This window comes from Streptomyces sp. NPDC037126, from assembly GCF_055605965.1.
In genome coordinates, this window is sequence record NZ_JBVJTD010000004.1 from 225149 (window position 1) to 281986 (window position 56838).

A 56838-nucleotide genomic window follows, 5' to 3' on the forward strand; every position below is an offset into this window, starting at 1 on the left:
CCGGACCGACCCGCAGAGGCCGGTCCGGGCGCCTTCGCCGTACGAGCGGAAGAAGTGACCTGCTCACGAGCGCGACCGGGTCCTCCCGCACGAGCGTGGCCGTGGCCGACTGTCGCGGAACCGTCACGGAAGATCCACGATCGTCACAGGCGGTCCACAGCGGAAACCCAGGGTCCCCGGACTGTGTCTCCGCCGGTGAGCACCGGCACCGAGCCGGCCGCGGCACGCACACCGACATCGGGGGACCCCATGCACCACCGCAACACCATCCGACTCGCCGCCTCGGCGACAGCAGTGATCGCCGCCGCCCTGTCGCTGACGGCGTGCGGACCGGGCGACGGCGACGGGGCGGCCGGGACGTCGTCCCCGTCCCCGGCCTCCGCCGCCCCCTCGCACACCGCCACCACCACGAGCCCGTCCACGGCCGCACCGACCTCGGGATCCACCGGCGGCGGCGCGTCGACCGCTTCCGCGGCCCCGGTCTCACCCGCCGCCGACACGTCGGCCGGTACGGCGCCGACGTGCTCGCCGTCGGCCGTGGAGGCGAAGGCCTACCAGGCGGCCGTCCGCCCGCAGGGGACCGGCACGGGCGCGGCGGTCGTCGAGTTCACCAACGTCTCCGGTCACGCGTGCGTCCTGCGGGGTCACCCGTCGGTGGCCGGGGCCGGCAACGGGTCCCCCGAGCACAACAGCCCGCTCAAGGTCACCCCCACGGGCACCGGGTCGGCCGTGCGCCTCGCGCCCGGCGGTAAGGCATGGGTCAAGCTGACCTTCGTCCAGGTGCAGGGCGAGGGCGACGGGTACTGCGCGTCCGGTGCGAAGCCCGTCGTCTACCCGACCCTCGTGGTCGGACTGACCGGCTCGGGAGCACACCAGGTCGCCCTCTCGGACGGCCAGTTCGCCGAGTGCGACAACACCGTCACGGCCACCGCCGTCTCGGCGGTGAAGCCGTCCTGACCGGCGACTGATCAGCGGGCGGCCGCGGCGTCGGGGACGACGGCCGCGGCCGCTCAGCGGCCGAGCGCCGCGGCCCCCGCTCGCGCGTACTTCTCGTCCAGGTCGCCGGACGGCGCGCCCGCGACGCCGATGCCCGCCACGGGGGTCCCCTTGGCGGTCACCGGGGTGCCGCCCGCGAGGAAGAGGGTGCCCGGGATGTCCTTCAGGGCCGGGGCCTGGGCCAGCCGCCCGGCCAGTTCCGAGGTGGGCGTTCCAGGAGACGGCGGTGAACGCCTTGCGCCGCGCCGACTCGTACGACTGCGGGCCCGCCCCGTCCCCGCGCAACGTGACCAGGATCCGCCCCGCGCCGCCTCGTCTGGCTCGGCCTGGTCGTCGGGGCCTGGGCGCTGCTCGTCGTCCTGGCCCCGAGCTTCGCCTGGTGCGCGGTCCCGCTGTTCTGCACCGGCCTGCGCACCCTCCCGCCGCGCGCCGCGATCCCGCTGGTCGTCCTGCTGACGGCACTCGCGGTCGCGGCCCAGCTCGGCCTCGCCGGCTGGCCCGACCCGAACGTGCTGCTGGCACCGCCTGCCGTCGCGGCCGTGGCCACCACCGTCTTCGTCGTCATGCAGCGGCAGTCGGCCCGCCAGGGCGCCCTGATCGACGACCTGCCGCGCGCGGGCTCCCCTCGGCGCGCCGCCCGTCGACGGAGTTGGTCCGCATCCCTTGCGCCGTGTCATGTACGGGTCCAGACTCCCGCCTTGCGAACACGCGTGCACGTCGCGCGAACGTCCTTCACCCCCACCGTCGGGCGAACTCCGGCTGCCTGAAGGGATGTTCAGTGTCACGCTCCACATCCGGCCGAAGGGGCCGCGCGGCCGCGTCCGGCTGATCGGGACGACCAACCACCGAGCCTGACGGCGCGACTTGGGCTGCGCCCTTCACGTAGATCGAGCCCGCGCTGTCGCAACCCCCCAGGAGAGAGATGTCCAGACCGGCAAGAGCGAGAGTCCCCTTGCTCATCGGCGCGCTGGCCGCGGCGACAGCCTTGGCCACCCCGGCCCTGGCGGCCCCGCGCCCGCACGCCGCGGCCCCCACCCTCGCCCAGGTCAGCAGCGACCCGTACACCGACTCCCAGGCCCAGCACGCCACCGAGGTCGAGCCGGACACCTACAGCTTCGGCGGCACCGTCGTCTCCGCGTTCCAGGTCGGCCGGGTCTCCGGCGGCGGGGCCTCCAACATCGGGTGGGCGACGTCCTCCGACAGCGGGCAGACCTGGACGCACGGCTTCCTGCCCGGCTCCACCACGAACACCGGCGGTCCCTACTCGGCCGCCAGTGACGCCTCCGTGGCCTACGACGCCAAGGACGGTGTGTGGATGGTGTCGTGGCTCGGCATCCGCTCCGGAAACAGCGTCGACGTCGACCTGAGCCGCTCCACCGACGGCGGGCACACCTGGGGCGCGCCGGTCACCGTCTCCACCGGCACGTTCGACGACAAGAACTGGACGGTCTGCGACAACCACTCGTCCAGCCCGTACTACGGCCACTGCTACACCGAATACGACGACGCCGACGCCGGTGACGCCGAGCACATGAAGACCTCGGCCGACGGCGGCGCCACCTGGGGCGCGCAACGCAGCCCGGCCGACAACCCGAGCGGGCTCGGCGGACAGCCGGTCGTGCGGCCCGACGGCACCGTCGTCGTACCGTTCTCCTCCGCCAGCGAGGACAGCGAACGCTCCTTCACCTCCGCCGACGGCGGCGGCAGTTGGAGCTCCAGCGTGCAGATCGCCACGGTCTCGCACCATCCGGTCGCCGGTCTGGAGGACGACGCCGCCGACATGTCCCGGCTGGACACCCTGCGCGAAGGGCCCCTGCCGTCCGCGGAGATCGACGCCTCCGGCCGGGTCTACGCGGTCTGGTCCGACTGCCGGTTCCGCAGCGGCTGCGCCGCCAACGACATCATCATGTCGACCTCGGCGAACGGTACTTCGTGGAGCGCCCCGGCCCGCGTGCCGATCGACGCCGTGGGCGGCACCGCCGACCACTTCGTGCCCGGCATCGGTGTGGACCCCAGCAGCTCGGGCAGCACGGCCCGTATCGGGCTGACGTACTACTACTACCCGAACGCCTCCTGCACGGACACCACCTGTCAACTCGACGCCGGCTACGTCTCCTCCGCCGACGGCGGCGCCACCTGGACGACGCCGACCCAGCTCGCCGGCCCCATGACGCTGGCCTGGCTGCCGAACACCTCACAGGGCCGGATGTTCGGCGACTACATATCGACGTCCGTCCTGTCCGGCGGCAACGCCGTCACCGTGATCCCCGTCGCCCACGCCCCCAGCGGCAGCACCTTCGACGTGGCGATGTACGCACCGGCCGGAGGCCTGCCGATCGGCGGCGGCCAGTCGGGCGGCAACACCGTCACCGTCACCGACCCGGGTGACCGGACCGGCACCGTGGGCACCGCGGCGAGCCTGCAGATCACGGCCACCGACTCCTCCTCGTCCGCCAGGCTCACCTACGGCGCGACCGGACTGCCGCCCGGTCTGGCGATCGCCTCCGGCACCGGTCTGATCTCCGGCACCCCCACCACCGCCGGCACGTATCACGTGACCGCCACCGCCACCGACGACACGGGCGCCACCGGTTCCACCACCTTCACCTGGACGGTCAACCCGGCCGGCGGCGGCACCTGCACGGGCGCCGGTCAGAAGCTGGGCAACCCGGGCTTCGAGTCCGGCAACACGGTGTGGTCCGCGAGCTCGGGCGTCATCGGCCAGTACGGCTCACAGGGCGAGCCCCCGCACGGCGGCACGTGGGACGCGTGGCTCGACGGCTACGGAACCTCGCACAGTGACACCCTCTCGCAGTCCGTGACGATCCCGTCCGGCTGCAAGGCCTCCCTCAGCCTGTACCTGCACATCGACACCGCCGAGACGACGAGCTCCACCGCCTACGACACGCTCACCGTCAAGGCGGGCAGCACCACACTGGCGACCTACTCCAACCTCAACGCCGCCACCGGCTACAGCCAGAAGACCTTCGACCTCTCCTCCCTCGCCGGGCAGACCGTCACCCTCACCTTCACCGGCATCGAAGACCGGTCGGCCCAGACCTCGTTCGTCATCGACGACACCGCCCTCACCCTCAGCTGATCCCCGGCAAAGTCCCGCTGCCCCGCCGCGGGGAGGGCGCCCGATCGAGGCCCGCCCTTCCCACGGCCCGGCACACCGTTCCACCCTCACCGGACCGGGCCGCGGATCTCGCGCGTACGGCTCAGGGCCCGGGTTGACTTCGAGAGCACTCCAATCCGTACCGTCTGGGACATGAGCACTGCACAGCACAAGATCGGATCCGGTTTCGGCGCGACGAGCACCGCCGACGACGTCCTGCGGGGCATCGACCTGACCGGAAAGCTCGCCGTGGTCACCGGCGGTTACTCGGGCCTCGGCCTGGAGACCACCCGCTCGCTCGTCAAGGCCGGCGCCCACGTCGTGGTGCCCGCCCGCCGCCCGGCCACCGCCGCCGAGGCACTGGCCGGCATCCCCGGCGTCGAACTGGACGAACTGGACCTCGCCGACCTGGAGAGCGTGCGCGGCTTCGCCGAGCGCTTCCTCGCCTCCGGGCGGAACATCGACATCGTGATCGACAGCGCCGGCGTCATGGCGTGCCCGGAGACCCGCGTGGGGCCCGGCTGGGAGGCCCAGTTCGCCACCAACCACCTCGGTCACTTCGCCCTCGTCAACCGTCTGTGGCCCGCGATCGCACCCGGCGGCGCCCGGGTCGTCTCCGTCTCGTCCCGCGGCCACCACTTCTCCGGCATCCGCTGGGACGACGTCCACTGGCGGCGGGGATACGACAAGTGGGAGGCGTACGGCCAGGCCAAGACCGCCAACGTCCTCTTCGCCGTCCAGCTCGACAAGCTCGGCCGTGACGCCGGTGTCCGCGCCTTCGCCCTGCACCCGGGGGGCATCATCACCCCGCTCCAACGGCACCTGCCCAAGGCGGAGATGATCGAGCGCGGCTGGATCGACGAGGACGGCAACGCGCTCAACCCCGAGGGCTTCAAGACCCCGCAGCAGGGCGCGGCCACCCAGGTGTGGGCGGCGACCTCGCCCCAGCTGGACGGGCTCGGCGGTGTCTATCTGGAGGACTGCGACATCGCCGAACCCGCCCCGGAGGACGACCGCGTCGGCGTCAGGGACTGGGCCGTCGACCCCGAGCAGGCCGCTCGGCTGTGGGACCTGTCGGCGCAACTGACGGGCGTCGACGCCTTCGCCGCCTGAACCCGAGCTTCCTCGCAAGGCTCCGAACCCGGACCGCCTACGCCGGCCATCCCCCGTAGGGGACCGTCAGCAGTTCCATGGCGTGACCGGCCGGATCCATGAAGTACACGCCCCGGCCACCGTCGTTGTGGTTGATGGTGCCGGGGTGCCGGCGGTGCGGGTCGGCGTAGTGCTCGATGCCGCGTGCTGTGATGCGTGCGTACGCCGCGTCGAACTCCTCCTCGGAGACGAGGAAGGCATAGTGCTGCGGGGTGATCTCCCCCTCGGGGGCGGTGGCGAAGTCCAGCGTGACGCCGTTGCTCAGACCGACGGCTATGAACGGGCCCCACTCCGCGGTGATGTCCAGATCCAGCAGTTCCGCGAAGAAGCGGGCGGACTCCCGGTTGTCCCGGGAGTGGATGATCGTGTGGTTCAGCTCGACCGGCAAGGAATGCCTCCGGGGCATCTCCCGGCACCTCCATGCCTCACCCGGACGGTGACCGGCACGCGATGCCAGGATCCAGTCCAGTCAGCGGTTCTTCCGGCGGAGAGGGCAGGATTCGAACCTGCGTGGGCCCCAGGGGGCCCGACCTCGAGGTGTCTCGTAGGTCCCCGATAGGCCGCTCCGGGCACCTCTCCCCGCGACCGTCGCACTCTTTCTCGCCGGTCACAGGGACAACAGTGGCAGGAGGCGCTGACCGGGCGCTGACGAGCGTCTGACGGCCCGCTGCGGCGAGGCGGTGCGGCGGCCGGAGACCCCGGCCGCCGCACGGCACGTCAGCCAGGCCAGGTCCCCGTGAGCCGACGGGTGGCGACCGCTCCCGCGCGCTCCACCACCGCCTTGGTACCGGCGAAGACCGCGCCCTGCAGGACGGCGGCCGTGAGCACCTCGCCCCAGCCGCGGTCCTCGTCGGTGGCGTCCGGCGCGTCCTCCTCGTGTCCGGACCACTTCCACGCCTGCTTGAACAGGGCACCGGCGAGCAGCCCGCCGGCCACGCCGAGGAGCAGACCGACCGGCTTGTAGGCGATCTCGGCTGCCTTCATCGCCTCAGCCCTTCCCGCGGCGGCACGCCAGCCAGAGCACGACGGCCGCACCCGCTGCCGCCAGCAGCAGACCGCGCTGGTCCCGTGCCACCCGCCGGCCCCGGGCCGTACCGGCCCGCACCTGTTCGGGCGCCTTCTCGTCCCACAGCCGACCCGCCTGGGCCGCCTTCGCGCGGGCCTGCCCGGCGGTCCGGGCAGCTTTGTCCCTGACCGGGGCGGGCACCTTGTCCTGCACCCGGGACACGGCCTCCGCCGCCTTGCCCTTCAGCTCATCGGCCTTGACCGCGGCCTGCTCCTTCAGTTCGCCGGCCCTGGCGGCGGCCTGAGCCTTCGCCTCGGCCGCCTTCTCCTGGGCGCGGGCCTTGACGTCGGTCTTGGCCGCGAGTGCCGACACCGTCTCCCCGAGCTCGTGGCGGGTCCGCTCGACCTGCTCGCGCAGTTCCTCCGGGCTTCCGGTGGTCGGCTCCTCGTGAGGCGGCTGGCTCATCGGTGCGCACTCTCCTTGATCCCGGCCACGTCGGCCTTCACGTTCTCGATCGTCTCCCGGGGCGAAGGCGGTGAGGCCTGACTGACCTCCTTCTTCGCCCTCAGCGCCAGCACCGCGGCGATCACGCCGAGGACCGCGGTCACGACGAGGGCCGCGGCCCACACCGGCAGCGACAGCGCCAGAGCGGCGATGGCGGTGGCCACCAACGCCTCCAGCGTCAGGAAACCGACGACGCCGGCGCCGCCGAACAGCCCGCCACCCTTGCCGTACCGCTTGCCCTTCTGTGTCATCTCCGCCTGTGCCAGACGCAGTTCGCCCCGCACCAGCTCCGTCAGCTGCTGCGAGGCCCGTTGCACCAGCTCGCCGACCGGCTCCGCGGACGTCTGCCGACCCGGGTCGTGGTGCGGCTGCGCACTCGACGACATGGCGATCACCTCCCCTTGCTCGTCACTTCCGGCAGGAAAGCGCCGCAGCGCGATCCGGTGAGCGCGGGTACCCCGAACGGAGCGGTTCAGGACACGGGTTGTGTGCCCGCTCAGTCGCCGTCGCCCTCCAGACGGCGGACGTCCTCCTCGTCCCACTTCGTGGTGTCGCGGGGCTGGGTGTAGGGCTCGGCGCCCGGCGGATGCCCGCCGGCGATGGCCCGCTGCCGTACGGTCTCCGCGTCGAACTCCAGGCCGAGCAGGATCGCCAGGTTGCTGATCCACAGCCACACCAGGAAGACGATGACGCCGGCCATGGTGCCGTAGGTCTTGTTGTACGAGCTGAAGTTGGCGACGTAGAACGCGAAGCCCGTGGAAGCCGCCATCCAGATCACCAGCGCCAGGAAGCTGCCCGGGGTGATCCACCGGAAGCCCTTCACCTTGGCGTTGGGGCTCGCCCAGTACAGGATGGCGATCATCATCGTGACGAGCAGGACCAGCACCGGCCACTTCGCGATGGACCAGGCGGTCAGCGCGGTGTCCCCGATGCCGAGCGCCTGCCCGGCGTGGCGGGCGATGCCGCCGGTGAAGACCACGATCAGCGCGCTGATCACCGCGAGCACCATCAGCACCACCGTGAGGCCGACCCGCACCGGCAGCACCTTCCACACGGGCCGGCCCTCCGGCATGTCGTAGACGGCGTTCGCGGCGCGGATGAAGGCCGCCACGTACCCGGACGCCGACCACACCGCGAGCAGGATGCCCACGATGGCGACGGCCGAGCCGGTGCCGGAGTGGTTCTGCAGCTGCTCCACGGCCCGGGTGATGATGTCCCGGGTGGAGCCCGGGGTCAGATGCCTGAGGTTCGCCAGCACCTTGTCGGTGACCGACCTCCCGGCGATCCCCAGCAACGACACCAGCACCAGCAGGGCGGGGAACAGGGACAGCACGCCGTAGTAGGTCAGCGCGGCGGCCCGGTCGGTCAGCTCGTCGTCCTTGAACTCCTTCAGGCTGCCCTTGAGGACCGCTCCCCAGGCCTGCTTCGGCAACTCCGTGGGCGCCTGCGGCGCCGCCTCCTCGACCTCCGGGTCCGGCCCGGCCTCCTCGGGTTCCGGCACGCGGGCGGCAGGGCCCTGATCGCGGCCGTCATGGTCTTTTCGCCCTGGAAGATGCAGTCTCGCCATAGTCACCGGGTATCCGCGCAGCGCACGCTCAAGCCAGGACCGGCCGCCAGTGCCCCCTCGCGGGTGGCGCGCGACCGGCCGTACAACCCTCGGGCCGGCTGGCAGGTCTTCACCACCGTACGCACCATTCCCGGCCTTTCGGCACAACCCGTTCGAACGGGGGAACGCATGAGCTTCGTCCGCAATCACACCCGCGGCGCCGCGACCGCGGCCTGCACCCTCCTCATGGCGGCCGGTCTCGGGGCCGCCGGCGCCGGATCCTCCGAAGCCGGCACCGCGGCCCCGAGGACCCGGCTGATCGCCTCCTCGGTCCTCGGCGGCGACTACAAGGTCACGCTGACCGCGCTGCGGTCGACGGCGGACCGGTACGCAGCGTCCGTGCGGCTGCAGGTCTACATGCAGAAGCACGGCACCTGGAAGGAGTCCGACCGGGTCACCGTGGGCGAGGTCGACGGCTGGTTCTGGTACCCGCTCACGGGCAGCGGCGCCGTCTGCCGGTTCTCGACCGCGAGCACGGAGCCCGCGCCGCTCACCGTGAGCCTGCTGGTCACACCGTCCATCGGCTGCTCCGGACCGGCGCACTACGTCGTGAAGCAGGGCCGGATCCACGCCGGCTGACCCGCCCGGGCGCATGGGGACGCGGGCAAGGTATGTCGACGAGATTGTTGATGATTTGGTCAACATCCCTGGTCCGGGCAGTGCGCTCGCCGCGGAGGCCGAGCGCGCGGGGCTGCACGGTCCGGTGGCCGGAACCTGCTGTTAGGGTGCGCTGCCGTGATCGAGATATGAGCGAGAGGGATCCCGAACCCCCGGAGGACCCCCGGCCGTCGATGGAGGAACTGCTCGGCCGCCTGACGGCGTCTCAGCGGCGGGCGCTGCGCAATGCGGGCTTCGGTGTCGAGGAGTTGCGCGCGATGGCGTCCGTGCCGGGAGGCCGGGAGCGGGTGCGCGCGCTGGTGGGGGAGTTCACCGACGGCGGAGAACGGCTGACCCCGGTCGACTGGCCCGCCCCGCCGCAGGAGTACGCGCCGCTGCGGCTCGTCGTGCTGCGGTGGTCGCAACTGGTCGTCTTCGACCTCGCCGCGGTGGCGGCCACCGCACTCGTCGCGGTCAAGGTCGGGCGCTGGCCCGCCGTCGGCACCTATGTCGCCTTCACACTCGTGTACGTGCTCTGGCTCAGGCGCCGGATGCCGCGCTCGCCGGGACGCCGGGCGGCCGGCATCGTGGCGGCGCTCGGCTACGCGACGCTGATCATCGGCGCGGGCTACGGCACCCCCCGCGTCTACCTGGACGCCTGGGGCAAGGAGGGCACGGCGACCGTGGTCGACCAGAACTCCTCCCACACACGCGACGGCGGCGAGGACTACACCTGCACGGTCACCCTGCCCAACGGCGACGAACGGCAGTTGCAGGCGTCGAGCCGCGTCTGCGAACACCTGGAGCCGCTCGCCACCGACCGGGTCCCGGTGGTCTACGACCCGGCCCACGTCGTCCTGCCCATGGCCGGGACGAAGGGGCAGTTGGGAGTCGCGAAGAGCCTCCTGGCGCCCGGAGCGGGGCTGGTGCTGGTGCTGGCCGGTGCCGCCCACGCGGTCGGGCGTACGGCGCCCGCGCGGAGCGGGCGCCGGGGTTTCGAGGAATCCTGACACCGGGGCAGGAGCCTGCGTGGGCCCCTGGGGGCCCGACCTCGAGGCGTGCTCGTAGTTCCCCGATCATGCCGCTGATCATCGCGCTGGAGAACCTGGTGCTGGGCGCGGCCCTCGACCTGGCCGCGCCAGAGGCGATGTGGGAGCTCACGGACCGCACCCCGACGCCCCACCTCGCCGAGGCGCTCGCCGCCGTGGGCGACCACCGCGCCGACCGCGCCTTCGAGGTGGGTCTGACCGCCTTCATGAACCACGCCAGGACGCTCCGCGAGGCCCGCGAATCCTGAGTTCCCCGGCGATTTCCCAGTACCGGCAGTAACATGATCACCTTTGGCTCTGGGTGTACCAGCCAGTCAACTTCACGCGTCCGAGGACGCGCCCTGCCCGGAGATGCACATGTCTTCTGCCAACGATGCCTTGGAAGATGCCCGTACCCAGTACGAGCACCACGTCCATGCCTGCCGCCAGTGCCGTGCCGACTCCGCGCCCTGCGCCGTGGCCAAGCACCTGTGGCGCCTGTACAACATGGCCCGCCGGGACCAGCTGCGATCGACGGGGGCCTGACGGGGGACGGTGCTGACGGGGGAGGCCCGATCGACGCACACCCTCAGGCGGCCGAGTTCACGCACCTGGGGGACTCCACGCCGGTGCTGCGCGCGTACGCCGACCGCATGTGGACCCGATACACCGACAGCCTCAGCGCGGCCGTCGCCGACGAGTTCGGCGTGGCGCACGACGACCTCGCATGTGTGTCCCTCGCACGATTCGTACTCGACATCCCGGCCCTCGTCCGCGGTCGGCAGGACCGCCGGGCCGTCGAGGCGGTCTTCGACATCCTCACCCGCGGCTGGCGACCGCCCGGCCGGCCGACCGCGTCGTAGTCCCCGACGGACGAGCGGACTTGTGCCGCCGCGGTGGTTGGCTGAGACCTGAGGCGCAGGGGCACTCCTTCGGCAGGGGGAAGGCGATCGGCCGGGTGGTCGACGCCGGACCGCCGCGCTCGCTGCGATGCTCGCGGCATGACCGATGGCGGACTGATCTCAACGCCTCGACGGCGTACGGGTTTGCGGGGCAGGGCCGCACGGCCGCCGGCGCGGCACGGATAACCTGCGCGGATGAAGCGGATGCAGCGGGCCGCCGGCGCGATCGTCGGCTCAGCGGTGGGCGACGCCCTGGGCGGCCCCTTCGAGTTCGGCCCCCGAGGAGTCTTCTCCGCGCGGTTTCCCGCCCCGGGTGCCGGTGGCGAAATGTGCGGAGGCGGTGGCTGGGACCCCGGCGAGGCCACCGACGACACGCAGATGGCCGTCCTGGTCGCGGAGTCGCTGCTGGAGCGGGGCGGACTGGACCTGCCGGACATCTTCGCCCGCTTCCAGCGGTGGGCGGCGTCCGAACCGAAGGACATCGGCCTGCAGACCGAGGACGTCCTGACCAACGGCATGCCCTGGGACCTCGCCGCCGCGATCCATTTCCAGGTCAACCAACGGGCAGCGGGGAACGGCTCCTTGATGCGGGCGGCGACCTCGGCGGTCCACTTCGCGGCCGCCGGGCGGGAAGCCACCATGGACGCGGCCCGCCGCATCGCCGCACTCACCCACGGCGACCGTGCGGCCTGGGAAGGCACCGCGATCTTCCACGAACTCATCCGCGTCACGTTCGAGGACACCGACCCCCTCAGCGCGCTCCCGGGCATCCTGGCACTTGTCCACCCCGACCACCGCAGCCGCTACGCCGAGGTCCTCGCGCCCGACTGGCACCCCGATCGGGCAACGGAGTTCAACGGTGCCGTCTGGCCCTGCCTGGGCTCCGCCGTCTGGGCCCTGCGCACCACCACCGGCTTCGAGGACGCGATACGCGCGGCGATCGACCTCGGCGGTGACACGGACACCGTCGCCGCGGTGGCCGGCGGCCTCGCCGGGGCGTACTACGGGCTGGACGCCGTCCCCGTCCGTTGGACCCGGCCGCTCCACGTCCCCCTGCCGGGCTTCGGCGGTCGCGTGCTGCGCCTGCCGGATCTGCTCGACCTCGCACACCGCCTCGGAGGCCTCGGAGACTGAACCGGAGCCTGCTCCGCGTCCCGATCCTCGGCCTGCCGGGTTCCCGGAAAAAAGTTCCGACACGATGCAACCTGGCTCCGAGCCCGTGCGTATAGGAGGCGATAACCGCACCTCGCAGGGGGAATACTCATGCACTCGGACCGTTCGGCCGGTCGGACCGCCGGCCGTCTCGGCGCCGCCTTCGCGGCCTGTGTCGCACTGCTCTCGGCCGTCGGCTGTTCGGTCGACACGGGGACCGGCGTCCGGGTGGCGCCCGGCGCACCGGATGCCCAGGCGTCCGCCGCCGTCGCCGCGCGAGCCAACGGCGCGAACAAGGACGGCGGGGACGGGTCGTCCAAGGCCGCTCCCTCCATGCCGGAGCCCGCCGTGCTCGCGCGGGCGCAGGTGAACATCGGCGACGGGCAGACGGTCGGGGTGGGCATGCCGATATCCGTCACCTTCCCCCAGCCCGTCCCCGCGGCCGAGCGCGAGGCCGTGGAGAGCTGGCTGCGCGTAGGGACCTCCTCCGGCACCACCGGGGCGTGGAGTTGGGTGAAGGACCGCAACCGTCCGGAGGGGGAACGGGTCGACTTCCGCCCGAACACCACCTACTGGCGGCCCGGCACGAAGGTCACCCTCCGCCGCGGCTCGCACGGCGTGTGCCACTTCACCGTCGGCCGTTCCCTGGTCGCCACGGTCGACACGACGACACATCAGATGACAGTCGACACCGGCGGGACGACGCACCGCATCCCGATCACCGCGGGCAGACCGGGGCTGGACACCTGGAGGGGAACGATGGTCGTCATGGACAAGCAGCAGAAGGTGCTCATGGACTCGCGCACCGTCGGCCTGGGTCCGAACGACACATACCACGGCTTCTATTTCTGGGCGGTGCACCTGACGGCGTCCGGGACCTATGTGCACCAGAACGTCCGGGCGAACACCGAGGCCGGACACCGCAACGTCACCCACGGTTGTGTCGGCCTCGCCTCCGACGGCACCGCCGAGCGTTTCTACGAGCACATAATGGTCGGTGACGTCATCAAGGTCACCGGCTCGTCGGACAAGGACACGGTCGCCACCGGCAACGGCTACGGCGACTGGAATCTCACCTGGGAGCAGTGGCTCGAGCACAGCGCCGCCGGCGCCACCACGACCGCATGACCCCCGCCGCAGCGGCGGTGCACCACGCGCCCCGCGCTGTAGACAGAAAGCACCACCAGTTGACCGAGGACGAGTTCGACCTCTTCTACGCGGCCGCCTACCCGCGGCTGGTCGGCCAGCTGTACGCCCTGACGGGGGACCACGCCGAGGCCCAGGACGTGGTGCAGGAGGCGTTCGTGCGTGCCTGGGACCGGCGTTCGTCGGTCCTGACCGGCGAGCGGGATCCCGAGGCGTGGATCCGTACGGTGGCACACCGGCTGGCGATGAGCCGCTGGCGGCGGGCCCGCCACTGGTGGGAGCTGGTCCGGGGCGCGCCGGCGCCCCGGACGGTGCCCGAACCGAGCCCGGACCACGTGGCGTTGGTCGCCGCTCTGCGGCGCCTGCCCGACGCCCAGCGCAGGGCGATCGTGCTGCACCACCTGTGCGACCTGAGTGTGGAGCAGATAGCCGCCGAGACCGGCGCGGCCGTCGGCACCGTCAAGGCACGCCTGTCACGCGGCCGTACCGCACTCGCCGCTCATCTCGTGAGCGAAGAACCGCACGCGACGGAGGAAGCCTGTGCCTGAGCAGCAGCCCCCGCAGCCCCTGACCGAGACGGACCTGTCCGCCCGGCTCCACCACCTGGCCGCACACCGCACGGCACCGGTCCCCGCCACGGGCGCGCAGGTCAGAAGCCGGGCGGTACGCCGGCGCCGCAACCGGCGCGCCGCGCTGTGCACCACCGCCCTCGCGGCGGCGGCCCTCACCCTCGTCACCACGGGTGCCCTCGACTCCCGCACCGGGCCGACCGCACCTCCCGCGACGTCCGTGTCCCACCCCCCTCGGCCCGCACCGTCCCCGACGTCCCTCCAGCGGGTCACGGTCGACCTGGACACCTACACCCTGAGCATCGGGGGTAAGAGGTTCCGCATCGGCAAGCCGTCGGAGAACTGCCCGATCGGCGAGACGACGGTCACGGTCACCGCCAAGTACGCCACCCTGACCATGCCCCCCGCCAAGAGCACCGGGTACCGGGACGTCATGCACCACGCCGTCACCTTCACCGACCGCACGCACCACGAGCGGCTACTGATGTTCGGGCTGATCCCGGCCGCCGGTCTCAACGCCATCGGCAACGACTTCGACTCCGGCGCCATCGCCCTCTCACCCGAGGACGGGAAGCAGGTGTACGACGCCATCGAACTCGGCGCGCGTGTGGAGATCAAGGGCCACCAGGGCACGAGGGCGGACCCGTGGTGCGACGAACGCCAACCGATCACCAGCACCCACTGACACCGAACCGCCGGCGGGCGCGCACGGGAGCAGGTCATGGACGGCCTCGGTGAGAGACTGGGCGTCCGAGGGCGAGGGAAGGCCGGGAGCGACGAGCAGCCCTGACGAGAGGGGCGGCACGAGCCCGTGCAACCTTTCCCGCGTGCGCGCTCGTCATCCCGTGCAACATGTTCATCATCAACGCATCCTTCATGGGCCCCCTGGCGTCGTCGGTCCGCCAACTGCTCGACTTCGCCTGGACGCAGACCAGAGCCTGCGCGTTCGCCATCGCGCTGCTGTCCGGTGTGGCGGTGTCCACCCTGCTCCCCGGCCTCCCGATAGCCCGTTACGACCTGCTCGTCGTCTACGGCGTGCTGCTGACCCTGCTGTTCTGGCTGCGCGGCTGGGAGAGCGGGCGGGACATCGCGGTCATCACCGTCTGCCATGTCATCGGCCTGGCCTTCGAGTTGGTGAAGGTGTCGCTCGGCTCATGGAGCTACCCGGAGCCGGCCGTGCTGAAGTTCGCCGGCGTACCGCTGTACGGAGGGTTCCTCTACGCGGCCGTCGGCAGTTACATCTGCCGGGCCTGGCATCTCTTCGACCTCGAACTGATCCGCTACCGGCCCAGGGCGACTGCGGCGGTGGCCGCGGCCGTCTACCTCAACTTCTTCAGTCATCACTGGTTGCCCGATGTGCGCTGGCTGTTGGCGGCGCTGCTGGTGGCCGTCACCGCGGGCACCTCCGCGCGGTTCACGGTGCGCGGGGTACGCCGGCAGATGCCGCTGGCGTTGTCGTTCGTCCTGATCGGCTTCTTCCTGTGGGTGGCCGAGAACCTCGCCACGTACGTGGGCGCCTGGCGCTACCCCTACCAGCTCCACGGCTGGCAGCCCGTCGGCGTGGAGAAGTTCGCCGCCTGGTCCCTGCTGATCAGCATCACCGTCGTCCTGGTGGCGGCCGACCGGGCGCGTGCGGCTCGTCGCCGTGCCTGACCGGCCATGCCGTCGAACGGGGCGCGCGGGCGAGGGCTCGGCCCGCCCTCTCCGCGTCACCGGGCGGCGTTGTTCCGCGCGTTCGGCGCCGACGGCAACGGCTACCTCGACCGGCGCGACTTCCAGGCCCTCGCGGGACGCTGGAAGGGGCTGCCGCGCGTGCGGCCGGGGTCCGAACTGGCCGCAGGGGTCGACACGGTCATGCTGGGCTGGTGGGACCACCTCGCGGCCCAGGTGGACCCGGACGGGGACGGCGCGGTCGACCTGGACGACCTCCTCGCCATGGTGGACCGGCTGCCCGCGATGCGCGAGGTCGTCGCCGCGACCGCCGAGACCGTCTTCGACGCCGTCGACGAGGACGGCGACGCCCGTATCTCTCCCGCCGAGCACCAGCGGCTGGTCGACACACGGCACGGCGAGAGCGTCGACGTCGCCGATGTCTTCGACGACCTCGACCAGGACGGGGACGGCTACCTCAGCCGCTCCGAGTTCACCGAGCTGTGGTTCCGGTTCTGGACCAGCGACGACCCGGCCGAACCGGGCAACCGACTGTGCGGCCCGGTGCCCACCCGCACCTGACGGCCGGGGTTTCCGGACCACGAGCGGTTCATGGTGTGGGTGAGCGCAGTGTGAGGCCGTCCGACCGGCGGCGGGCCCGGTGGCCGCGGACCGGAAGGTGCCGCGCGGCGCGCCGGGCCGGCCGGGAGGGAGCCGCGCCGGGACCCGGCCCGCCTATTGACCCTCCTGTTCCGTCAGCGCGGCCAGTGCGGCGATCGCCCGCTCCAGTGGCCGGTCCTGGCCCCGGCCGTCCACACCGAGGGCGGCGGCCAGGGCACCGGCGTCACCGCTGCGGACGGCTTCCCACAGCCGGTCGGCCGGAGCGGGCGGTTCGTCGGCGGCCGGGGTGTCCAGCCAGTGCCGGACGCGCTGGAAGGCGTACGTCGGCAGTTCCACCCGGCGCACCGGACGACCGGTGAAGACCGCGGGCCAGTGCCAGTCCACGCCGTCCACGAAGAGCTCGGCCAGCGCGTCGAGGAGGGCGACCGGCGCGGGGCGTGCGCCGTCCAGCACGGTGACCCGCGCGGCATCCGGTGCCGGGTCCGTCGCCGTCGTACCGAGGACGATTGCCCGCAGGCCGGGCACGGCCGCCCCCGCCCCCCGGCCACGGGTGCGCGGCGCGCTCAGCAGTTCGGCCCAGTGGCCGGGAGAGCGCAGGCGGTCGACGGGCACCGGTTCGCCGGCCTCGCCGAGGACGGGCAACCGGGGGGCGTGGTACGTCAGTCCGGCGGTGACGTGGCCGAGGTCATCCCCGACCGCGTCCGCCGCGAGCAGCGCGCACGCGTCGGCGAGGGACAGCACCCCCGCCGCGTGGGCGGCCGTGACCGCTCCCGGACCGTGGCCGAGCACGCGGTCCGGTTTCAGGCCCCAGGACTGGAGGAGGCGGAACAGGCCCACCTCCAGGGCGAACGCCGACAGGGCGAGTTCGGGGGCGTACTGCCGTATCTCGCCGACGGCGACCGCGAACGCGGGGAACTCCTGGGCGAGTTGGCCGACGGCGACCGCGTCGCGTCCCTGTCCCGCCCCGCTTCCGCGGTCGTCGGCGCCGGGGAAGACCAGCGCTCGCCGGTGTGTACCGGCCGCCCCCGTGCGGACCGACGGCGGGGCCGTACGACCCTCCGCGATCTCGGTCAGCCCGTGCAGCAGGGCCGAGCGGTCCGCCCCGGTCACCGCGGCCCGGTGCGGGAACGCGGACCGCCCCGCGGACAGGGTGAACGCCACGTCCTGCGGGTCGAGATGCGCGCGGCCCGACAGATGGGCGGCGAGGCGTGCGGCCTGCTGCCGCAGCGCCGTGGGGGTGTGGGCCGACAGCACCCACGGCACCTGGACATCGGCTCCGCCCGCACCGGCACCGGGCCGCTCCTCCGGCGGGGCCGCCTCTTCGAGGATGAGGTGGACGTTCGTGCCGCTCGCCCCGAACGAGGACACACCCGCGCGGCGCGGCCGGCCCGCGCCCGGCCAGCTCACGGGCTCGGCCAGCGGCCGTACCGCGCCCGCCGACCAGTCCACTTGCTCGGACGGCCGGTCGGCGCCGCGCGTAGCCGGGAGGACACCGTGCCGCATCGCCAGCGCCATGGTGATGACGGCGGCCGCGCCGGACGCGCACTGGGTGTTGCCCAGGTGGGACTTGACCGATCCCAGCCACAGCGGCCGGTCGTCGGGACGACCGCGGCCGTAGGTGGCGATGACGGACTGGGCCTCGATGGCGTCGCCGAGGGCGGTGCCCGAGCCGTGGCCCTCCACCGCGTCGACTCCGGTGGCGTCGAGCCCGGCGTCCACCAGCGCCTGCGCCATCACGCGGCGTTGTGCCGGGCCGGACGGCGCGCTCAGTCCGTTGCCCGCCCCGACATGGTTCACCGCGCTGCCGCGCACCACCGCGAGCACCGGATGGCCGAGGCGCCGTGCGTCCGAGACCCGCTCCAGGAGCAGGGTGCCCGCGCCCTCGGCGAGGCCCATGCCGTCGGCGGCGGCGCTGAAGGACTTGCTGCGTCCGTCGGGTGCCAGACCGAGGAAGGTGGAGAGCCCGCTGAAGAGCACGGGTGTCGCCATGACGGTCACCCCGGAGGCCAGGGCGAGGGTGCACTCCCCCTGGCGCAGGGCACGGCAGGCCAGGTGGAGGGCGAGCAGCGCGGAGGAGCAGCCGGTGTCCAGGGTGATCGCGGGGCCCTCCAGCCCGAGCGTGTAGGCGATCCGCCCGGAGACGATGCTGGCCGTGGTGCCGCCGCCGAGGTGCGCGGGCAGCTCGCCGGGGAGCCGGTCCAGCGCGCTGCCGCCGGCGTGGTGGATGATGCCGGCCGCGTACCCGCTGTGCGAGGCTCCCGCGAAGACGCCGGTCCTGCTGCCGCGCAGGGAGAGTGGATCGATCCCGGCGTCCTCGACCGCTTCCCAGGACGTCTCCAGCAGGATCCGCTGCTGTGGGTCCATGGCCGACGCCTCGTCCGGTGAGATCCCGAAGAACTCGGCGTCGAACGCGCCCACGTCCCGGAGGAACCCGCCGACCGGAGTCGTACCGTCCGGCCGACGGCCGTCGCCGCCCCGGTCGGACGGGAAGCCGGTGATCGCCTCGCCCCGGGAGGTGACCAGGTCCCACAGCTCCTCAGGGGTGCGGACGCCGCCGGGGAACCGGCAGGCCATGCCGACGATCGCGATCGGGTCGCTCTCCTCGTCGGTGCCGTGGCCGGTGTCGGCATCCGCCGGACGGCCGACCAGTGGGGAAGGCCGCTTGCCGCTCGACGCGGACGGGCCGATCGGCTCCGGCGCCCGCGGCTCGCGCGTGCCGGTCGGCTTCGCTGCCTGTGCCTCCCGTGCCGACGCGCCGGACGGCTCCGGTGCAACGGGATCCTGTACGGACGAGCTGGGTGACTTCCCTGTCCCCGCCCCCTGTGCGGACGGCCCGGACGGCTCCGGTGCCTGCTCCTCCCCGTCCGACGGGCCAGGGGGCTCCGGAGGCATCTCCAGGGCGAAGAACTCCGTGCGCAGGTGCTCGGCGAGCGCGGCCGGGGTCGGGTGGTCGAAGACCAGCGTGGCGGGGATGGGCCGGCCGGTCGCCGCGCTGAGCCGGTTGCGGATCTTCACCGCGCCCAGCGAGTCGAGCCCGATGTCCCGGAAGGGGCGGTTCGCGGCCACCGAGTCCGCCGACGGGTGCCCCAGCACGTCGGCGACGACGGACCGCACGAGCTCCAGTACGGCGCTCTCGCGCTCCTGCTCCGTGAGGGCGGCCAGAGTCCGCAGCAGCGCCTCGGGATCGTCCGCCGGGTCGTGGTCGGACTCACCCCCGCGCGCCGAGGCGTCCATCAGGCGCCGTGCCTCGGGCACACCCGACAGCAGCGGCCTGGGCCGGGCCGAGGTGAACGCCGTGACGAAGCGGTCCCAGTCCACCGGGACCACCGTCACGCCCACGTCGCCCCGGTCCAGGGCGTCCCCCAGGGCGTCGAACGCCGGGTCCGCGGCCATGAACGGCAGCCCCCGCAGCCGCAGTTGCTCGGGGTCCACGGACTTCGGCCGGTAGGGGTCCTGGACGTGCCAGACGCCCCACGCCACCGAGGCGGCGGGCAGTCCGCGGGCCCTGCGGTGTTCGGCGAGCGCGTCGAGGTACGCATTGGCCGCGGCGTAGGCCCCGTGCTCGCCGCTGCCCCAGATGCTCGCCACGGAGGAGAACAGCACGAAGTCCGTCAGGTCGTCGCCGTCCAGCAGTTCCGCGAGGTGGTCCGCGCCCGCGGCCTTCGCCGTCAGCGACTCCGCGAACCGGGCCACGTCGATCTCGCCGAGCGGGGCGAGGTCCATCAGCGTCGCCGCGTGGATGACCGTCCCCACCGTCACGCCCTGCTCCTTGAGCGAGGCGAGCAGCTCCGCGACCGCCGCACGGTCGGCGATGTCGCAGTCGGCGACGGTCACCCGGGTACCGAGCGCGCCGAGTTCGCCGCGCAGCTCTGCCATGCCGGGAGCCTGCGCGCCACGCCTGCTGGTCAGCACCAGGTGCTCCGCGCCCCGGCCGCACAGCCAGCGGGCGATGTGCGGGCCGAGCGTGCCGGTCGCGCCGGTCACCAGGACCGTGCCGGTCGGCCGCCAGCCGGACTCGGTACGCGCGCCGCTCTCGGCCCGCACCAGGCGTCGCGCGCAGGTCCCCGACGGCCGCAGCGCCACCTGGTCCTCGTCGCCGCCGCCCGTCAGCACCGCGCACAGCCGGTCCGCCCACCGTTCGTCCGGCGTCGCGGGCAGGTCGATCAGGGCGCCCCAGCGGTCGGGGTGCTCCAACGCCACCACCCGTCCCATGCCCCAGACCATCGCCTGGGCCGGATGGGCCAGCAGGTCGGAGTCGCCCACCGACACCGCGCCGCGCGTCACCAGGTACAGCGGTACGGCCAGGCTCGCGTCGAGCGTCGCGTGCAGCAGCGTCAGGGTGGCGGCCGCGCCGGCCGGCGCCGCGGGATGTGCGGGGTGCGGGCGCTCGTCCAGGCCGAGCAGGGAGACCACTCCGCGCGGCGAGGTCTCCGCGGCCAGCGCGTCGGTCAACTGCGTGGCGAGCGCCGTGCGGTCGCCCCGCAGGGTGTCGACGTCCCGGCGGACGACGAGGGCACCGCGGTCGGTGAGCGCCCGGGCGACCTGTTCGGCGGTCGCCTCGGCCCCGGCCCCCGCGGGCACCGCGAGCAGCCAGGTGCCGGCCGCCGTCGAGGGGACCGGCTCGGGGAGCGGGATCCAGGCGATGCGGTAGAGCCAGTCGTCCAGCGGGATCTCCTCGCGGGACCGCTGCCGCCAGGCCCTCAGGGCCGGCAGTACGTCGGCCAGTGGCGAGGTGCCGTCCAGCCCGTCCGCGCGGACGATCCCGGCGAGCGCGGCGACGTCGCCCTGTTCGACGGCCCCCCAGAACTCCGCGTCGGCGCTCCCGCCGCCCGCCCGACCGGGCTCGTCCGCGCCGTCGTCCAGCCAGTAACGGCGCCGCTGGAAGGCGTAGGTGGGCAGGTCCAGCGCGGCCGGGGCCCGTCCGCCCGCCTGAGTGCGCCAGTCCACGGGGCCGCCGGCGACGTGGAGTTCGGCCACCGAGGTGACGAAGCGCCGCAGATCGGCCTCCTCGCGCAGCAGCGAGGGCACGACCGAGGTCTCGGGGCGTGCGGCGTCCTCGAAGGTCTCGCGCAGCGCGAACGCCAGCGCGGGGTGCGAGGTGACCTCCACGAAGTGCGTGACGCCCTGCTCCAGCAGACCGCGCACCGTCCGCTCCAGTTCGACGGGCCGGCGCAGGTTGCCGTACCAGTAGGCGGCGTCCAGGCCGCGGGTGTCGAACGGGCCGGCCGTCACCGTGGAGTGGAAGGGCACCTGGGACGGGCGCCCCTGGACCCCGGACAGGTCCCGCAGCAGCTGCTCCTCGATCGGCTCGACGTGGCGGGAGTGGGACGCGAAGGTCGCGGTGATCGGGCGTACCCACACCCCCTCGGCCTCCAGCGCCGTCCGCAGCTCCTCCACCGCTTCCCGGTCACCGGCGACGACGTGCGAGGTGGGCCCGTTGTACGCGGCGACGCACAGCCGGCCGCCCCAGGGTTCCAGACGGCTCGTGATCTGCTCGCGGCGCAGCGAGACGGAGAGCATCGCGCCCCGGTCGGAGGCGATCCCGGAGGCGGCACGGCTGCGCAGGGCGATGATCCGTGCGGCGTCGTCCAGGGTGAGGGCGCCGGCCACGTACGCGGCGGCCACCTCGCCCTGGCTCGACCCGATGACGACGTCCGGCTCCACGCCGTACGAACGCCACAGCGCCGCCAGTGCCACGTTGATGGCGAACATCACCGGCTGGACCACGCTGGTCTCGTCCAGGGGCGGTGTGCCCGGGGCACCACGCAGCACGTCCGTCAGCGACCAGTCGACGTGGGGCGCGAGCGCGGCCTGGCACTTCTCGACCTCGGCGCGGAACACCGGTGCGGTGTCCAGCAGTTCCAGCACCGTGCCCGCCAGCTGCGCGCCCTGCCCGGGGAAGACGAAGGCCACCCTGCCCGAGGTGGCCGCCGCGGTGCCGCGCACGACTCCGGGGGCCTCGCGCCCGTCGGCCAGCGCGTCCAGACCGGCCAGGAAGCCCTCCCGGTCGTGCGACACCACCGCGGCGCGGTGCGGGAGGGCGGTGCGCGCGGTCGCCAGGGTGTGCGCGACGGCCACGGGATCCGCCTCGGGCCGCGCCGCGACATAGGCCCGCAGCCGCTCCGCCTGGGCGCGCAGGGCGACTTCGCTCCGCGCGGACAACGTCCAGCACCGGACGGGAACGGCCGGTCGCGCCGCGTCCTGGCCGCCTCCGGCCTCCGGGCCCGGCACCTGCTCCGGCCCGTCGCCGCACTCCTCGACGATCACGTGCGCGTTGGTGCCGCTGATGCCGAACGAGGACACCCCCGCCCGGCGCGGCGTGCCGTCCGTCACCCACGGCTCGGCGCGCGCCGCGAGCCGCACGGCGCCGGTCGACCAGTCCACCTTCGTGGACGGCTCCGCCACCTCGCGGCCGGGCGGGAGCGCCTTCCGGGTGAGCGCCTCCACGACCTTGATGACGCCGGCGACGCCCGCGGCGGCCTGCGCGTGGCCGATGTTGCCCTTCACCGAGCCCAGCCACAACGGGTGGTCCGCGGGCCGGTTCCGCGCGTACGCCCTCAGCAGTGCCTGCGCCTCGATCGGGTCGCCGAGTGCGGTCCCGGTGCCGTGCGCCTCCACCACGTCCACCTGGTCGGGTGAGAGCCGGGCGTCGGCCAGGGCCTGGGCGATCACCCGCTGCTGCGCGGGGCCGTTGGGTGCCGAGAGGCCGTTGCTCGCGCCGTCCTGGCCCACGGCCGAGCCGCGGACGACGGCGAGGATCCGGTGGCCGGCGCTCCGGGCGTCGCTGAGCCGTTCCAGGACGAGCAGTCCCACGCCCTCGGCGAGCGACATCCCGTCGGCGCCCTCCGCGAACGGCCGGCAGCGCCCGCCGCGTGCGAGCGCGCGCTGCCGGCTGAACTCGATGAACGACACCGGCGAGGACATCACCGTCACACCGCCGGCCAGCGCCAGCGTGCACTCGTGCCGGCGCAGCGCCTGGACGGCCAGGTGGAGCGCCACCAGCGAGGACGAGCACGCGGTGTCCAGGCTCACGGCGGGGCCCTCGAAGCCGAAGGTGTAGGCGATCCGCCCGGACAGCACGCTGGCCACGTTGCCGGTGGCCAGCAGCCCCTCGACGTCGGGTGGCGTCCGCCGCAGCCGGGCCGCGTAGTCCTGGCCGTTGCAGCCGACGAAGACACCGGTGCGGGTGCCGCGCAGTGCGGCCGGGTCGATCCGGGCCCGCTCGAACGCCTCCCACGCCGTCTCCAGCAGGATCCGCTGCTGGGGGTCCATGGCCAGCGCCTCACGGGGCGAGATGCCGAAGAACTCGGCGTCGAACTCCTCCGCGTCGTGCAGGAAGCCGCCCTCGCGCACATAGGTCGTACCGGTGTGGTCGGGGTTCGGGTCGTACAGCCGGGCGGTGTCCCAGCCGCGCCGGACCGGGAAGCCGCTGATGGCGTCGCCGTCGGCGTCGATGAACCGCCACAGGTCCTCGGGGGACCTGATGCCGCCGGGTAACCGGCAGCTCATCGCCACTATGGCGATCGGTTCGTGCTCCTTCGCCTCGGCCTCGGCGAGCAGGCGCTGGGAGCGCCGGACCTCGCCGACCATCCGGTCCAGATAGGCGCGCATCCGGTCGTCGTCGTTCATCTCGGTTCACGTCCTCGGCTGTGGGGGGCCCGGCGGCGGGGCCGGGCAAGGGCGACGGTCAGGGGCGGTCCCCGGCTCAGGCCGGGCCGAACTCGCTGTCGATGAGGGCGAACATCTCCAGGTCGGAGACCGCGGAGAAGTCCTCGGGACCGGCATGGCCGCCGTCGGCCGGGTGCACCGCGGGCTCGCCCGCCGTGTCCCCGAGCCTCCACAGCAGCTGCCGCAGGCGTGCCGTGGCCCGGGTGAGCGTGTCTCCCTCGGCACCGGCGAGTGCCGCCTCCAGGTCGTCGATCCGGGCCGACAGCCGGGTACCGGGACCGCTGTCGGCCACCGTCAGCTCCTCCCGCAGCCGCCGGGCGAGCAGTTCGGGCGTCGGGTGGTCGAAGACGCTGACCGCGGGCAGCCGGACGCCGGTGGCCGAGTTGAGCCGGTTGCACAGCTCGACCGCGGTCACCGACTCGAAGCCGATCTCCCGGAAGGCGCGGTCCGCCGGGACGGCGCCCGGGTCCGGATACCCCAGCACCGCCGCGGCCTGGCCGCGCACGAGGTCCCGCAACAGGCGCAGCTGTTCCGCCTCGTCGTGCCCGGCCAGCCGCGCCCGCCACTGCTCGCCGTGCTCCGCCGCGGGCTCCGGCCGCCCGGCGGGAAACGATGCGCTCCCGCCGAACAGCGCGGCGCCGGGGCGCAGTTGTACGGCGGGGGCGGCGACCGGGTCCGCCGTGGGGCCGGGCGCACCGGTCAGCGTCCGCAGCACCAGGGATCCGAGCGTGGCGACCGGTCGTCCGTCCTCGTCGGTCAGCCGTACCGCGACCCGGTCCGCGCCGGTCCGGCGCAGTGCCGCCCGCACGGTGCCGCGGCCGGGGGCGTGGAGCGCGACGTCGTGCCAGGAGAACGGCCTCGGTGCCGCCTCGCCGGTGTCGGTCAGGGCCAGGGCGAGGGGTTGCAGGGCCGCGTCGAGGAGTGCCGGGTGCAGCCCGAAGCGCCCTGCCTCCGAGGCCGGTCGACCGGGCAGGGACACCTCGGCGAAGAGTTCGTCGTCGCCGCGCCGCCACGCCGCGCGCAGTCCCCGGAAGGAGGCGCCGTAGCGCACGCCCGCGTCGGCGAACCGGTCGTCCAGGCCGTCGAGCGCGACGGGTTCGGCGCCCTCCGGCGGCCAGGCACCCCCGGTCTCGGCTCCCGCTTTGCCCGGTGTGCCCAGCGCGCCGCTGGCGTACCGGTGCCAGGGTGCCGCGGGACCCTCGTCGGCGCCGCGGCCGAACACGTCCAGGCTCCGTACGCCGTCGGCGGCAGGTGCGCCGACCGCGAGCTGCAGTTGTACGGCGCCGTCCGGGGGGAGGACGACGGGGGCGTGCAGCACCAGCTCCCGCACGCCGTCGCAGTCGGCGCGGGCGGCCGCGTACAGCGCGAGTTCCACGAAGGCGGCGCCGGGCACCACCGCCTCGCCGCCGACCTCGTGGTCGGCGAGCCAGGGTTGGGCACGCCGGGACAGCCGGCCGGTGAACAGCAGTCCGCCGGACTGCACCAGGCCGACGGCCACCGGCAGCAGTGGGTGCCCGGCGGCCTCCAGGCCCGCGGCGGCGAAGCCGGGGTCCCGGCCGGCGCCCGGCGGCAGCCAGTAGCTCTGCCGCTGGAAGGCGTAGGTGGGCAGTGCCACGCGGCGCGCGCCCCGCCCGGCGAACACCGCCTCCCAGTCGGGGGTGGCGCCGTTCACCTGCGCGTCCGCGAGCGACCTCAGCAAGCGGCCGGGGCCGCCGTCGTCGCGGCGCAACGTGCCGACCACGGCGGTCCGTGCGGTCCCGGCCGCAGCGGCCGTCTCCTCCATCGCCAGGCCGAGCACCGGGTGCGGGCTCACCTCGACGAAGAGCCGGTGCCCCGCGGCGAGCAGAGAGCGGGTGGCCTGTTCGAACTCCACGGTGCTGCGCAGATTTTGGTACCAGTAGCCGGCGTCCAGGTCCGTGGTGTCCAGCACTTCCCCGGTCACCGACGAGCAGAACGCGGTGTGTGCAGGGGCCGGGGCGATGTCCGCCAGCTCGTCCAGCAACCGCTCGCGCAGCGGCTCCACCTGGGCGCAGTGCGAGGCGTAGTCCACGGCGATACGGCGCACCCGCAGGCCGCGTTCGGTGCACCGGGCCGCGTACGCGTCGAGGGCGCTCTCGTCGCCCGCGACGACTGCCGAGCCCGGTCCGTTGACGGCCGCCACGGACAACCGCCCGGCGAAGGAGGCGAGTTCGGCGCGCACCTCGTCGGCGCCCAGGCCCACGGACAGCATGCCGCCACTGCCGGTGGCGGACACCAGCGCCCGGCTGCGCAGGGCCACGACCCGTGCGGCGTCCGGCAGCGACAGCGCTCCGGCGACGCACGCGGCGGCGATCTCGCCCTGCGAGTGGCCCAGCACGGCGTCGGGCACGACCCCCACGGAGCGCCACAGCTCCGCGAGGGAGACCATGACGGCGAACAGCACGGGCTGCACGACGTCCACCCGCTCCAGGCCCGGCGCCCCGGGCGCCTGCCGCAGCACCTCCTCGACCGAGTAGCCGACGTACGGGGCGAGCGTCTGGCCGCACTCGCGCAGCCTGCGGGCGAACACCTCGGAGGAGTCCAGGAGTTCCGCCGCCATGCCGGCCCACTGGGAGCCCTGGCCGGGGAAGACGAAGACCGTGCCGCCCGTCCGGGTCACCACGCCCTCGGTGAGTTCGGCCGCGCCCTGCCCCGCGGCCAGCGCGTCGAGTCCGCGCAGCAGCCCGGCGCGGTCCGGCGCCACGACCGCGGCCCGGTTCTCGAAGGCCGAGCGGCCCGTCGCGAGCGTGTACGCGACGTCCACGGGCCGTGTCCCGGGCCGTGCCCGCACGTACTCTCCCAGGCGGGCGGCCTGGGCGCGCAGGGCGGCCGGGCCGCGCCCGGACACCACCCACATCACCGGTCCGTCGCCGTCGGACGGCTCCGCACAGGCGGGCGCCTCGTCGGCCGCGTCCGTCTCCTCGGGGCCGGCCTGCTCCAGGATGACGTGGGCGTTCGTGCCGCTGATCCCGAAGGAGGACACGCCCGCCCTGCGCGGGCGCCCGGCGTCGGGCCAGGGCCGTGTCTCGGTGAGCAGGTCGACGCTGCCCACCGTCCAGTCGATCTCCGGGGAACGCCGGTCCGCGTGCAGGGTGCGGGGGAGCACGCCGTGGCGCAGCGCGAGGACCGTCTTGATGACCCCGGCGGCGCCCGCCGCACCGGCGGTGTGGCCGATGTTCGACTTGACCGAGCCCAGCCAGAGCGGCCGGCCGGCGGGGCGTCCGTGTCCGTACGTCCGCTGCAGGGCGCGTACCTCGATCGGGTCGCCCAGCGGTGTGCCGGTGCCGTGCGCCTCGACGGCGTCCACCTCGCCGGGCGTGAGGCCCGCCGCGGCGAGCGCCTGGCGGATCACCTGTTCCTGTGCCGCGCCCCGGGGTGCGGTCAGGCCGTTGCTCGCGCCGTCCTGGTTGACGGCGGAGGACCGCAGGATCGCGAGGACCGGGTGCCCGTTCAGGCGGGCGTCCGAGAGGCGCTCCAGGAGCAGGACCCCCGCTCCTTCGCTCATGCCCATGCCGTCGGCGTCCGCCGAGAAGGCCTTGGAGCGGCCGTCCCCGGCGAGCGCGCCCTGCCGGCTCATTCCGATGAAGCCGCCGGAGGTGGCCATCACGGTCACCCCGGCGGCCAGCGCCAGGGTGCACTCTCCGGTCCGCAGCGACTGTGCGGCCAGATGCAGCGAGACCAGCGAGGACGAGCACGCCGTGTCCACGGTGACGGCCGGGCCTTCGAGGCCGAGGGTGTAGGCGACCCGGCCGGACAGCACGCTGGCCGCGCCACCGGTCACCAGGTGGCCCTCCATGCCCTGCGGAGCGTGGCGCAGATCGGTGCCGTAGTCGGTGTGGGCGCAGCCGACGAAGGTGCCGGTGCGGGTGCCGCGCAGCGTCGAGGCGTCGATGCCCGCCCGTTCGATCGCCTCCCACGAGGTCTCCAGCACGAGCCGTTGCTGGGGGTCCATCGCCGTTGCCTCACGGGGCGAGATGCCGAAGAAGGCGGCGTCGAACCGGTCCGCCTCGTGCAGGAAGCCGCCTTCGTGGGCGTGGCTGCGTCCGGGCCGGTCGGGCCCGGCGCCCTGCAGTTCCTCCAGGTCCCAGCCGCGTCCGGTGGGAAACCCGGAGACCGCGTCCACCCCGTCGGTGACGAGCCGCCACAGGTCCTCGGGGGACTCGACGCCGCCGGGGAAACGACAGGCCATCGAGACGATGGCGATCGGCTCGTCCCGGGCCGCCTGCGGCGCCGGGTCCGCGGGCGCGGCGCCGTCCGCCGTCTGCGTGCTCCGGCCGAGCAGTTGGGACAGCATGTGGGCGGCCAGGTCGTCCGGGGTGGGATGGTCGAAGACCGCGGTGGAGGCGAGGCGCAGGCCGGTCTCCTCGGCGAGCCGCCTGCGCAGTTCCACGCCGGTCAGCGAGCCCAGCCCGATGTCGCGGAACGTCTCGTGCCCGAGGATCTCCTCCGGCGCCACCTGCCCGAGGATGTCCCGCACATGGCGGGTGATCAGGTCGAGCAGCATCCGGAGCCGACCGGGCTCGTCCGCCGCGGTCAGCCGCCGGACCGGCGGTAATGCAGTCTCCCCTGTCATGGCGCACACCTTCCATGCCTCGCCGGATCGAGGAACGGCCGAACGAGGCCCCTCCGCACGAAGACCCTTGCGGGCCCGCCTGACGCCCGTCTGACCAGCCGCTGACGCGCCGTGCCACGGTCCCAGGTCACCGGGCGCGGGGAGCGAGATGTTCCGGGGGTCTCCTCCGGTGCAGGTCAGGACCGGGTCCGGGTTCCTGGGCAACGGCCTCGGCGTCGGCTGACGATCAGGTCGCAGGTGGAGGTGCCGCCGGCAGGGCGGAGGGCGCCCCAGCCGTCGACGGTGAAGTGCTCGGTGCCCAGCACCGAGGTGCAGTTCGCGGCCACGGACTGCGGTGGCTGCCGGTCGGTGGCGCGCCGGGACGACGCTGATCACCAAGATCCCAAGTCATCGAAACGGGGGTTCGTGGCTCATGGCATGGGACGAAGGGGAGGACCTGCACTGGCTCAACATCGCCGTACATCCCCTCGACACGCAGAGGGACCAGGTGTACCTCCGGGGCGTCGACTGACTGAGGCGGCTCCAGGGCGCCCTGGCGCAGGGCAGCCGAGGCCGTTCACGACGACCTGGACTCCGGGCCGGTCCACCACCCCAGGAAACCGTTGTCGATCCGGGCCCCAAGCGGCAACCGGCCCCCTGGTCAGCCCGAGGTTCCCTCGGTGACGGTGACCAGCGCGAGGACGCCGTCCACGGCGATGTCGTCGGCGTCCCCCGCGGCGAGCAGTGCCGCATCCAGACGGTCGAGGCGGACGGCATTTCCGGCGAGGGTGGCAGCCCCTTGAAGGACCACCGCGAGCACGCACGTTCCAGCCTCCGGCCGCACCGCGACGCGATCGCGCACGATCCGGACCCGCGCCGACGCGACGGCGCGCCGCACCATGACGTTGAAGTCGACGATCGGGCCGCCGAGCAACTCGCAGTTCGTGTCGGAGTCACCGGAGAAGGCGAACGGCTCGTACGGGGCGGTCATCACGTGCGGGACACCGTCGACCGTGAGGGCCATGCCGGGACCGTCGACCACGGTGATGATTCTGTCCACGCCCTCGAAGACCGAGAACGGTCCGCTCTGCGCGACATCGGCAAGGCTGACACGCCAGACGAAGTCGCCGGTCCCCGCCCCCTCGGGTCGGGCGGACACCTCGGAGGTGACACCTCCGCCGTTCTTCCACGGCGCGGGTGTTCTCTCCTGAGCCCGCAGAACCTGCACTGCCATGTACTTTCCTTCCCCGGCGGACACGACGAGAGGACCTCGCGGGGCCGGGCTGGGATCCCGGACGGTGAGGCCCTCGTCACCGCACTGTACGCGACGCTCTCGACGCCTCTCGGGAGCCGGCACCCCCGGCGCCCCGCGGACCACGAGCGCGATCGGCGGCACGCCGCCACACCCGCTCAAGTCCCGTACACATCGGCCACGTTGGCCCGCGGCAGCGGGGCGTGCCGGGCCGCCGGGCCCTGCGCGAACGTGCGCAGGAGGTTCTCGGTGGTGCGGGTGACGAAGGCACGGGTGCGGGCGTCCATGCCGTGGTCGCGGCCGAGTTCACCCGTCCCGGCCACCAGGCCCTCCACCCAGCGCATGGTGCCGGTCGCGAAGACCCCCGCTCCGGCCGGAGCGGTGTAGTACGCCGAGTCGCTGTGGCTGGGACGGCCGCCGCACACCAGCGGGGAGTGCGCGGTGATCTCCAGCGCGCCGGGCGTGGGGGCGCCGGGAGTGACCCGGTCGTACTCGACGCCGACCAGGTGGGCGAAGGCCTCCCCGGGGCGGACGCCGGTGCCGTCGTACAGCCAGTGGCCGGACTCCCGGACCACGTACGGCGCGTCGACGGGATAGCCCTCGTACAGCACGCCGGTGAGGGAGGATTCGGGGTCGGCGCCGGGCGGCAGCCGGTAGTCGGTGGTGATCTGCGCGGGGTGGGACGCGTAGACGGGGTCGGCGCGGTAGGAGGTCTTGTAGCAGACCACGGTACGGTCGTCCGCCCGCTCCCCGGCCTCCAGCCGCACCCGGCGGAAGCACGTGTTCGCACCGAGGAGGGCGACGTTCGTCCCGGCGTCCCGCGCGGCGGTGACGTGCGCCCGCTGCTCCGGTGTCCAGTACTCGTCGTGGCCCAGGCAGACGACGGCGTGCGCGTCCCGCAGCACCGAGGGGTCCCGGTGCACGTCGACCCCGGTGCTGTAGGCGAGCGGAATGCCGAGGCGTTCGGCGAGGACCACCAGCGCCCGCTCGTAGACCAGGAACTTCTCGGCGCCGCCGCCGTCGTAGGGGCGGTCGAAGCTGACGGCCAGGGAACGGGTGGCGTACGCGCCGGAGGTGCCGTTGTAGAGGCTGCTGCCGCCCCAGCGGTTGTACGCCTGCCAGGTGGCCGGGGCGTGCAAGAGGACCGTACGGCCCGCGCCGTCGGTGGAGCGGACCACGAGCGGGACGTACCGCTGGTGCCCGGTGTCCGCCTCCAGCCGCAGCAGATACGCCCCCTCGGGCCAGCCGGCGGTGTCCACGGGCAGCGTCGCCGGCCAGTCGGCGCGCACGGTGCGGGTCGCGGGCAGGGTGAGCGGGGCCGGCTGGGCGCGGCCCGGTACGCGGCCCGAGGCCCAGACCCGGCGGGCCTGCCGTCCGCCGTACCAGCCGATCCGGAACGCCGAGACCCGGAAGGATCGCGCGGTGGTCGACACGTGCAGGTCGAAGCTCTCGCCCGGTGTCACGCTCACCCGGTCCGCATAGCCCGCCACCCCGTCGGGCGGGCCGGTCGGGCCGAGCCGCCACGCGTCGGTGCCCGGCGCGTCGCGTTCCCCCTCGGGCCTGAGCCGCCGCGCGCGGGCGCCCGAGGACCGCCGGTCCGACGGCGCGGCCGTGCACCCGGCGGCGGTGCCGAGGCCCGCACCGGCGCAGACGGTGAGGAACCGCCGGCGGCCGAGGCTGGGGCCGTCGTTCGGTGCAGTGCTGTGTGCCGGAGCCACGTCACCTCCCGGATACGTCGGCTCCAGCGTCCCGAGGCCCCTTCCCCCGGCGCAACCCCGCCGCGTCGACGGACGGCAGGTGCCCGGGCAGGCGCGGCAAGGCGGTGCGGGCGGGCGCGGACGGCCGGCGGCGGTACGCCCGTACGGGTGACGGGTGACGGGTGACCGGGGTCAGGTGCGGAAGCCGATGTGCACGTGGTCGTGGTGGGTGGCGTCGCTGAAGAACTGGCCGGGGCCGCCGCCCGGCAGCAGCACGGGTCCGCCGACGTTGTACGACCCTGCGGCGGCCGCGTCCCGCATGAACCGCTCGATCAGGGTGCGCGGGGCCGCCGGATCGACGACCGGGTGACCGTCGATCCGCCACACGTCGAACGCCCGCCCCCGCGGATGGTCGCTCGGCCTGCTGGTGCCGAACACGTCCAGCGGGTGCCCGGAGCGCACGACGCTCACCTCCAGCCGGTAGGTCCGGGCCAGGGCGAGCATCGCGCTCGCCACGCTGGTGTGCACCTGGCCGCTGCGCAGGTCGGCGACGGCGGCGGGCGGCAACGTGATCCGGTGGTCGGACAGGGCCGCCCGGACGTCCGCGGGCAGCGAGCGGGCCGGCGGGCCCGGGTGCGCCGGGTGCAGGGCGTCCACCGTCCAGCCGTGCGTTCCCCGGGAGAGCCGCACGTCGACGGTCGTCCCGCCCGCGCCGACCGTGCCGCCCCGCCGGGTCCACTGCCTGCACACCACCAGCACGCTGGCGGACCGGGACAGGATCCCGCCGTACTGCGCGTCGAGGACCTGCAGCGCGGCCTGGTCGGCGGCCGGCAGCAGGGGGTCGGCCTGGTCGACGAGCGCCGTCGGCAGGCCGAGGGCCGCGACCCGAGACCGTGCGGCGGCCGGTGTGCCGTGCCCGTCCGGCCACGCACCGATCGCCTCCACCAGTCGTACGGCGCGCAGCTTCGCCGCGGGCTGGACCTCGGCGTTCGTCGGCCGCCACGGCGTGGTGCGCGGCAGCGCGGGGGAGGGGGCGGCGCTGCTCGCGGACGGGTGGGGCGGGTGGGACGGGTGCGCGGTGGGGGTCGTACGCCCGGTGCAGCCCGTCACGCCGAGCGCGACCCCGGCCAGGGCCGCCAGCACGGTACGGCGGCCGGGCGGGGGATCGGGCGCGCGGGTACGGGTCATACCGCCCAGTGTCCGCCGCCCGGGCCGCGTCGGCGACGAACGGCCAAGGTGTCTAGAACGGTGGTTCGTCGAGGAGGTCGAGCAGCGACTCGGAGCTCTGCTCGGCTCCCGGCCCGGCTCCGGACGCGCAGGGGAACACGCGGCCCCAGGAGGCGGCGCGGCCGAGGGAACTCAGCCGCCAGGCGAGGCTCGCCGCGCGCCGCAGACCGGCGACCGTGCGGCCTTCACCCGTCCAGGGCTCCAGGTAGGCGTCGCGCAGTCGGGGCAGCACCTGCGGCCCGTAGTGCGCGCGGGCCCGCTCGGCGGTGACCCGCAGACTGCAGAACGGGTGGGAGACGGCGGCGTCTCCCCAGTCGAAGAACGTGAACCGGCCCGGTGCCGGTCGGAACAGCTGGCCGTCGTGCAGATCCGCGTGATCGAGGGTGTCCTCGATCCCGGCGGACGCGAGTTCCGTGCACCACTCCACGAGCCGGGGCCGCAGCGCGCCGAGCCGGGCGCGTGCCTCCGGGCCGAAAACGGTGTTCCCGGCGAGCAGCTTGTCGAACACCGAGGGCAGGTCGAGGGTCCGGGCCGAGGGGACGCCCAGCCGATCCATCGCGCGGACGTGTGGGACCAGGGCGCGCTGCACGCCCGCGTACTGGCGCAGCAGGTCGGCCCAGGCCTGCGGCCCGACCGTCTCGCGCGAGAGCACCTGCCGGAACAGGTCGCCGCCGTCCGGGAGCAGCGACCAGCCGCGCCCGGCGTCCACGGCCAGCGGCTCCAGCACCTGCCCCGGTACCCAGCGGGCCAGCGCGGCGGTCAGCGGACCCTCGAAGGAACTGGCGGGCGGATTCGCCTTGAACCAGACCGCCTCGCGCCCCTCGACGGGCATCCGCACCAGCACGGACCAGGGCCGCAGCCGGACCTGAAGGTCGCCGCGGGTGCGCAGGCCGTGTCCGGCGAGCCGGTCCTCGGCCCAGCCGAGGGCTGACGCCCGCCAGGACTCCCGCTCCCAGGGCGTCACGGCGTCCTGGTACCGGCCCCGGTCCACCACCGCCGAAAACTCGTGTCCCATCGCGCCATCCCAGCAGCACGGCCTGGGCCGTGACCACTGGTTTTCCCGGCCGGTCCCCGCCCGGCCGTCATCCACGGGGGTGCGCGGAGCGGACGATCTCCGAGCGCAGTTCCTCGTTGTCCACCAGCACGGGCCCGGCGACGTGCGGCTCCAGGACGCCCGCGGGGTCGAGGTCGCCGACCAGGAAGGGAGCGTCGGGCAGCCGTACGAGCCGGCCGGTCGACGGGGTCGGCGGCGCTGACCACCGCGATGCGCAGCCCGCCGGGCGCCGACTCCGGTGGCCTCGGTGCCCACTGCGACCCCGGCACCCTGGACCTCTGGATGACCCGCGCCTACCAGCAGGCGTTCCGGCACCTGTTCGACGGCACGGTCGAGATACGACCCCTGGGACGCGGCCCACCGCACCGCGGGTCCCCAGTACCCGGGATCGACCATGTGCTCGGCGTTCCGCACCTTCCAGGGCCGGACCGCGCTGTCCGACATGGCCACGACCAAGGCGTGCTGCACACCGTGCCGATCCCCGAGGCGATGGCCTGCCTGCTGCTGCGCCCGCTGCGGCCGGCGTCCCCGACGGCGACGTGTGCGGGGTCACCGTCGACCAGGTCTTCCCCGCGAGCGAGAAGTGGCACCCGCTGCTCATGAAGGCGCTCGCCGGCATCCCGGACGTCCGGGCCGGCGACTCCGTCTGGTGGCACTGCGACATGTTCCACAGCGTCGCGCCGGTCACCGGCCAGCGGGGCTGGGGCAACGTGACGTACATCCCCGCCGCCCCCTGGTGCCCGCGCAACGAGCGCTACGAGCGCTCCTGGACCGGCCGCTTCACCGCCGACCGGCTGACCGCCACCGGCCGCCGGGGCCTCGCCCTGGACTGACCCCGTCGACGCACGGGCCCAACCCCCGGGCAGGGTAAGGAATTGGGGCCGCGCCACAGACACGTGCGCCCCCGGACGGAATCCGGGGGCGCACCGCCCTCTCAGGCCCTCAGGCCCTCAGGCCCTCATGCGGTCAGGCCAGCTGCCTGCGGCGCAGCGTCAGGTAGGTGCCGGTGGCACCCGCGGCCAGCAGCGCGCCCACGCCCAGGCCCACCGGCAGCACCGGGAAGCCGTTGGTGTCGGTCGTGTCGGCGGCGTTCTGCATGGACGGACCCGGGGTGATGCTCGTGGCCACCGCGGCGACGTGCTTGATCGGGCCGACGTGCTTCACGGAGCCGTCCGAGTTCAGCAGCACCTGCTTGTTGTTCGGGTGCCGGAAGTCGAACATGCCCGCCAGGGAACCGGCCGTGGCGTCGAAGGAGTGGTCGCCGATGCGGCCGACACGCCAGTTGTCCTCGATGAACCGGGTGATGGACGCCTGGTTCGTCAGGGTGTGGTCGACCTTGTTGACCTTGCTGTAGGGCGAGACCACGAGCAACGGCTGACGGGTGCCCGGACCGCAGCGGTCCGCGTAGCCACCGGACGCCTTCGGGCCCTTCTGGCACGCCGGGCTGTCGGTCGCCTTGCCGTTGGAGCCGAGCGAGGTGTCCGTCGAGCCGTTGCGGGGGGCGACGAAGGTGTGGTCGTACCAGCCGTCGGAGTCGTCGTAGGCGACCACGATCGCGGTGGACTTCCACTGCGGCGAGCTCTGGATCGCGTTGATCTGCTGGACCAGGAAGTGCTGCTCGTCGATCGGGTCGGAGTAGCCCGCGTGGCCGTCCTGGTACTCACCGGCCTTGAGGAAGCTGACCGCCGGCAGCTTGCCCGCCTTGAGCGCGGCGGAGAAGTCGGTCAGGTCGTAGTTGTGGTTCGCCTGCCCGCTGTGGCCGATCTCGGAGACGCTCTTCGGCGGCAGGTGGTGCGGGTTGGCCGTCGACTTGTAGTACGAGAACGGGTTGTGGTGCGGGCTGTAGTCCGCCACCGCCGCGTTGCCCACGTTGGTGTGCGTGGTGTCGCACTTGGCGTACGCGCCGGAACCGCCGGTCCAGGCGGTCGAGGGGCGGAAGCCGCCCTGGAACCAGCCCCAGGACACCTTCTTGGTGTTGAGCAGGTCACCGATGTTCTTGCCCTGCATCGCGGCCAGCGCGTTGCTGCTCGTGTGGTCCTTGTCCGAGCAGTCGTCGAAGGCCGGGTCGGGGTCGTTGATGACCGTGCCGACACCCTTGGCGTCGGGCGACTTCACCGTGTACGCGTCCGGCGTGGAGGTCTGCTTCGGGTTCTCCGTGCCGGAGGCCGGGTCCACGGAGACCACACCGTGCGTCTGGCCGGAGGCCAGGTTCAGCGCGCCGGGCGTGGACGGGCCGTAGACCGAGCTGAAGGAGCGGTCACCGAGCGAGTACTGCTGCGCGTAGTTCCACAGCGCGGTGACGGTGTTGCCGTCGTAGTAGTCCATCGCCAGGCCCGGCTCGCCGAACAGGCCGCCGCTGCACTTGTCGACCTCGGTGTTCTGCACGAACTGGTCGGCCTTGCCGCCGTCGTAGGCGTACTGCTCGGGGCCGTAGGAGTGGTTCTGGTCGCAGGTCATCGCCTGGGACGGGGACAGCCGCTTCGGCGCGTACTGGTTCGGGTTGTGCTTCAGCAGCCCGGCGTGCGCGAGGGTGTCGATGTCCTTCGGGGTGTGCTTCGACGCGGTGAACTTCGTGCCGTCGGTGTTGGCCGCCTTCGGGTACGTGCCGAAGTAGTGGTCGAAGGAGATGTTCTCGTCGAAGAGCACGACGACATGCTTGATCGGCGTTGCGGTCGAGGAGTGCCCGCCCTGCGCCCCGGACGCTGCCGCCCAGCCGGGCGCGTTGCTGCCGAGCACGGTGAGCGCGACGGCACCCGCCAGTGCGCCCAGGCTCCGCATCGCGGCTCGTCTTCCTCTGCTTGCCATGGTGGTTTACCCCTCCGGACAGAACGTCTGTGCGTCGTACGATCACGGATGCTGCGCCCCCTTCCAGGCGCGTCGGCGGAGCCATGATGGCCTGTGGGTGAACACCAAGTCAGGGAACCTGGGGGAAAACTTGACGGTGTGTTGACCCAGCCGGCCGCCGAGTTGTCCGGACAGGTTCAGCCGAGCAGGGCGCGCCCGTACCAGTCCGCCGCGTCCCGCACGCCGGGCAGCGCGTAGAAGTAGCCGCCGCCGAAGGGGCTGATGTAGTCCGTCAGCGGCTCGCCCGCCAGCCTGTGCTGCACGGTCTCGAACTGCCGGACCAGGTCCTGCTGGTAACAGGTGAACAGCAGGCCCATGTCCAGGTTCCCGTTGGCGTCCATGCCCCGGTCGTAGTTGTAGGCACGGCGCAGCAGGCGCTGGCCGGCCGTGGCGTGCGTGCGCGGGTTGGCGAGACGGATGTGCGCGTCCAGCGGGATGACGTCACCCTTGGGATCGTCCGCGTACTTGGGCGTGTCGTGCTCGTGGTCGCCGTCCAGCGGCGCGCCCGAGGAGCGGGAGCGGCCGAACATCCGCTCCTGCTCGCTCAGCGAGACCCGGTCCCAGAACTCCACGAGCATGCGGATCAGCCGGACGACCTGGTAGCTGCCGCCGACCGCCCAGTCCGGCTCGCCCAAGTCCTTGCCGACCCAGATCAGTTGCCGCATCTCGCGGGCACTGGTGGTGTCCGGGTTGGCGGTGCCGTCCTTGAACCCCAGGAGGTTGCGCGGGGTGCCCGAGGGCCGGGGCGGGCTGGTGAAACCGTCCAGCCGCCAGCGGACCTGCATCCCGCCCCGGGTGTGCCGGGCCATGTCCCGCAGCGCGTGCAGGGCCGTGTCCGGCTCGTCGGCGTGCAGTTGGAGACTGAGGTCGCCGTGGCACCAGTCGGCCTGGAGGTCGTCGTCGGGGAAGGCGGGCATGGCGGTCAGCCGCCGGGGCTTCAGCGGGGCCAGCCCGAACCGGTCGTCGAACAGCGAGGCGCCGACCCCGACCGTCACGGCCAACTGCCCGGCGGGCAGCCGGTCGCCGAGGACGCCGGAGTCGGCGGGCGGGCCGGTGATGCCCGCCGGGGACGGCGTGCCGCCGGAGGTGAGGAAGCGGGCCCGCTCGGTCAGCGTGCGCAGCAGGTCCGCGAGTTCGGCGCGGTTCTCGGCGGCCACGTCGAGCGAGGCGAACACACAGGTCCGGCGCGGGGTCGCGATCGCCGAGGCCTGGTGCTCCCCGTGGAACGGTGCCACGGACGCGGTCGCGGCCGTGGCCGACTGGGTCTCGGGGGCGGCGGCGCCGGTGGCGAGACCGGCACCCGCGAGGGCCGCGCCGCGCAGGAAGCGGCGCCTGCCGAGGCCCTCGGTACGTTCGGGTCGTTCGGCGCTGCTCACACGGTCCTCCGGGGGTCGCACAGGGTCGCCACCGACGCCAGCCGCTCCACCAGGTCGCCGAGGACCGCGTCGGTGCGCTCCCGCTGGGCGCGGGTCAGATGGTCGAGCGGGGTCCAGCCGGCGCCGTGCCGGAAGCCGTCCAGGGTGTGCTGGGCACGGTCCAACTCGCCGTCCAGGCCTCCCAGATCGGCGTACCGGGTGGTGAGCAGCGGGCGCAGCCGGGAGAGGACCTCGCGGGTGCCGTCGAGGTTGGCGCGGGCGGTGGCGAGGTTGCTGCCGCTGCCGTAGTCGGTACGGCCGGTCAGCTCGAACTGCACGGTGTTCTCCAGGATCTCGTGCGCGCGCAGGCCCAGCTGGGCGGGATCCATGCGGGTCCCCGCCCAGTCGTCCCGCAGCCCGGTCACCGCCTTGACCAGGGCCGCCGCCGGGGCGCGCAGACCGTCGGCCGACTCGCCGTGCCACAGCCCGTACTCGATCCGGTGGAAACCGGCGAAGTCCTTGTCGTGCACTGCGCCGGGCAGTCCGGCATCGGTGCCGTTGATCTTCCCGTCCGCGTCCCCGAAGGCGTCGTACGCCGCCCCCAGCCGCTCGTACTCCAGGTGCGCCGGCAGCCAGGCCGACCGGGCGGCGCCGAGGTCCCCGCGGTCGATCGCGTCCCGGAGGCCCGTCGTCAGCCGGACGACGCCGGAGAGTCCGTCGCCGACCCACTTCTGGTACGCGATCGCGGGCGGGATGAGGTCGTGCTCCGTCACCGGCGCGGCGCCCGGACCGCGCTGCCCGCTCGTCACACGGACGCTGGGCCCGGTGACCGCGTCGGCGTCGTCGGGCACGCACTTGAAGGCGTACGTCCCCTTGCCCAGCCGGACGGTCAACTGCCGTGTGGTGCCCGGGCCGATGCCCTCGACCTCGCCGTACACCGCATGGCCGGCCGGATCCTCCAGGTACACCTCGGCGGCGCCGTCGGAGGTGTTGTGCAGGTCGAAGGTGCGCACCCCGGGCTCGGGCCGGGTCCAGCCCCGGCCGCAGTGGCTCTCCGAGACCTCGACGGCGATGTGCCCGGAGCCGGGACCGGAGGACCTGTGCCGTGCGCCGCCGACGGTGAGGGCCAGCAGGGTGCCCCCGAGGGCGACGGCGATGACGAGGAACACGGCTGGGGCCGTCCGGAGACGCGCCGACCGCGTGCCGAGGCGGGCCAACGGCATGCTGAGCCTTTCCGGGACGACGTACGCAGCTGTCCGCGCGGCGACGTGATCACCGACGGAACGGCCTCATCGTAGACACCCCGGCGGAACCGAACAGCAGTCCAGGCGATTCGGTGACCAAGAATTCCCCCGGGGTTCACCGGCCGGTGGCAAGGCCCCTGGCGGCCCGGCCGGTTCAGCGCACCGGGAAACCGAAGGAGTAGCCCTGCTGCTTCAGCCAGGGCAGCAGGGTGCGCAGCGCCGCCACGGTCTCGGACCGGTCGCCGCCCGCGTCGTGGAAGAGGATGGTGGGGCCGTTGGACAGTTCGCCCTTGACGGTGGCGATGATGGCGTCGGTGCCGGGCCGTTCGAAGTCCTTGGAGTCGACGTTCCAGCCCAGCGGCCGCATCCCGTGCGAGGCCGCGAGCTGCCGGCTGTACGGGGTGAAGGCCCCGCCCGGCGCCCGGTAGTACATCGGCCGCACGCCCCCGGACGCCTTCGTTATCTGCTGCTCGGCGCCCAGGATCTCCTGCGACTGGTAGGTCTCGCTCTTGTGGTCCATCGACGTGTCGTGCGAGACCGTGTGGTCGCACAGTCGGTGCCCGTCCGCCACCACCCGCCTGACCATGTCGGGGTGCGCCTCGGCCTGGGGGCCGATCATGCAGAACGTCGCCTTCACGCCGTTGTCGCGCAGCACCTGGAGCACCTGCGGGGTCCAGGTCGGGTCGGGCCCGTCGTCGATGGTGATGTTCACGGCGTGCGCGCCGCGGTCGGAGGCGTGGGCGATGGTGGCGGACAGGGGCGCGGTCCTCGGCGCCGTATGACGGGCCGCGGCTCCCGGTGCGGCCTGACCGCTGCCCGTCTGCCCGGCCTGTGCGGTCCACACCGAGGCCGCGGCGGCCACCGCCGTGACTCCTACCGCCGCCCCGATCACCCGGCCGTACCATCCCCGCCCGCCGTGCCGTGCCATGTCCGCCCCGATTCCTGCCGTGCCGTCGTTGGGTCCTCGTGCACCTGCCAGGACGGCCGGGACGGAGCACGGGCTCCTTCTGTTACGGATCACGGACAATTCCGGGGCGCTTCCGCGACAGTACCCGGACGTATCGGGTGAGAGCGGCGCGGCACGCAGCGGCTCGCACGAGCAACGCCGTGGCAGGCGCGTACGGTTCGGGACCAGAGGGACGAGCCGGATGCCGTCGCCGGGGCCGTGAGCGGATCCGGGCGGGGAAAACAACGGGACAGGCCGCAGGGGGAGTCACTAGGGTGCCCCGATGCCTCTTTACCCGAAGATCGAGCCGTACGAGCACGGCATGCTCGACGTGGGCGACGGCAACCACGTCTACTGGGAGACCTGCGGCAACCCCGAGGGCAAACCGGCCGTCGTACTGCACGGGGGACCGGGTTCCGGCTGCACCCCTTACCCGCGGCGCCTGTTCGACCCCGCCGCCTACCGGATCGTCCTGCTCGACCAGCGTGGCAGCGGCCGTTCCACACCGCACGCGAGCCGCTACGGCACCGACATGAGCGTCAACACGACCGCGCACCTCCTGGCCGACCTCGAACTGCTGCGCCGGTACCTGGGCATCGACCGGTGGCTGGTGTGGGGCGTGTCCTGGGGGTCCGTGCTGGCGCTGCGTCATGCGCAGACCTGTCCGGGAGCGGTCTCCGAACTGGTGCTGACGGCGGTCGCGACGGGCTCGAACGCCGAGGTCGAGCTGCTGACCAGGGGGCTCGGGCAGATCTTCCCGGAGGCCTTCGCGCGACTCCTGTCCGTGCTCCCCGCCGACGACCGCGACGGGAACCTCGCCGCGGCCTGCAACCGGCTGCTGGAGTCCCCCGATCCCGAGGCGCGCGCGCGGGCCGCGCGGGCCTGGACGGACTGGGAGACGGCCGTGATCCCCGCGCCGCCGCGCTCCGTCGCCCGCTACGAGGACCCCGTCTTCCGCAGCGGCTTCGCCCGCACGGTCACCCACTACTGGGGCAACGACCACTTCCTCGGCGAGGGCAACGACCGGGGCGTGGTCCTGCGCGACGCCCACCTGCTCAAGGGCATCCCCGGCACCCTCGTCCAGGGCACCCTCGACTTCGGCAATCTCCTCGGCACCGTCTGGCGCCTCCACCACGCCTGGCCGGACAGCGAGTTGGTCCTGGCGGACAACACCGGCCACGACGCGACCGCGCCCTCCGTGGCGGACGCGACGGTCGCGGCGACGGACCGGTACGCCACCCGTCGGTTCAGGAGCGTTCCATGACGACCGTGCCACCCCGGCTGCTTGCGCTGCTGGACCAGTTCGACTTCGCGCGCGAGCGCCTGGCCGGGCGGTTGAGCGGGCCCGTCATGGACAGCGGCGACGGCACGCCGGCCGAAGTGGCGGCGATGACCGACGAGGAGTACTTCTGGGAACCGGTGCCCGGCTGCTGGTCGGTCAGACGGCGCGGCGACGGGCCGGGCCCCCGGGCGACGCTCCTCGCCGGTGCCGGTGAGTGGGGGCGGGACGCCGCCGCCCACCCGCACCCGTGGCCGCCACCCGTCACCACCATCGCCTGGCGCCTGAGCCACCTCACCGAGATGCTCACCCTGCGCGCGGACCACACCGCCGGCACCCGCTCGGCGAGTCGGGACACGCATCCGGTCCAGGGGGACGCGGCCACGGCCGTCGCCGCCTTCGGCGCCGGCGCCGCCGCCTGGCGCCGGGCACTGCTCGGCGCCGACGACACCGCGCTGGACACGGTCGGCCACTGCACCTACCCGTACGGCGGCGACGCGGAGGAGCCGTTCCTGGACGTCGTCTGGTGGGTCAACCAGGAACTGCTGCACCACGGAGCCGAGATAGCCCTGCTCCGAGACCTGTACCGAGCGAGCGGACAGCCCTCGAAAACCTAGGGACCCGCCGCCCGCGGAGAGCGGCGCAGCAGGTGGGCGACGGCGAAACTCCGGACATCGGTGCGGGCCAGGCTGCACTGACACCCCCGTTGGGCGGCTGTTGGAGCCGGGGCGGCGTGTGACGGTGCCGGCCCGGTCCGACTCAGCCCTGCTGGGTGTCGAGCCAGGTGAGGATTTCGGGGGTCACCGGGTCGGTGATGTCGGTGAACTCGTCGTGCTTCGTCAGGAACTTGGCGACGTACGGGCACACCGGGACGATCCGCTTGCCCAGGGCCCGGACGTCCGTGAGCGCGTACTCGACCAGTTGTCCGGCCAGGCCCTGCCCGGCGTAGGCGTCGTCGACCTCGGTGTGGAAGAAGACCCGCTGCTCGCCCCGGTCACGGAAGGCGGTGAGGCCGGCGCGCTCGCCGCCGACCTTGATCTCGTAGCGGTGCCGTGCGTCGACACGCTCCACGGTGGGTGCGGGGGAGGACTGGTTCATGGTCGTCCTTTCGGCGGGGAGGAGCACCGGCGCGGCGGGTCCGGCGAGGTCCCACCACAGACCGAACCCTATCGCCGTTCCCGCAGGTCAGTGATGCGATGCCGGGATCACCGCCGGGCCGGCCGGTGACGGGCTGCGCCGTCCCCGCGTTCCTCGGCCCGGCCGGCCCGCGCCTCACGCGGTGACGGTGCTGTTCCAGGGGATGCGGTGGTCGTACTGCCAGGACATCTTCTCGGGGGTGGCGAGGCGGGCGAACAGGGGGAGGAGGGCGTCCCGCACGATCCGGCCCATGGGCCCCGCGGCCTTTCCGCTGTTGGTGCGGGCGGCCTGGGCGATGACCCGTTCGACGCGAGCACGGCGGGCCCCTTCGTAGGCGGTGAAGGCCTGGGCGCGGGGCAGGTCCCGCAGCGCGCGGGCGAGTTCCACGGCGCTCTCCGCGGCCAGGGAGACACCCTGGCCGGAGCTGGGCGAAGTGGCGTGGGCCGAGTCGCCGACCAGCACCATCCGCCCGCGGTGCCACTGCGGCACATGCGGCAGGTCCTCCATCGGGCCGGAGGTGATCAGGTCCTCGGGCCGGGTGCGCCGCAGCAGTTCCAGGGCCGGGACGGTGTCGTCCGCGAAGGCCTCGCCCAGGCGGCGCAGCCACTCCTCGTTCGCGGTCTCGCGCACTTGCCGCCACGTCAGGTACGGGTGGGGGAGGTTGGCGAACCAGACGCCGGTGCCGTCGTCGAAGGACTGGTATCCGAAGAAGGCCCGGCGGCCGAACGCCATGTACATCCGGTCGCCGGTGGGCGGCAGCCCCGCACCCTCGACGCGGGCACCGAAGCCGAGGAGTCCCGAGTAGCGGGGCTCCGGCGCGCCGGGGTCGATCAGCCGGCGCACGCGGGAGCGCAGGCCGTCGGCGCCGATCAGGACGTCCGCCTCCTCGCTGGTGGTGCCGTCGGCGAAGACGGCCTGGATGCCCGTGTCGCTCTCGCGGACGTCGACCAGTTCGTGGCCGTGCTGGATCCGCACCTGCTGCCGCGCGGCCAGGTCGCAGAGCCTGCGGTACAGGTCGGCGCGCCAGGTGAACTGCATGGGCTGGCGGATCTCGGTGATGGTCCGGCCCTTGTGGTTCTGCAGCACGATGGCGTTCATCGGAGCGCCGACCCGGTCGAGTCCGACCAGGTCCAGGGCGGCCCTGCCGTTGGGGGCGACGCCCAGTGCTCCGCCCACGCCGTCGGCCGTCTCGGTGTGGGACTCGTGCACGGTGGCCTCGATCCCGGCCCGGCGCAGCGCGAGTGCTGCCACCGGGCCGGCGATGCCGCCGCCCACCACGATCGCGGTGCGGGTGCGGGTCATGTCAGCGGGTTCCCTTCCGGGTGGGGTCGTCGACGACGGGCAGGCCGCCCTCGCGGTGGGCGCGGCGCAGGTCGTCCAGGTAGGCGCGCGAGCACATGGCGGTCAGCTGGGCGCTGCCGCCGCGGCGGATCCGGATCTCGCCGTCGCCGACCGACCCGGTCAGCCGCAGTGTGGCGGTGCCGGCGCCGGGCTGGGCGTCCTTCACCCGGCCACGGCGGAGGAAGGCGAGGTCCCAGCCGTCCACGGCGACGTCGTCGGGGAGCAGCAACGTGACCGCGGCGGAGGTGAGTTCGAGGTGCACGGTGACCGGACCGTCCCAGCCGATCGCCGGGGAGCGCAGGTCCAGCACGACGGTGGCGCGGCGTGCGCGGACCTCGTACTCGGTGGCCTCGGTCCAGTGGCCCAGGTGCTTCACGGTGGCGTGGTCCGCGTGGATGCGCTCGGCGGACACGAGCGGAGTCGTTGTCGTCATGGCTCAATAGTTGCACTGAAACTAGTCTCAGGTCAACTAGTTCAGTTGAGGATTGTCTCGGGTAGGATCAGGGCATGCGCAGCTCCCCTCTCGGCCTCACCGTCCTGTCGCTCCTGCACATGCGGCCGCTGCACCCGTACGGCATCCAGAGGCTGATCAAGCAGTGGGGGAAGGACCAGGTCGTCAACGTCAGCCAGCGGGCGAGCCTGTACCGGACCATCGACCGGCTCCTCGACGCGGGACTGATCGCGGTCCGCGAGACCAGCCGGGATCAGCAGTACCCGGAGCGCACGGTGTACGAGGTGACGGACGCCGGCCGCGCGGCGACACGTGAGTGGCTGCGCGAGATGCTGGCCGCGCCGCGCGCGGAGTACCCGGAGTTCCCCGCCGCGCTCTCCTTCACGATGATGCTGCTGCCGGAGGAGGTGGCGGCGGACCTCTCCGCCCGCGCCGCACAGGTCCGGGCGTGGCTGGCCGAGCTGGAGGCCGCCACCGAGGGAGCCCGGCAGCTCGCGCTGCCGCGGATCACGATGCTGGAGGACGAGTACCGCCGTGCCGTGCTGACCGCGGAGCTGAACTGGCTCGACGCGGTCACCTCCGACATCCGCTCGGGCGCCCTCACCTGGGACTTCGAGACGCTCTCGGCTCTGGCCGCGGCGTCCTCCTGACGCCCGCGGTGACGGGCGGCGCAGTCCTCCTTCCGGCTACGCGGACGCCCGCGGGGTCAGGACCTCCTGGAAGAGCGCTCCGTAGCGTGCGACGAGGGCTCTGCGGTCCGTCTCCAGCAGGCTCTCGTCCCTCGCCACCCACAGCGCGTACAGCAGTCCTCCCGCCAGCGCCGCCGCCAGTCGCGCGCGCAGGTCGGCGTCGGGGCCCGACAGGCGCTTGCGCAGGGGCTCGACGAACACCCTCTCGTGGGTCTCGCGCAGCCGGCCCAGGATCTGCGGCTCGGTACTGCCGTGCACCAGCGCCAGGAAGATGCCGCGCGCGGCGCCGTCGAGGTCGAGGAGGAGCGTGGCGAGCCGTTCGCCCAGCCGCTCCAACGGGACGTCGAGCAGCGGCTCGTCGTCGATCGTCAGGTGCATCGTCTCCAGGAACAGCAGTTCCTTGCTCTTGAAGTGGCGGATCACCAGCGCCGGGTCGGCCCCGGCGGCCGCCGCGATCCTGCGGACGGTGGTCCTCGCGAACCCCTGGTCCCGGAACAGCCGGGTGGCGGCGGTACGGATGGCCTCGCGCGTGGTGGCGCCGGGTCCGGTCTGCGGCATGCGGTCAGCATAGGCGGCGCCCCGGACCACCGAGAGACGCCAACCCCCTTACTGGGCAAAGGTGTTGGCGACGCGGATTTGGTGGGCGTTTCAAGAAGTTCGGTCAACAATGTTGACTCGCCGTTCCGGCGCCCGCACATTACCTATCGGTAGAACCCCACGGTAATCCCGCCATCCGCACATCGCGGCCGTCGGCGGGCGTGCCCCCACGTCCACGCCCCGGCGGCCGGTACTTCCCCCTGCTCCGAGCCGCCGTACCCCTCGCGAACCAGCACATGCCCGGGCACCGCCATGCCCGCATGCTCCGTGTCCCCGTCCCGAGAAGAGGGAGCACATGCCCATCCCCGCCCTGCGCCGTGCCGTCGCGGCGACGTCCGCCCTCGCCGGTGCGCTGGCCCTCGGCCTGACCGCTGCCCCCGCCCACGCCACTGCACCCCTGAACTACGCCGCCCTGGGCGACAGTTACAGCGCCGCCTCCGGTGTCCTGCCCGTGGACACCAGCAACCTGATCTGCCTGCGTTCCACCGCCGACTACCCGCACGTCATCGCCGCCCGCACGGGAGCCCGGCTGACGGACGTCACCTGCGGCGCCGCCCAGACCAAGGACTTCACCCAGTCCCAGTACCCCGGCGTGGCGCCCCAGGCGGACGCCGTCACCGCGAACACCGACCTGGTGACGATGACGATCGGCGGCAACGACAACGGCACCTTCATCAACGCCCTGGTGTCCTGCGGCGCCGCGGGCATCCTCGGCGGAGGCAAGGGCAGCCCCTGCAAGGACACCTACGGCAGCTCCTTCGACGACGCGATCGACGCCAACACCTACCCCGCGCTGAAGTCCGCGCTGCGGGCAGTCGCGGCGAAGGCGCCCAACGCCCGGGTGGCGGTGCTCGGTTACCCCTGGATCACGCCCGCCACGGCCGACCCGTCCTGCTTCGCGAAGATGCCGATCGCCTCCGGCGACGTGCCGTACCTGCACGCCATCCAGGCCCATCTCAACGCCGTGGTCCAGCGCGCCGCCGAGGAGACCGGGGCCACGTACGTCGACTTCTCCCAGGCCTCCGCGGGGCACGACGCGTGCCAGGCCGTCGGCACCCGGTGGATCGAGCCGCTGCTGTTCGGGCGGAACATCGTCCCGGTCCACCCCAACGCACTCGGCGAGCAGCGCATGGCCGAGCGCACCATGAGCGTGCTCGGCCTCGGCTGACCCGGGTGAGGCCACGCCCCCTCGGAGCCGGTCGGCCGCCTGCGCCCGCCGGCGACGGGCTGCCCGCCGTACGACGGGACGGCGGGCACCGCCGGATCAGGCCCGGGCGCCGCCGTCGACCGGCAGCACCGCGCCGGTCACGAAGGAGGACCGGTCGCTCAGGAGCCATGCGGCGGCCTGGGCGATCTCCTCCGGGTCGGCCGCCCGGCGCAGGGGGCTGACCGCCGTGATCCGCTCCCGCAGACCGGGAGTCGCCGCCTCCCAGGTCCTGGTCATCTCCGTCAGCGTGAAGCCCGGGGCGATCGCGTTGACCCGGATGCCCTCCGGACCGTACGTCACGGCCGCCGACTCGGTGAGACTGTTGACCGCCCGCTTCAGCGCGCCGTACACCGGCAGTTCGGGGTTGCCCCGCAGGCTGCCGACGGAGGAGTTGTTGACGATGGCGCCCGCCCCGGCGGTGGCCCGGACGGCGGCGACCTCGGCGGCCATGGCCAGCCAGACACCCTTCAGGTTCACCTCGTACGGCCGGTCGAACTCCGGCTCCGGCAGGCGGTCCATGGGGCCGGGCGGCTGGATCGTCGCACCGTTGTTGAAGGCGATGTCGAGACGGCCGTACAGCTCGACGGCGCGGTCCACGGCGGCGCGCACGCTCGCCGCGTCGGCCAGCTCGCACACGACGTGGTCGGCGGTGCCGCCGGCCGCCCGGATCTCCTCGGTCACCGTCTTCAGCTGGGCCTCCGTACGGGCCGCGAGCAGCACCCGGGCCCCCTCCCGGGCGAACAGGCGCGCCGCGGCCGCTCCGATTCCCCGTCCGGCCCCGGTGACGAAGGCGACCTTGCCGGCCAGCAGGCCGAGCGCGGAGCCGGCGGGAGTCGCGGTGGTGTGTGTGTTGTCCATGGCGGCGAGCCTGCGCGTGCCCGCCGGCCCCATCCAGGCACCGGGAGTACCTGGATCGGCCGCTCCCGCGACGCGCACACTGGGGAGGTGGACAGACGAGAACTGGCGGCCTTCCTGCGCAGCAGGCGCGAGCGGATCGGGCCCGCCGACGTGGGACTGCCCGCCGGGCCGCGCCGCCGCACACCGGGGCTGCGCCGCGAGGAGGTGGCGGCGCTGGCGTACATCTCGGCCGAGTACTACACCCGGCTGGAACAGGCCCGCGGCCCGCGTCCCTCGCGCGAGGTGCTGACCGGGCTGGCCAGGGCGCTGCGGCTGTCGGACGCCGAACGCGACCACCTCCACCAGCTGGCCGGCGCCCCGCCGGCCCCCGCGTCCGGACCCTCGCGCGAGGTACGCCAGAGCATCCTCGACCTGGTGCACCGGCTTCCCCTGTCCGCGGCCTTCGTCACGTCGGCCACGCTGGAGGTGCTCGCCTGGAACGAGCTGGCGACCGCCCTCATGGAGGACTTCTCGGCCCTGCCGCGACGCGACCGCAACCTCGCCCGACGGGCCTTCCTCGAACCGGACCCCGAGGGGCGCAGGCTCTACGGCGTGTCCGACTCCGACGCGTTCGCGCGGCACGCGGCACGGCGCCTGCGCACGACCGCCGCCCGCTACCCCGACGACCCCGAGGTGAGCGCGCTGGTCCGCGAACTCCGTTCCGGCAGCGAGGAGTTCGCCCGGCTGTGGGCCTCCCACGACGTGGACACGGAACCGACCCTCCAAAAGACGTTCCGGCATCCGCTGGTGGGCCCGGTCACCGTCAACTGCGACGCCCTCGACCTGACCGACCGGGACCAGCAGGTCGTGATCTACACCGCCGTCCCCGGCTCGCCCTCCGAGGAGGCACTGCGGCTGCTGTCGGTCATCGGCACCGAGCGCATGTCCGCGCCGCGCTGAGGAACCCGCTCCGGCACTTCGCCCGGCTGGGCCAACGGGCGGCCCGCACCGGCCTCTTCCGTGGCAGACCACCGGAACCGGGCGGCCGACGAGATCCGCCGCCCGCCGCATGCCGACGTTCGCCGAGGGCACCCTGACTACGGCATGCGGTCGGCACCCTCGGCGGAAGCGGCAGGTGAGTTCCCTGGCACACCACACCCCCGCGAGCCGGGGCGAGACGATCGGCGGCGCCGCACGGCACCCGGGTGAAGATCGTGCCCGCCCGTTTCAGGGGCGGACCGAAGGGAGACTCCGGAAACCGTACGCGGCACGCTGCCCAGCTCGCGACCCGGACGGCGACTCTCGGGTACCCACCGCGACCCGCCGTACCCGGGAGCCGGGCTCGACGGCGTCCACGGCCGACACTCCACGGGCGGTGGCGAGACACGATGAGAGCATGGAAGAGGAAGAAGGGGCAGCCGGAGCAGGCTCCTCTGGAGCTGTGCGACCTGTGCGGGGCCACCTTCCCGGAGAGCGAGGCGGTGCGCGGACGCGTACCCGACTCGTCCTGCGCCGACCCGCACGGAAGCTGGTTCGACGGTCTCCGGCTCATCACGGCGTGCGGACAGGCCCACTTCGAGGTCATGTGGGACATCTACCGGCACCGCCCGTTCCTCCGCGAGGAGCTCTGGGCGGCGAAGATCACCCGCGCTCTGACCAGCGGCCCGCCCGTCCTCACCTTCGTGGAGCTCGGCTGCCGGACCGGTCTGCACGAGCCGGAGATCCGGCGCGCCATCGCGTGGCACAACGCACGAATCGCCCGTCGGGACGAGGAATGACCTCCCACCGGCCCCGGCGCAGGCGCGAACCGTGAGGCCGCACGAGCGCTTCGACCGCTACCAGAGGGGGCACCGCTGGGTCGGCCTGCCGCTCGCCGTCGTGTACAAGTTCTTCGACGACCAGACCCTGTACCTCGCGGCCGTCCTCACCTACTACGGCTTCCTGTCCCTGTTCCCGCTGATGCTCATCCTCGTCGCCGTCCTGAGCACCTTCCTCAGCAACGATCCCGGTCTGCGGCAGCGCGTCCTGGACTCGGCCCTGAGCAAGTTCCCCGTCATCGGCGACCAGATCGTCGGCAACATCCACTCCTTCCACGGCAACGGAGCCGCACTCGCCGTGGGCATCGCGGGCAGCATCTACGGCTCGCTGGGCGTGGCCCAGGCCGCCCAGTACGCCCTCAACAAGATCTGGGCGGTCCCGCGGCACGCCCGGGCGGACCCGTTCCGCTCACGGCTCAGGGGGCTGCTGTTCCTGCTGATCCTGGCGCTCGGGCTGTGCGCGTTCACCCTGCTGTCGGTGGCCTCCTCACAGACATACGTGTTCGGCGCGCGGCTGCGGGGCGGCACCTGGATCGCCGCCACGGTGGCTTCCGTGTGCCTCAACACCGGACTGCTGCTCCTGAGTTACCGCCTGCTCACCCATCGGACGCTGCACTGGCGCTGGCTCGTCAGCGTCTCCGTGGGAGCCGCCTGCGCGTGGCAGGGGCTGCAGTGGGTGGGCACCTACTACGTCAGCCACGTGCTGCGCGGGGCCACGGCCACCTACGGCCTGTTCGGCATCGTCCTGGGGCTGATCGCCTGGCTGTACGTGGGGGCGCTGATCTTCCTCACGGCGGCCGAGGTCGGTTCCGTACGGCTGCTCCGGCTGTGGCCGCGGAGCCTGCTGACGCCGTTCACCGACAAGGTGAACCTCAGTGCGGGCGACCGCCGCGCCTACCGGTCGTACGCCGCGACCGAGGCCTTCAAGGGCTTCCAGAAGATCCGGGTGACCTTCGGGCAGCCGCCGAACGACGGCGGCGGGAACCGGTCCGACAGGAACTCGTGAGGGTCACCGGGCCAGCAGTTCGGCGACGGCCCGGTCCAGCTCGGCCGGTGTCACGGCGCCGACCGCGCGCACGATTCCCCGGGCGTCGACCAGTACGTTCGTGGGGACGCCGTTGATGCCGAGCGCGGCGGCGTAGTCGCCCGACTCGTCCAGCAGGATCGGGCCGTCCACGTTCCACACCTCGGCGAACGTGAGCGCCTCGTCGCGCGCGTGGCGTGTCTCCCACACGTTGATCAGGACGATGTCCAGCCCGGACCGGGCGGTACGGCGGCGCAGTGCCTCGAGAACCGGCGCCTCCGCGTTGCACGGGCCTCACCAGCTGGCGAAGAAGTTGATCACGTAGCGCTTCTCCGCCCACTCCCGTGTGGTGCGCACCCGGCCGGTCCGGGCGTCGGGCAGCGCGAAGCCGGGAAGCCCGCGGCCGACCGCCGGATGGGTCGGGGGGCGCACGGGTCCGGGCAGCCAGGGCCGGTCCACCACGGTCAGCGTGCCGCTTCCCGCGTTGGACACCAGCAGTCGCCCGGAGGCCGCGTCGAGGTGGCAGTCACCGGGGCCGTGGCCGACGGTGATCCGGTGCGTCTCCGACCCACTGGCCGTGTCGAGGGCACTGACGGTACCGGCGCCCCTGTTGCAGACGTACAACCGCCCGCCGTCCGGGGAGACGCACATGCCGACCGGGGCCTGCTCGACCCGCAGCTCGTCCACCGGGCGTCCGGTCGCCAGGGAGAGGCGCAGCACCGTGCCGTGCAGGGACCCGGCCACGTACAGGTGATCGGTGACGGGGTTGACGACGGCCTTGCAGGGTCCCTCACCGACGGCGATCCGCCGCAGGGGGCGGAGGGTCTCCGTGTCGAACACGGTCAGCGAGCCGGCCATGAAGTTCGCGCAGTATGCGCGACCCCGCCGGGCGTCCACGGCGATGCTGCCCGCGCCGATCTCCGCGGGAATCGTGCCGATGACCTCCAGGCGGTCGGCGTCGATGGCGGTGATCGTCCCCGCGGCGGTGTTGCCGCAGAAGACCCGCCGTCGCCGCGGGTCGTGTCCGAGGCCCGCCGGGTAGGCGTCCGGCCCGACCCCGATCCGGGCGATCCGCGCGGCGGTGCCGGCGTCGAGGACGGTGACCGTGTCGGAACGGGCGTCGGCCGTGAACAGACGCCCGCTCGGCAGGTCCAGCACGATCGGGATCGGTTCGCTGCCCACGTCGGCCCGCCACAGCGGGACGCACCGGTCCACGTCCACGGCGACGACCGCGTTGTCGCGGGAACAGGCCACATAGGCGCGGCGCGCCGCGGAGTCCACGGCCACGGCTTCCGGGCCCGCGCCGAGCCGGGTTTCCGCGACCACCTCGTGCGCCCGTGGGACCCGGCAGGCCGGGCCGCCCGGCGGAGGACGAAGGTTGCCGCTCATGGCCCTTGTGTAGGCGGATGTCCGGGAGACAAAACGCAGGGGCGGCTGCCGTTCTCCGTGCCGTTTGGAAGATGCCGCCCCTCCGCCCGCATCCGTGGACGGGGACGTTCACGCATCACGGACCAGGTGACTCCCAGGGGCCAGAGGAGTGCCATCGTGTCTTGGCCCCCACGGCCGGAAGGAGTTCCGATGTCCTCCCATGCTCAGTCCCCCGCACCGTACGGGACCGAGGATCCCGACAGCCACGAGGCGTGGCAGGCTCGCAGCCGACTGGTCCTGACCCCCGTGGCGGCGCCGTCGCTCTGCCGGGGCAGTCGCGGACCCGCGAACTGCACCGCCCGCACGCCGCAGGCATGCCCGACGCCGCGCTCGACCACGCCGACGGTTGCACCGCGGGTGGGCTCCACGCCCCCATCGCGCTGAAGCGTCCCCAGCCCTGATCCGCCCGGGGATCTTTGCACGGGGCAAACGAGTGGGGGACGCACAGCCGTGGCCGGCCGGTGTGGAGGAGGTCAGCGCGCCCTTCCCCGGGGCTTCAGCGGAACGTGCGGCAGTTCCGGTGCGGGCAGCCGGTCGCCGTCGTACCCCTTCACCTCGCCGAAGCGGGTCCCCGTCATCCAGTCCTCACGGGCCTCGGCGATGTCCTCGTGGCTGCGCCCGATGAAGTTCCACCACATCACGATCTCCTCGCCGAACGGGGGCCCGCCGAGCAGGACGACGCGTGCCGGGGCGCCGGACTCGTTGGTGAGGCGGAGGGTCTCGGCGCCCTCGGGCACATGGCCGAGCTCGGACGGTCGCAGCGGGGTGCCGGCGGCGCGGACCTCGCCCTGGTCGACGAGGACACCGTGCTCGAAGGCGGGGTCGACGGCCAGGGTGAGGTCGGCGCCCGGCTCCAGGGTGAGCTCGGCGCCGAGCAGGGGCGTGAAGGTGCGGACGGGGGAGACCGCGCCCGCGAGGGAGCCCAGGAAGACGCGGAGCACGGCGCCGTCGAACCGTACCGGTTCGGGCACGTGGTGCTCGAAGTCCGGGGCGGTGTGCCGGTGTTCCGCGGGGAGCGCGACCCACAACTGGACGCCGTGCAGCACGGTGGTGCCGGGCGTGGAGACCTCGGAGTGGCTGATGCCGTGCCCGCCGGTCATGAGGTTCACCTCGCCGGGCCGGACCAGGGCGTGGCTGCCCAGGCTGTCGCGGTGCTCGATCTCCCCGCTGAACAGCCAGCTCACGGTCTGCAGCCCGGTGTGCGGGTGCGGGGCCACGTCCATGCCGCCGCTGCGGGAGACGTCGTCGGGACCGTAGTGGTCGGCGAAGCACCAGGCGCCGATCAGGGTGCGGGCCCGCTGGGGCAGGGTGCGGCGCACGGTCATCGCGCGCGGTCCGCCGAGCGGCACGTCCCGCGGCGTGAGCACCTGCACCCGGGCCGCCGCGCCCGTCCGGTCGGCCTCGGAGCCGCACCGCATCTCGGCGGGCCTCGTCTCGGTGTTGCTCACCTGAGCCCACCTCCCATCCATGATAGTTTTAGATTCAACAATTATGATGTGATCATAACCCCGGCGACGGCCCCGCGCACCGGTACGGGCGGAGCCGCGGCGGCACCCGGAGGAGTCCAGGTTGACCAGTCCCGTGACGGCCGGCACCACCCGGCGGATCTTCGTCGACAAGCAGAGTCCGAAGGCGTACCACGCGCTGGTGCAGACCTCCGAGGCGGTCCGTGCGGCCGCCGCCGAGGCCGGCCTCGACCGCACCCTTGTGGAACTGGTCAACCTGCGTGTCTCCCAGATCAACGGTTGCGCGTACTGCCTGCACGTGCACACCCGGGCCGCCCTGCGCGCCGGCGACACCCCGCAGCGCCTCGGCGTGCTCGCCGCCTGGCGGGACACCGAACTGTTCACCCCCGCCGAACGGGCCGCCCTGGCCCTCGCCGAGGCGACCACCGCGGCCGCGGACACCGGGGCGCAGGACGGGGCGTACGCGGCGGCGCGGGACGTCCTCACCGATGATCAGGTGTCGGCGGTGATCTGGGTGGCCGTCACCATCAACGCGTTCAACCGCGTCTCGATCATGAGCGGCCATCCGGTGCGCCCGGAGCGGTGAGCGCCCGGCGGGCGGCCTCCGGCCCGGCGTCGCCGACCGTCGCGAGCAGATGACCGACCAGCGGATCGCGGTCGTTCGAACGCCATGCGACGGCGACCCGGGTACGGGCGGTGCCGGGGTCGAGCCGCCGGAACGCGACGCCCCTGAGCCTGATGCGCCGGATGCTCGCCGGTGCCACGGACACCCCGAGGCCGGTCTCCACGAGGGCGCACACGGTCTGCCACTCCACCGCGTGCTGGGAGATCCGGGGCGTGAACCCCGCCTCCGCGCACAGGCCGGCGATCTGGTCGTACAGCCGCGGTCCGACCGCGCGTGGCAGCAGGACGAAGGGCTCGGGGGCCAGCCGTCCGAGCGGGACGGCACGGCGCGCGGCCAGGGGGTGCCCGGACGGCAGGACGGCCACGAACGGCTCGCTGAGCACCGTCCGGAAGTCCAGCTCCGGGTCGCCGGGCGGGGGCTCGCGCAGCAGCCCGATGTCGATCGTCCGCTCCCGCAGCGCGTCGAGCTGGGGTGCCGTGGTCATCTCGTGGATGTCGAGGTCCACCTCGGGGAACCGCCGCCGGAAGTCGCGCAGCAGTCCCGGCAGGACGGTCAGGGCGAGGGAGGCGGCGAAACCGATCCGCAGCCGACCGGCCCGGCCGCTGCCCGCGGCACGCGCGGCGGCCAGCCCGTCCGTGAGCCCGTCGAGGGCCGCCCGGGCGGCCGGCAGCAGGGCGCGGCCGGCCGGGGTGAGCGTGACCCGCCCCGGCCCCCGGTCGAACAGCGGATGCCCGACCCTGTCCTCCAGTCGGCGGATCTGCTGGCTCAGCGGGGGCTGGGCGATGCCCAGACGGGCGGCCGCGTGCCCGAAGTGCAGTTCCTCGGCGAGCACGACGAAGGCGTGCAGTTGTGGCAGGGGCAGTTCGGGACGGTCCATATCCTCAGAGATATCAGCTCATGCTCCTGGCTGTATTAGACGTATCGAAGTCGGCCGCCTAGCGTTCCGCACATGACAGAGCGACGCGCGATCCTCGGCGGCTCGGCCTTCGAGGAGCAGATCGGCTACGCCCGTGCGGTGGTCGACGGCGACCAGGTGCACGTGTCCGGGACCACCGGGTTCGACTACACGACCATGACGATCCCGGACGACGTGGTGGAGCAGGCCGAGCAGTGCCTGCGCAACATCGAGGCCGCCCTGGCCGAGGCGAAGTGCACCTTCGCCGACGTGGTGCGCGTGCGCTACCTGTTCCCCGACCGCGCGGACTTCGAGCCCTGCTGGCCCGTGCTGCGGCGCTGCTTCGGCGAGGTCCGCCCGGCCGCCACCATGATGGTGTGCGGCCTCGCCGACCCGCGGATGAAGATCGAGATCGAGGTGTACGCCCGCCGCGCCGCCGGCTGACCGCCGCGCGGGCGCCGGGTCTCCTCGCCCGGGCGGCCGTCCCCTAGGTCGGACAGGCCCTAGGTCTCCTTGCCCGCACGCAGGTAGGTGGACCAGCCGCCCGGCGGCTGCTCGCCGACCTCCAGGGTGCGCAGGCGCGCCAGGAGCTTCGGGTCCTGGGCGTCGAGCCAGTCGACGAACTGCCGGAAGGAGACCAGACGGACCTCCGGCCGCCCGGCGATCTGCCTCAGCGCCTCCTCGGCCGCGTCCATGTAGATGCCGCCGTTCCACTCCTCGAAGTGGTTGCCGATGAACAGCGGGGCCCGGTTGGTCTCGTAGGCCCGGTCGAAGCCCTCCATGTACGACTGCGTCGCCTGGGCGCGCCAGTAGGGGTAGTTGTACGACGGCGCGCGCGTCGAGTTCCCGGACTGGTTCGCCAGCATGTTCCAGTCCATGGACAGCACTTCGAACTTGTGCCCGGGGAAGGGGATGCCCTGGAGCGGCAGGTCCCAGACGCCTCCCTGCTTCCGCGGCCAGCGCTGCACCCCGCCCGGCGACGAGGCGTCGTAACGCCAGCCCAGCGCGCGGGCGACCGGCAGCAGGTTCTCCTGGCCGAGCAGGCACGGGGTGCGGCCGCCCACGAGTTCCTTGTCGTAGTCGAAGGGCAGTGGCGGGCTGTCCCGCCAACCGGTGTGGGTCCGCCAGGACTTGACGAAGGACTGGGCCTGTTCGATCTCCCAGCGCCACTGTGCCGAGGTCCAGTTGGCGACCGAGCCGGGGCCCTCGCAGAAGTGCCCGTTGAAGTGCGTGCCGATCTCGTGGCCGTCGAGCCACGCCTCGCGCACGTACTTCAGGGTCGCCTTGAGGTGCTCGTCGGTGAGGTAGCCGATGTCCGAGGCGCCGACCGGGTTGTTCGGCGGCCGGTACAGCCGCTTCTTGTCCTCCGGCAGCAGGTACAGGCCGGAGAGGAAGAACGTCATGTGCGCCCCGTGGGCCCGGGCGAGCTCCAGGAAGCGCTGGAACAGACCCGTGCCCACCTCGCCCGCGCCGTCCCAGGAGAACACCACGAACTGCGGGGGAGTCTCGCCCGGTTCGAGCGCGGTGGGCGGGTCCGGCTGCCTGGGCTGCCGTCCGGTGTACGACGTCGAGCCGTCGCCGATCAGCCGGGGCTCCACCTGTGCCTCGCCGGGGCCCGCCGCGCCGAGTCCCCATCCGCCCCCGCCGCCGCACCGGGTCAGTGAGGTTGCGGCCACAGCGGCGCCGACGCCGAGGCCCAGGCGTGCCGCGTTCCGGCGGCTGATTCCACTCATCGCCATCCCAACCCGCGCCCCGTCACGACGCGTTGTGCGCTCCCTTGATCGTTGCTGTCAGCACCTCGCACAATAAGGACGATAAGCATATGAACTGTCATATTTGAGTCGGCGTGGCGCGCAAAAAGGGGTCCGCCACCCGGCCCGGCGTCCGTTCGGGTGCCTGGGCGCGGACGTGCGCCCGGTGCCACCGGGGCCCCACGAGCCGACCGCGGCCGCACACCCTCCTCCAGTGGGCCCAGCCACGCCCGCCGGGCCGGTGCACGTTCCGCGGTCCCCCGGGTCGGCCTGCCTTTCGCCGCGTTCGGCGGGCCGGCCGTGCTTCCCGCCGCGCCTGGCGCGGTCGGCCGTACGCACGCTGCCCGCCGGTGGCCCCCGGCTGCCCCGAAGGTCAGCGGAACGCGGCGG

Annotated in this window: 46 protein-coding genes and 8 pseudogenes (1 of these 54 running past the window's edge); 26 read left to right on the forward strand and 28 right to left on the reverse strand. The window is 73.3% G+C overall.

Translation table 11 applies throughout. The features are described 5' to 3' along the window. The first annotated feature begins 249 nt into the window (after positions 1 to 249). Positions 250 to 957: a DUF4232 domain-containing protein gene (locus ACZ7FF_RS12525; protein WP_470811788.1), complete on the forward strand. Its 708-nt coding sequence runs from the start codon at positions 250 to 252 to the stop codon at positions 955 to 957. A gap of 53 nt (positions 958 to 1010) precedes the next feature. Here the strand turns inward: ACZ7FF_RS12525 and ACZ7FF_RS12530 are convergent. Continuing rightward, a pseudogene (locus ACZ7FF_RS12530) lies at positions 1011 to 1299 on the reverse strand (GlcG/HbpS family heme-binding protein); the annotation flags it as partial. Here ACZ7FF_RS12530 and ACZ7FF_RS12535 point away from each other — a divergent pair. From ACZ7FF_RS12535 to ACZ7FF_RS12545, 3 genes and pseudogenes are all read left to right on the forward strand, one after another. Continuing rightward, positions 1299 to 1643 (forward strand): annotated as a pseudogene (locus tag ACZ7FF_RS12535) (sensor histidine kinase); the annotation flags it as partial. The pseudogenes ACZ7FF_RS12530 and ACZ7FF_RS12535 overlap by 1 nt on opposite strands. 275 nt (positions 1644 to 1918) lie before the next feature. Beyond that, positions 1919 to 4096, forward strand: coding sequence for a putative Ig domain-containing protein (locus ACZ7FF_RS12540; RefSeq protein ID WP_470811789.1), 2178 nt, complete (start codon positions 1919 to 1921; stop codon positions 4094 to 4096). Positions 4097 to 4267: 171 nt separating this feature from the next. Next, positions 4268 to 5227, forward strand: a complete 960-nt coding sequence (locus ACZ7FF_RS12545; RefSeq protein WP_470811791.1) for an SDR family NAD(P)-dependent oxidoreductase — start codon at positions 4268 to 4270, stop codon at positions 5225 to 5227. Between the two features lie 37 nt (positions 5228 to 5264). On the opposite strand, the gene ACZ7FF_RS12550 is transcribed toward ACZ7FF_RS12545, so the two are convergent. From ACZ7FF_RS12550 to ACZ7FF_RS12575, 6 genes and pseudogenes are all read right to left on the reverse strand, one after another. Beyond that, complete coding sequence (locus ACZ7FF_RS12550) at positions 5265 to 5654, reverse strand: VOC family protein (RefSeq protein WP_470812237.1); 390 nt, start codon at positions 5652 to 5654, stop codon at positions 5265 to 5267. 97 nt (positions 5655 to 5751) lie between these two features. Then, a pseudogene (locus ACZ7FF_RS12555) lies at positions 5752 to 5845 on the reverse strand. Between the two features lie 138 nt (positions 5846 to 5983). After that, the gene (locus tag ACZ7FF_RS12560) at positions 5984 to 6250 is read right to left on the reverse strand and encodes a DUF4235 domain-containing protein (protein WP_470811792.1); all 267 of its coding nucleotides are present in this window, start codon (positions 6248 to 6250) and stop codon (positions 5984 to 5986) included. A gap of 4 nt (positions 6251 to 6254) precedes the next feature. Next, positions 6255 to 6737 carry a DUF3618 domain-containing protein gene (locus ACZ7FF_RS12565; protein ID WP_470811793.1) on the reverse strand — a complete coding sequence of 161 codons (483 nt, stop codon included), beginning with the start codon at positions 6735 to 6737 and terminating at the stop codon, positions 6255 to 6257. After that, a complete protein-coding gene (locus tag ACZ7FF_RS12570; RefSeq protein ID WP_470811795.1) occupies positions 6734 to 7162 on the reverse strand; it encodes a phage holin family protein in 429 nt (142 codons plus the stop codon). Before ACZ7FF_RS12570 ends, ACZ7FF_RS12565 begins: the two co-directional genes overlap by 4 nt. Before the next feature lie 110 nt (positions 7163 to 7272). Further along, a complete protein-coding gene (locus ACZ7FF_RS12575) occupies positions 7273 to 8343 on the reverse strand; it encodes a YihY/virulence factor BrkB family protein (RefSeq protein WP_470811797.1) in 1071 nt (356 codons plus the stop codon). 168 nt (positions 8344 to 8511) lie between these two features. Here ACZ7FF_RS12575 and ACZ7FF_RS12580 point away from each other — a divergent pair, with 168 nt between their 5' ends. From ACZ7FF_RS12580 to ACZ7FF_RS12630, 11 genes and pseudogenes are all read left to right on the forward strand, one after another. Next, positions 8512 to 8961 (forward strand): hypothetical protein, encoded by a 450-nt coding sequence (locus ACZ7FF_RS12580; protein ID WP_470811799.1) that lies wholly within the window; start codon positions 8512 to 8514, stop codon positions 8959 to 8961. A 167-nt stretch (positions 8962 to 9128) separates the two neighbouring features. Further along, positions 9129 to 9989: a hypothetical protein gene (locus ACZ7FF_RS12585; RefSeq protein ID WP_470811801.1), complete on the forward strand. Its 861-nt coding sequence runs from the start codon at positions 9129 to 9131 to the stop codon at positions 9987 to 9989. A 65-nt stretch (positions 9990 to 10054) separates the two neighbouring features. Next, positions 10055 to 10276 (forward strand): annotated as a pseudogene (locus ACZ7FF_RS12590) (TetR/AcrR family transcriptional regulator); the annotation flags it as partial. A gap of 109 nt (positions 10277 to 10385) precedes the next feature. Then, positions 10386 to 10553 carry a hypothetical protein gene (locus tag ACZ7FF_RS12595; RefSeq protein WP_470811802.1) on the forward strand — a complete coding sequence of 56 codons (168 nt, stop codon included), beginning with the start codon at positions 10386 to 10388 and terminating at the stop codon, positions 10551 to 10553. 26 nt (positions 10554 to 10579) lie between these two features. Next, a pseudogene (locus tag ACZ7FF_RS12600) lies at positions 10580 to 10870 on the forward strand (TetR family transcriptional regulator); the annotation flags it as partial. Between the two features lie 234 nt (positions 10871 to 11104). Further along, on the forward strand, positions 11105 to 12043 hold the full coding sequence (locus ACZ7FF_RS12605) for an ADP-ribosylglycohydrolase family protein (protein ID WP_470811804.1): 939 nt from the start codon (positions 11105 to 11107) through the stop codon (positions 12041 to 12043). Between the two features lie 129 nt (positions 12044 to 12172). Then, positions 12173 to 13189 (forward strand): L,D-transpeptidase, encoded by a 1017-nt coding sequence (locus ACZ7FF_RS12610; protein ID WP_470811805.1) that lies wholly within the window; start codon positions 12173 to 12175, stop codon positions 13187 to 13189. A 59-nt stretch (positions 13190 to 13248) separates the two neighbouring features. Then, complete coding sequence (locus ACZ7FF_RS12615; protein ID WP_470812238.1) at positions 13249 to 13755, forward strand: SigE family RNA polymerase sigma factor; 507 nt, start codon at positions 13249 to 13251, stop codon at positions 13753 to 13755. Beyond that, a complete protein-coding gene (locus ACZ7FF_RS12620) occupies positions 13748 to 14461 on the forward strand; it encodes a L,D-transpeptidase (protein WP_470811807.1) in 714 nt (237 codons plus the stop codon). Before ACZ7FF_RS12615 ends, ACZ7FF_RS12620 begins: the two co-directional genes overlap by 8 nt. Positions 14462 to 14628: 167 nt before the next feature. After that, positions 14629 to 15429 (forward strand): DUF817 domain-containing protein, encoded by an 801-nt coding sequence (locus ACZ7FF_RS12625; protein ID WP_470811808.1) that lies wholly within the window; start codon positions 14629 to 14631, stop codon positions 15427 to 15429. A gap of 6 nt (positions 15430 to 15435) precedes the next feature. Beyond that, positions 15436 to 16008, forward strand: coding sequence for an EF-hand domain-containing protein (locus ACZ7FF_RS12630; protein WP_470811810.1), 573 nt, complete (start codon positions 15436 to 15438; stop codon positions 16006 to 16008). Positions 16009 to 16161: 153 nt separating this feature from the next. On the opposite strand, the gene ACZ7FF_RS12635 is transcribed toward ACZ7FF_RS12630, so the two are convergent. The 6 genes and pseudogenes from ACZ7FF_RS12635 to ACZ7FF_RS12660 form a co-directional block, all read right to left on the reverse strand. Continuing rightward, on the reverse strand, positions 16162 to 23562 hold the full coding sequence (locus ACZ7FF_RS12635) for a type I polyketide synthase (RefSeq protein WP_470812240.1): 7401 nt from the start codon (positions 23560 to 23562) through the stop codon (positions 16162 to 16164). A gap of 190 nt (positions 23563 to 23752) precedes the next feature. After that, a pseudogene (locus ACZ7FF_RS12640) lies at positions 23753 to 28222 on the reverse strand (type I polyketide synthase); the annotation flags it as partial. 724 nt (positions 28223 to 28946) lie between these two features. Next, complete coding sequence (locus ACZ7FF_RS12645) at positions 28947 to 29519, reverse strand: HutD/Ves family protein (protein ID WP_470811812.1); 573 nt, start codon at positions 29517 to 29519, stop codon at positions 28947 to 28949. Between the two features lie 176 nt (positions 29520 to 29695). After that, on the reverse strand, positions 29696 to 31255 hold the full coding sequence (locus ACZ7FF_RS12650; RefSeq protein ID WP_470811813.1) for a N,N-dimethylformamidase beta subunit family domain-containing protein: 1560 nt from the start codon (positions 31253 to 31255) through the stop codon (positions 29696 to 29698). Between the two features lie 171 nt (positions 31256 to 31426). Beyond that, entirely contained in the window at positions 31427 to 32422 is a 996-nt protein-coding gene (locus ACZ7FF_RS12655; RefSeq protein WP_470811815.1) for a hypothetical protein, read from the reverse strand. Positions 32423 to 32474: 52 nt separating this feature from the next. Further along, a complete protein-coding gene (locus tag ACZ7FF_RS12660) occupies positions 32475 to 33476 on the reverse strand; it encodes an aminoglycoside phosphotransferase family protein (RefSeq protein WP_470811817.1) in 1002 nt (333 codons plus the stop codon). A 249-nt stretch (positions 33477 to 33725) separates the two neighbouring features. Between ACZ7FF_RS12660 and ACZ7FF_RS12665 the strand changes: the two are divergent. Together ACZ7FF_RS12665 and ACZ7FF_RS12670 are read left to right on the forward strand one after the other, a co-directional pair. Continuing rightward, positions 33726 to 33909 (forward strand): annotated as a pseudogene (locus tag ACZ7FF_RS12665) (YbiU family protein); the annotation flags it as partial. Positions 33910 to 34054: 145 nt separating this feature from the next. Continuing rightward, positions 34055 to 34348 carry a YbiU family protein gene (locus tag ACZ7FF_RS12670; RefSeq protein ID WP_470811819.1) on the forward strand — a complete coding sequence of 98 codons (294 nt, stop codon included), beginning with the start codon at positions 34055 to 34057 and terminating at the stop codon, positions 34346 to 34348. A 133-nt stretch (positions 34349 to 34481) separates the two neighbouring features. On the opposite strand, the gene ACZ7FF_RS12675 is transcribed toward ACZ7FF_RS12670, so the two are convergent. From ACZ7FF_RS12675 to ACZ7FF_RS12690, 4 genes are all read right to left on the reverse strand, one after another. Beyond that, positions 34482 to 36293: a phospholipase C gene (locus ACZ7FF_RS12675; RefSeq protein WP_470811820.1), complete on the reverse strand. Its 1812-nt coding sequence runs from the start codon at positions 36291 to 36293 to the stop codon at positions 34482 to 34484. A 203-nt stretch (positions 36294 to 36496) separates the two neighbouring features. Further along, entirely contained in the window at positions 36497 to 37735 is a 1239-nt protein-coding gene (efeB, locus tag ACZ7FF_RS12680; protein ID WP_470811821.1) for an iron uptake transporter deferrochelatase/peroxidase subunit, read from the reverse strand. Next, the gene (locus ACZ7FF_RS12685) at positions 37732 to 38937 is read right to left on the reverse strand and encodes an EfeM/EfeO family lipoprotein (protein WP_470811823.1); all 1206 of its coding nucleotides are present in this window, start codon (positions 38935 to 38937) and stop codon (positions 37732 to 37734) included. The genes efeB and ACZ7FF_RS12685 overlap by 4 nt, the downstream gene beginning before the upstream one ends. A gap of 175 nt (positions 38938 to 39112) precedes the next feature. Further along, positions 39113 to 39886, reverse strand: coding sequence for a polysaccharide deacetylase family protein (locus ACZ7FF_RS12690; protein ID WP_470811825.1), 774 nt, complete (start codon positions 39884 to 39886; stop codon positions 39113 to 39115). Between the two features lie 301 nt (positions 39887 to 40187). Between ACZ7FF_RS12690 and pip the strand changes: the two genes are divergently transcribed. Both pip and ACZ7FF_RS12700 read left to right on the forward strand, forming a co-directional pair. Continuing rightward, complete coding sequence (gene pip, locus ACZ7FF_RS12695) at positions 40188 to 41168, forward strand: prolyl aminopeptidase (RefSeq protein ID WP_470811826.1); 981 nt, start codon at positions 40188 to 40190, stop codon at positions 41166 to 41168. Then, positions 41165 to 41800, forward strand: a complete 636-nt coding sequence (locus tag ACZ7FF_RS12700) for a DinB family protein (RefSeq protein WP_470811828.1) — start codon at positions 41165 to 41167, stop codon at positions 41798 to 41800. The genes pip and ACZ7FF_RS12700 overlap by 4 nt, the downstream gene beginning before the upstream one ends. Before the next feature lie 142 nt (positions 41801 to 41942). Here the strand turns inward: ACZ7FF_RS12700 and ACZ7FF_RS12705 are convergent, their stop codons facing one another. The 3 genes from ACZ7FF_RS12705 to ACZ7FF_RS12715 form a co-directional block, all read right to left on the reverse strand. Next, a complete protein-coding gene (locus ACZ7FF_RS12705) occupies positions 41943 to 42281 on the reverse strand; it encodes a GNAT family N-acetyltransferase (RefSeq protein ID WP_470811830.1) in 339 nt (112 codons plus the stop codon). A gap of 174 nt (positions 42282 to 42455) precedes the next feature. After that, positions 42456 to 43622, reverse strand: a complete 1167-nt coding sequence (locus ACZ7FF_RS12710; RefSeq protein ID WP_470811832.1) for an FAD-dependent oxidoreductase — start codon at positions 43620 to 43622, stop codon at positions 42456 to 42458. A 1-nt stretch (position 43623) separates the two neighbouring features. Continuing rightward, on the reverse strand, positions 43624 to 44094 hold the full coding sequence (locus tag ACZ7FF_RS12715; RefSeq protein WP_470811834.1) for a hypothetical protein: 471 nt from the start codon (positions 44092 to 44094) through the stop codon (positions 43624 to 43626). A 74-nt stretch (positions 44095 to 44168) separates the two neighbouring features. Between ACZ7FF_RS12715 and ACZ7FF_RS12720 the strand changes: the two genes are divergently transcribed. Further along, entirely contained in the window at positions 44169 to 44762 is a 594-nt protein-coding gene (locus ACZ7FF_RS12720) for a PadR family transcriptional regulator (protein WP_470811836.1), read from the forward strand. A 36-nt stretch (positions 44763 to 44798) separates the two neighbouring features. On the opposite strand, the gene ACZ7FF_RS12725 is transcribed toward ACZ7FF_RS12720, so the two are convergent. Next, a complete protein-coding gene (locus ACZ7FF_RS12725; protein ID WP_470811838.1) occupies positions 44799 to 45359 on the reverse strand; it encodes a TetR/AcrR family transcriptional regulator in 561 nt (186 codons plus the stop codon). 334 nt (positions 45360 to 45693) lie between these two features. On the opposite strand from ACZ7FF_RS12725, the gene ACZ7FF_RS12730 reads away from it, so the two are divergent. Continuing rightward, a complete protein-coding gene (locus tag ACZ7FF_RS12730; protein ID WP_470811840.1) occupies positions 45694 to 46566 on the forward strand; it encodes an SGNH/GDSL hydrolase family protein in 873 nt (290 codons plus the stop codon). 96 nt (positions 46567 to 46662) lie between these two features. Here the strand turns inward: ACZ7FF_RS12730 and ACZ7FF_RS12735 are convergent, their stop codons facing one another. After that, a complete protein-coding gene (locus tag ACZ7FF_RS12735; RefSeq protein WP_470811842.1) occupies positions 46663 to 47463 on the reverse strand; it encodes an SDR family NAD(P)-dependent oxidoreductase in 801 nt (266 codons plus the stop codon). 87 nt (positions 47464 to 47550) lie between these two features. On the opposite strand from ACZ7FF_RS12735, the gene ACZ7FF_RS12740 reads away from it, so the two are divergent. The 3 genes from ACZ7FF_RS12740 to ACZ7FF_RS12750 all read left to right on the forward strand — a co-directional run bounded on the left by ACZ7FF_RS12740 (position 47551) and on the right by ACZ7FF_RS12750 (position 50265). Then, complete coding sequence (locus ACZ7FF_RS12740) at positions 47551 to 48402, forward strand: helix-turn-helix transcriptional regulator (protein ID WP_470811844.1); 852 nt, start codon at positions 47551 to 47553, stop codon at positions 48400 to 48402. 428 nt (positions 48403 to 48830) lie between these two features. Next, positions 48831 to 49220, forward strand: coding sequence for a hypothetical protein (locus tag ACZ7FF_RS12745; protein ID WP_470811846.1), 390 nt, complete (start codon positions 48831 to 48833; stop codon positions 49218 to 49220). A gap of 31 nt (positions 49221 to 49251) precedes the next feature. After that, on the forward strand, positions 49252 to 50265 hold the full coding sequence (locus ACZ7FF_RS12750) for a YihY/virulence factor BrkB family protein (RefSeq protein WP_470811848.1): 1014 nt from the start codon (positions 49252 to 49254) through the stop codon (positions 50263 to 50265). Positions 50266 to 50268: 3 nt separating this feature from the next. Here ACZ7FF_RS12750 and ACZ7FF_RS12755 read toward each other — a convergent pair. The 3 genes and pseudogenes from ACZ7FF_RS12755 to ACZ7FF_RS12765 form a co-directional block, all read right to left on the reverse strand. Further along, positions 50269 to 50565: pseudogene (locus ACZ7FF_RS12755) on the reverse strand (TlpA family protein disulfide reductase); the annotation flags it as partial. Between the two features lie 12 nt (positions 50566 to 50577). Continuing rightward, entirely contained in the window at positions 50578 to 51672 is a 1095-nt protein-coding gene (locus tag ACZ7FF_RS12760) for a YncE family protein (RefSeq protein ID WP_470811849.1), read from the reverse strand. Between the two features lie 512 nt (positions 51673 to 52184). Beyond that, positions 52185 to 53159, reverse strand: coding sequence for a pirin family protein (locus ACZ7FF_RS12765; RefSeq protein ID WP_470811851.1), 975 nt, complete (start codon positions 53157 to 53159; stop codon positions 52185 to 52187). Between the two features lie 121 nt (positions 53160 to 53280). Here ACZ7FF_RS12765 and ACZ7FF_RS12770 point away from each other — a divergent pair, with 121 nt between their 5' ends. Beyond that, entirely contained in the window at positions 53281 to 53763 is a 483-nt protein-coding gene (locus tag ACZ7FF_RS12770; protein WP_470811852.1) for a carboxymuconolactone decarboxylase family protein, read from the forward strand. On the opposite strand, the gene ACZ7FF_RS12775 is transcribed toward ACZ7FF_RS12770, so the two are convergent. After that, on the reverse strand, positions 53729 to 54679 hold the full coding sequence (locus tag ACZ7FF_RS12775; protein WP_470811854.1) for a LysR family transcriptional regulator: 951 nt from the start codon (positions 54677 to 54679) through the stop codon (positions 53729 to 53731). The two genes, ACZ7FF_RS12770 and ACZ7FF_RS12775, sit on opposite strands and share 35 nt — an antisense overlap. A 72-nt stretch (positions 54680 to 54751) precedes the next feature. On the opposite strand from ACZ7FF_RS12775, the gene ACZ7FF_RS12780 reads away from it, so the two are divergent. Beyond that, on the forward strand, positions 54752 to 55141 hold the full coding sequence (locus tag ACZ7FF_RS12780) for a RidA family protein (protein ID WP_470811856.1): 390 nt from the start codon (positions 54752 to 54754) through the stop codon (positions 55139 to 55141). Positions 55142 to 55200: 59 nt separating this feature from the next. Here ACZ7FF_RS12780 and ACZ7FF_RS12785 read toward each other — a convergent pair whose 3' ends face one another. Then, the gene (locus ACZ7FF_RS12785) at positions 55201 to 56430 is read right to left on the reverse strand and encodes a polysaccharide deacetylase family protein (protein WP_470811858.1); all 1230 of its coding nucleotides are present in this window, start codon (positions 56428 to 56430) and stop codon (positions 55201 to 55203) included. A 391-nt stretch (positions 56431 to 56821) separates the two neighbouring features. Beyond that, positions 56822 to 56838 carry the end of an NAD(P)H-binding protein gene (locus ACZ7FF_RS12790; RefSeq protein ID WP_470811859.1) on the reverse strand. It continues 802 nt past the right edge of the window, so the window shows 17 of its 819 coding nt (coding positions 803–819); its start codon lies beyond the right edge, outside the window; the stop codon is at positions 56822 to 56824.

Coding starts and splice junctions, on each gene's coding strand:
- ACZ7FF_RS12525 (WP_470811788.1), top strand. CDS start 250: ATGCACCACCGCAACACCATCCGACTCGCCGCCTCGGCGACAGCAGTG.
- ACZ7FF_RS12540 (WP_470811789.1), top strand. CDS start 1,919: ATGTCCAGACCGGCAAGAGCGAGAGTCCCCTTGCTCATCGGCGCGCTG.
- ACZ7FF_RS12545 (WP_470811791.1), top strand. CDS start 4,268: ATGAGCACTGCACAGCACAAGATCGGATCCGGTTTCGGCGCGACGAGC.
- ACZ7FF_RS12560 (WP_470811792.1), bottom strand. CDS start 6,250: ATGAAGGCAGCCGAGATCGCCTACAAGCCGGTCGGTCTGCTCCTCGGC.
- ACZ7FF_RS12565 (WP_470811793.1), bottom strand. CDS start 6,737: ATGAGCCAGCCGCCTCACGAGGAGCCGACCACCGGAAGCCCGGAGGAA.
- ACZ7FF_RS12570 (WP_470811795.1), bottom strand. CDS start 7,162: ATGTCGTCGAGTGCGCAGCCGCACCACGACCCGGGTCGGCAGACGTCC.
- ACZ7FF_RS12575 (WP_470811797.1), bottom strand. CDS start 8,343: ATGGCGAGACTGCATCTTCCAGGGCGAAAAGACCATGACGGCCGCGAT.
- ACZ7FF_RS12580 (WP_470811799.1), top strand. CDS start 8,512: ATGAGCTTCGTCCGCAATCACACCCGCGGCGCCGCGACCGCGGCCTGC.
- ACZ7FF_RS12585 (WP_470811801.1), top strand. CDS start 9,129: ATGAGCGAGAGGGATCCCGAACCCCCGGAGGACCCCCGGCCGTCGATG.
- ACZ7FF_RS12595 (WP_470811802.1), top strand. CDS start 10,386: ATGTCTTCTGCCAACGATGCCTTGGAAGATGCCCGTACCCAGTACGAG.
- ACZ7FF_RS12605 (WP_470811804.1), top strand. CDS start 11,105: ATGAAGCGGATGCAGCGGGCCGCCGGCGCGATCGTCGGCTCAGCGGTG.
- ACZ7FF_RS12610 (WP_470811805.1), top strand. CDS start 12,173: ATGCACTCGGACCGTTCGGCCGGTCGGACCGCCGGCCGTCTCGGCGCC.
- ACZ7FF_RS12625 (WP_470811808.1), top strand. CDS start 14,629: ATGTTCATCATCAACGCATCCTTCATGGGCCCCCTGGCGTCGTCGGTC.
- ACZ7FF_RS12630 (WP_470811810.1), top strand. CDS start 15,436: ATGCCGTCGAACGGGGCGCGCGGGCGAGGGCTCGGCCCGCCCTCTCCG.
- ACZ7FF_RS12645 (WP_470811812.1), bottom strand. CDS start 29,519: ATGGCAGTGCAGGTTCTGCGGGCTCAGGAGAGAACACCCGCGCCGTGG.
- ACZ7FF_RS12655 (WP_470811815.1), bottom strand. CDS start 32,422: ATGACCCGTACCCGCGCGCCCGATCCCCCGCCCGGCCGCCGTACCGTG.
- ACZ7FF_RS12660 (WP_470811817.1), bottom strand. CDS start 33,476: ATGGGACACGAGTTTTCGGCGGTGGTGGACCGGGGCCGGTACCAGGAC.
- ACZ7FF_RS12675 (WP_470811820.1), bottom strand. CDS start 36,293: ATGCGGAGCCTGGGCGCACTGGCGGGTGCCGTCGCGCTCACCGTGCTC.
- ACZ7FF_RS12685 (WP_470811823.1), bottom strand. CDS start 38,937: ATGCCGTTGGCCCGCCTCGGCACGCGGTCGGCGCGTCTCCGGACGGCC.
- ACZ7FF_RS12690 (WP_470811825.1), bottom strand. CDS start 39,886: ATGGCACGGCACGGCGGGCGGGGATGGTACGGCCGGGTGATCGGGGCG.
- pip (WP_470811826.1), top strand. CDS start 40,188: ATGCCTCTTTACCCGAAGATCGAGCCGTACGAGCACGGCATGCTCGAC.
- ACZ7FF_RS12700 (WP_470811828.1), top strand. CDS start 41,165: ATGACGACCGTGCCACCCCGGCTGCTTGCGCTGCTGGACCAGTTCGAC.
- ACZ7FF_RS12705 (WP_470811830.1), bottom strand. CDS start 42,281: ATGAACCAGTCCTCCCCCGCACCCACCGTGGAGCGTGTCGACGCACGG.
- ACZ7FF_RS12710 (WP_470811832.1), bottom strand. CDS start 43,622: ATGACCCGCACCCGCACCGCGATCGTGGTGGGCGGCGGCATCGCCGGC.
- ACZ7FF_RS12715 (WP_470811834.1), bottom strand. CDS start 44,094: ATGACGACAACGACTCCGCTCGTGTCCGCCGAGCGCATCCACGCGGAC.
- ACZ7FF_RS12720 (WP_470811836.1), top strand. CDS start 44,169: ATGCGCAGCTCCCCTCTCGGCCTCACCGTCCTGTCGCTCCTGCACATG.
- ACZ7FF_RS12725 (WP_470811838.1), bottom strand. CDS start 45,359: ATGCCGCAGACCGGACCCGGCGCCACCACGCGCGAGGCCATCCGTACC.
- ACZ7FF_RS12730 (WP_470811840.1), top strand. CDS start 45,694: ATGCCCATCCCCGCCCTGCGCCGTGCCGTCGCGGCGACGTCCGCCCTC.
- ACZ7FF_RS12735 (WP_470811842.1), bottom strand. CDS start 47,463: ATGGACAACACACACACCACCGCGACTCCCGCCGGCTCCGCGCTCGGC.
- ACZ7FF_RS12745 (WP_470811846.1), top strand. CDS start 48,831: ATGAGAGCATGGAAGAGGAAGAAGGGGCAGCCGGAGCAGGCTCCTCTG.
- ACZ7FF_RS12760 (WP_470811849.1), bottom strand. CDS start 51,672: ATGAGCGGCAACCTTCGTCCTCCGCCGGGCGGCCCGGCCTGCCGGGTC.
- ACZ7FF_RS12775 (WP_470811854.1), bottom strand. CDS start 54,679: ATGGACCGTCCCGAACTGCCCCTGCCACAACTGCACGCCTTCGTCGTG.
- ACZ7FF_RS12780 (WP_470811856.1), top strand. CDS start 54,752: ATGACAGAGCGACGCGCGATCCTCGGCGGCTCGGCCTTCGAGGAGCAG.
- ACZ7FF_RS12785 (WP_470811858.1), bottom strand. CDS start 56,430: ATGAGTGGAATCAGCCGCCGGAACGCGGCACGCCTGGGCCTCGGCGTC.